The 57671-nt window shown below is 71.9% G+C and carries 47 protein-coding genes, 1 tRNA gene and 1 pseudogene (2 of these 49 running past the window's edge); 23 read left to right on the top strand and 26 right to left on the bottom strand.

Going from position 1 to position 57671, the window contains the following annotated elements; translation table 11 throughout:
• The 6 genes from ACIRRU_RS08960 to ACIRRU_RS08935 all read right to left on the bottom strand — a co-directional run.
• Positions 1-578 carry the 5' portion of an alpha/beta hydrolase gene (locus ACIRRU_RS08960; protein ID WP_403678097.1) on the bottom strand. Its footprint begins 487 nt before the window's first position, so the window shows 578 of its 1065 coding nt (coding positions 1-578); it begins with the start codon at positions 576-578; its stop codon lies off the left edge, out of view.
• Between the two features lie 228 nt (positions 579-806).
• Complete coding sequence (locus tag ACIRRU_RS08955) at positions 807-1496, bottom strand: response regulator (protein ID WP_403678095.1); 690 nt, start codon at positions 1494-1496, stop codon at positions 807-809.
• Entirely contained in the window at positions 1493-2944 is a 1452-nt protein-coding gene (locus tag ACIRRU_RS08950) for a sensor histidine kinase (RefSeq protein ID WP_403678094.1), read from the bottom strand. Before ACIRRU_RS08950 ends, ACIRRU_RS08955 begins: the two co-directional genes overlap by 4 nt.
• 240 nt (positions 2945-3184) lie before the next feature.
• Positions 3185-4057 carry a DUF4429 domain-containing protein gene (locus ACIRRU_RS08945; protein WP_403678092.1) on the bottom strand — a complete coding sequence of 291 codons (873 nt, stop codon included), beginning with the start codon at positions 4055-4057 and terminating at the stop codon, positions 3185-3187.
• A 77-nt stretch (positions 4058-4134) separates the two neighbouring features.
• Positions 4135-5352, bottom strand: coding sequence for an alpha/beta hydrolase (locus ACIRRU_RS08940; RefSeq protein ID WP_403678090.1), 1218 nt, complete (start codon positions 5350-5352; stop codon positions 4135-4137).
• Positions 5353-5589: 237 nt separating this feature from the next.
• Complete coding sequence (locus ACIRRU_RS08935) at positions 5590-6249, bottom strand: TetR family transcriptional regulator (protein WP_403678088.1); 660 nt, start codon at positions 6247-6249, stop codon at positions 5590-5592.
• 128 nt (positions 6250-6377) lie between these two features.
• Between ACIRRU_RS08935 and ACIRRU_RS08930 the strand changes: the two genes are divergently transcribed.
• Both ACIRRU_RS08930 and ACIRRU_RS08925 read left to right on the top strand, forming a co-directional pair.
• A complete protein-coding gene (locus tag ACIRRU_RS08930) occupies positions 6378-7997 on the top strand; it encodes an MFS transporter (RefSeq protein WP_403678086.1) in 1620 nt (539 codons plus the stop codon).
• Positions 7998-8198: 201 nt separating this feature from the next.
• Entirely contained in the window at positions 8199-8648 is a 450-nt protein-coding gene (locus ACIRRU_RS08925; protein ID WP_403678084.1) for a peptidase inhibitor family I36 protein, read from the top strand.
• Between the two features lie 152 nt (positions 8649-8800).
• Here ACIRRU_RS08925 and aceE read toward each other — a convergent pair whose 3' ends face one another.
• Positions 8801-11533, bottom strand: a complete 2733-nt coding sequence (gene aceE, locus ACIRRU_RS08920) for a pyruvate dehydrogenase (acetyl-transferring), homodimeric type (protein WP_403678082.1) — start codon at positions 11531-11533, stop codon at positions 8801-8803.
• A 563-nt stretch (positions 11534-12096) separates the two neighbouring features.
• Here aceE and ACIRRU_RS08915 point away from each other — a divergent pair.
• The 6 genes from ACIRRU_RS08915 to ACIRRU_RS08890 all read left to right on the top strand — a co-directional run bounded on the left by ACIRRU_RS08915 (position 12097) and on the right by ACIRRU_RS08890 (position 16832).
• Complete coding sequence (locus ACIRRU_RS08915) at positions 12097-12534, top strand: DUF3052 domain-containing protein (RefSeq protein WP_363202725.1); 438 nt, start codon at positions 12097-12099, stop codon at positions 12532-12534.
• A 198-nt stretch (positions 12535-12732) separates the two neighbouring features.
• On the top strand, positions 12733-13191 hold the full coding sequence (locus ACIRRU_RS08910) for a peroxiredoxin (RefSeq protein WP_403678080.1): 459 nt from the start codon (positions 12733-12735) through the stop codon (positions 13189-13191).
• A 138-nt stretch (positions 13192-13329) separates the two neighbouring features.
• A complete protein-coding gene (locus tag ACIRRU_RS08905) occupies positions 13330-13905 on the top strand; it encodes a TerD family protein (RefSeq protein WP_403678078.1) in 576 nt (191 codons plus the stop codon).
• Positions 13906-14114: 209 nt separating this feature from the next.
• The gene (locus tag ACIRRU_RS08900; protein ID WP_363202722.1) at positions 14115-14690 is read left to right on the top strand and encodes a TerD family protein; all 576 of its coding nucleotides are present in this window, start codon (positions 14115-14117) and stop codon (positions 14688-14690) included.
• 68 nt (positions 14691-14758) lie between these two features.
• Entirely contained in the window at positions 14759-15922 is a 1164-nt protein-coding gene (locus ACIRRU_RS08895; protein ID WP_403678076.1) for a DUF475 domain-containing protein, read from the top strand.
• A 175-nt stretch (positions 15923-16097) separates the two neighbouring features.
• On the top strand, positions 16098-16832 hold the full coding sequence (locus tag ACIRRU_RS08890; RefSeq protein ID WP_363202720.1) for a Tellurium resistance: 735 nt from the start codon (positions 16098-16100) through the stop codon (positions 16830-16832).
• A gap of 108 nt (positions 16833-16940) precedes the next feature.
• Here the strand turns inward: ACIRRU_RS08890 and ACIRRU_RS08885 are convergent, their stop codons facing one another.
• Positions 16941-17825, bottom strand: a complete 885-nt coding sequence (locus ACIRRU_RS08885) for a TerD family protein (protein ID WP_403678074.1) — start codon at positions 17823-17825, stop codon at positions 16941-16943.
• A 221-nt stretch (positions 17826-18046) separates the two neighbouring features.
• Between ACIRRU_RS08885 and ACIRRU_RS08880 the strand changes: the two genes are divergently transcribed.
• From ACIRRU_RS08880 to ACIRRU_RS08865, 4 genes and pseudogenes are all read left to right on the top strand, one after another.
• Positions 18047-19267, top strand: coding sequence for an HpcH/HpaI aldolase/citrate lyase family protein (locus tag ACIRRU_RS08880; RefSeq protein ID WP_403678072.1), 1221 nt, complete (start codon positions 18047-18049; stop codon positions 19265-19267).
• A 25-nt stretch (positions 19268-19292) separates the two neighbouring features.
• Positions 19293-22154, top strand: a pseudogene (locus tag ACIRRU_RS08875) (phosphoribosyltransferase domain-containing protein); the annotation flags it as partial.
• A 125-nt stretch (positions 22155-22279) separates the two neighbouring features.
• Positions 22280-23122, top strand: a complete 843-nt coding sequence (locus ACIRRU_RS08870) for an HAD family hydrolase (RefSeq protein ID WP_403678070.1) — start codon at positions 22280-22282, stop codon at positions 23120-23122.
• Between the two features lie 76 nt (positions 23123-23198).
• On the top strand, positions 23199-23858 hold the full coding sequence (locus ACIRRU_RS08865; RefSeq protein WP_403678068.1) for an O-methyltransferase: 660 nt from the start codon (positions 23199-23201) through the stop codon (positions 23856-23858).
• Between the two features lie 224 nt (positions 23859-24082).
• On the opposite strand, the gene ACIRRU_RS08860 is transcribed toward ACIRRU_RS08865, so the two are convergent.
• The 4 genes from ACIRRU_RS08860 to ACIRRU_RS08845 form a co-directional block, all read right to left on the bottom strand.
• Entirely contained in the window at positions 24083-24301 is a 219-nt protein-coding gene (locus ACIRRU_RS08860) for a zinc ribbon domain-containing protein (RefSeq protein WP_403678066.1), read from the bottom strand.
• 24 nt (positions 24302-24325) lie between these two features.
• On the bottom strand, positions 24326-24913 hold the full coding sequence (locus tag ACIRRU_RS08855) for a snapalysin family zinc-dependent metalloprotease (RefSeq protein WP_403678064.1): 588 nt from the start codon (positions 24911-24913) through the stop codon (positions 24326-24328).
• A gap of 226 nt (positions 24914-25139) precedes the next feature.
• Positions 25140-26462 (bottom strand): hypothetical protein, encoded by a 1323-nt coding sequence (locus tag ACIRRU_RS08850; RefSeq protein ID WP_403678062.1) that lies wholly within the window; start codon positions 26460-26462, stop codon positions 25140-25142.
• A 207-nt stretch (positions 26463-26669) separates the two neighbouring features.
• The gene (locus tag ACIRRU_RS08845; RefSeq protein WP_403678060.1) at positions 26670-27470 is read right to left on the bottom strand and encodes a DUF4097 family beta strand repeat-containing protein; all 801 of its coding nucleotides are present in this window, start codon (positions 27468-27470) and stop codon (positions 26670-26672) included.
• 267 nt (positions 27471-27737) lie between these two features.
• On the opposite strand from ACIRRU_RS08845, the gene ACIRRU_RS08840 reads away from it, so the two are divergent.
• Positions 27738-27812, top strand: a tRNA-Val gene (locus ACIRRU_RS08840).
• Positions 27813-28023: 211 nt separating this feature from the next.
• On the opposite strand, the gene ACIRRU_RS08835 is transcribed toward ACIRRU_RS08840, so the two are convergent.
• A complete protein-coding gene (locus ACIRRU_RS08835; RefSeq protein WP_403678059.1) occupies positions 28024-29874 on the bottom strand; it encodes a DNA/RNA helicase domain-containing protein in 1851 nt (616 codons plus the stop codon).
• Between the two features lie 69 nt (positions 29875-29943).
• Positions 29944-30936 (bottom strand): DUF3883 domain-containing protein, encoded by a 993-nt coding sequence (locus tag ACIRRU_RS08830; protein WP_403678057.1) that lies wholly within the window; start codon positions 30934-30936, stop codon positions 29944-29946.
• An 886-nt stretch (positions 30937-31822) separates the two neighbouring features.
• On the opposite strand from ACIRRU_RS08830, the gene ACIRRU_RS08825 reads away from it, so the two are divergent.
• The 4 genes from ACIRRU_RS08825 (at position 31823) to ACIRRU_RS08810 (ending at position 33355) form a co-directional block, all read left to right on the top strand.
• Positions 31823-32041, top strand: a complete 219-nt coding sequence (locus ACIRRU_RS08825; RefSeq protein ID WP_403678055.1) for a hypothetical protein — start codon at positions 31823-31825, stop codon at positions 32039-32041.
• Positions 32042-32045: 4 nt separating this feature from the next.
• Positions 32046-32405 (top strand): hypothetical protein, encoded by a 360-nt coding sequence (locus ACIRRU_RS08820; protein ID WP_403678053.1) that lies wholly within the window; start codon positions 32046-32048, stop codon positions 32403-32405.
• Positions 32406-32537: 132 nt separating this feature from the next.
• Entirely contained in the window at positions 32538-33047 is a 510-nt protein-coding gene (locus ACIRRU_RS08815) for a hypothetical protein (protein WP_403678051.1), read from the top strand.
• 83 nt (positions 33048-33130) lie between these two features.
• The gene (locus ACIRRU_RS08810) at positions 33131-33355 is read left to right on the top strand and encodes a DUF2277 domain-containing protein (protein ID WP_403678049.1); all 225 of its coding nucleotides are present in this window, start codon (positions 33131-33133) and stop codon (positions 33353-33355) included.
• A 35-nt stretch (positions 33356-33390) separates the two neighbouring features.
• Here the strand turns inward: ACIRRU_RS08810 and ACIRRU_RS08805 are convergent, their stop codons facing one another.
• On the bottom strand, positions 33391-34293 hold the full coding sequence (locus tag ACIRRU_RS08805) for a VTT domain-containing protein (protein ID WP_403678048.1): 903 nt from the start codon (positions 34291-34293) through the stop codon (positions 33391-33393).
• Positions 34294-34490: 197 nt separating this feature from the next.
• On the opposite strand from ACIRRU_RS08805, the gene ACIRRU_RS08800 reads away from it, so the two are divergent.
• Positions 34491-35342, top strand: a complete 852-nt coding sequence (locus ACIRRU_RS08800; RefSeq protein WP_403678046.1) for a superoxide dismutase family protein — start codon at positions 34491-34493, stop codon at positions 35340-35342.
• Between the two features lie 194 nt (positions 35343-35536).
• Here the strand turns inward: ACIRRU_RS08800 and ACIRRU_RS08795 are convergent, their stop codons facing one another.
• The 4 genes from ACIRRU_RS08795 to ACIRRU_RS08780 form a co-directional block, all read right to left on the bottom strand.
• The gene (locus tag ACIRRU_RS08795) at positions 35537-35986 is read right to left on the bottom strand and encodes a DoxX family protein (RefSeq protein WP_403678044.1); all 450 of its coding nucleotides are present in this window, start codon (positions 35984-35986) and stop codon (positions 35537-35539) included.
• Between the two features lie 120 nt (positions 35987-36106).
• Positions 36107-37966: an alkaline phosphatase D family protein gene (locus ACIRRU_RS08790; protein WP_403678042.1), complete on the bottom strand. Its 1860-nt coding sequence runs from the start codon at positions 37964-37966 to the stop codon at positions 36107-36109.
• 295 nt (positions 37967-38261) lie between these two features.
• Entirely contained in the window at positions 38262-38906 is a 645-nt protein-coding gene (locus tag ACIRRU_RS08785) for an HNH endonuclease family protein (protein ID WP_403678040.1), read from the bottom strand.
• Positions 38907-39385: 479 nt separating this feature from the next.
• Positions 39386-40048 carry an HAD-IA family hydrolase gene (locus tag ACIRRU_RS08780; protein WP_403678039.1) on the bottom strand — a complete coding sequence of 221 codons (663 nt, stop codon included), beginning with the start codon at positions 40046-40048 and terminating at the stop codon, positions 39386-39388.
• Positions 40049-40490: 442 nt separating this feature from the next.
• Here ACIRRU_RS08780 and ACIRRU_RS08775 point away from each other — a divergent pair, with 442 nt between their 5' ends.
• From ACIRRU_RS08775 to ACIRRU_RS08765, 3 genes are all read left to right on the top strand, one after another.
• A complete protein-coding gene (locus ACIRRU_RS08775) occupies positions 40491-42578 on the top strand; it encodes a DHA2 family efflux MFS transporter permease subunit (protein ID WP_403678037.1) in 2088 nt (695 codons plus the stop codon).
• A 362-nt stretch (positions 42579-42940) separates the two neighbouring features.
• Positions 42941-43888, top strand: a complete 948-nt coding sequence (locus tag ACIRRU_RS08770; protein ID WP_403678035.1) for an alpha/beta hydrolase — start codon at positions 42941-42943, stop codon at positions 43886-43888.
• Positions 43889-44149: 261 nt separating this feature from the next.
• Positions 44150-46393, top strand: coding sequence for a phosphatase PAP2 family protein (locus ACIRRU_RS08765; RefSeq protein WP_403678033.1), 2244 nt, complete (start codon positions 44150-44152; stop codon positions 46391-46393).
• 62 nt (positions 46394-46455) lie between these two features.
• Here ACIRRU_RS08765 and ACIRRU_RS08760 read toward each other — a convergent pair whose 3' ends face one another.
• Positions 46456-47709 carry a cytochrome P450 gene (locus ACIRRU_RS08760; protein WP_403678031.1) on the bottom strand — a complete coding sequence of 418 codons (1254 nt, stop codon included), beginning with the start codon at positions 47707-47709 and terminating at the stop codon, positions 46456-46458.
• Between the two features lie 353 nt (positions 47710-48062).
• Between ACIRRU_RS08760 and ACIRRU_RS08755 the strand changes: the two genes are divergently transcribed.
• Positions 48063-49241 carry a steroid 3-ketoacyl-CoA thiolase gene (locus tag ACIRRU_RS08755; protein ID WP_403678029.1) on the top strand — a complete coding sequence of 393 codons (1179 nt, stop codon included), beginning with the start codon at positions 48063-48065 and terminating at the stop codon, positions 49239-49241.
• Between the two features lie 33 nt (positions 49242-49274).
• Here the strand turns inward: ACIRRU_RS08755 and ACIRRU_RS08750 are convergent, their stop codons facing one another.
• From ACIRRU_RS08750 to ACIRRU_RS08725, 6 genes are all read right to left on the bottom strand, one after another.
• Entirely contained in the window at positions 49275-50273 is a 999-nt protein-coding gene (locus ACIRRU_RS08750) for an ECF transporter S component (protein ID WP_403678027.1), read from the bottom strand.
• Positions 50274-50346: 73 nt separating this feature from the next.
• Positions 50347-52083, bottom strand: coding sequence for an ABC transporter ATP-binding protein (locus ACIRRU_RS08745; protein ID WP_403678025.1), 1737 nt, complete (start codon positions 52081-52083; stop codon positions 50347-50349).
• Complete coding sequence (locus ACIRRU_RS08740; RefSeq protein ID WP_403678023.1) at positions 52080-53294, bottom strand: energy-coupling factor transporter transmembrane component T; 1215 nt, start codon at positions 53292-53294, stop codon at positions 52080-52082. Before ACIRRU_RS08740 ends, ACIRRU_RS08745 begins: the two co-directional genes overlap by 4 nt.
• Positions 53291-54004, bottom strand: coding sequence for an SCO2322 family protein (locus ACIRRU_RS08735; protein WP_403678021.1), 714 nt, complete (start codon positions 54002-54004; stop codon positions 53291-53293). Before ACIRRU_RS08735 ends, ACIRRU_RS08740 begins: the two co-directional genes overlap by 4 nt.
• Positions 54001-55347: a prenyltransferase/squalene oxidase repeat-containing protein gene (locus ACIRRU_RS08730; RefSeq protein ID WP_403678019.1), complete on the bottom strand. Its 1347-nt coding sequence runs from the start codon at positions 55345-55347 to the stop codon at positions 54001-54003. The genes ACIRRU_RS08735 and ACIRRU_RS08730 overlap by 4 nt, the downstream gene beginning before the upstream one ends.
• Positions 55348-55811: 464 nt before the next feature.
• Positions 55812-56867, bottom strand: a complete 1056-nt coding sequence (locus ACIRRU_RS08725; protein WP_403678018.1) for an MBL fold metallo-hydrolase — start codon at positions 56865-56867, stop codon at positions 55812-55814.
• A 233-nt stretch (positions 56868-57100) separates the two neighbouring features.
• Between ACIRRU_RS08725 and ACIRRU_RS08720 the strand changes: the two genes are divergently transcribed.
• A protein-coding gene (locus tag ACIRRU_RS08720) for an aldehyde dehydrogenase (protein ID WP_403678016.1) crosses the window boundary here: on the top strand, positions 57101-57671 show its beginning. The gene runs 899 nt beyond the window's last position; only the first 571 of its 1470 coding nucleotides appear in the window; its start codon is at positions 57101-57103; its stop codon lies beyond the right edge, outside the window.

The following is a 57671-nucleotide window of genomic DNA, read 5'->3' as shown; positions in this document are numbered from 1 at the left end:
CAGGCGATGACGGCGGTCCCCGGTCCGGCCTCCCGTTGCAGGGTCCTCGCCATCCCCGGCGGGGCCCCGTGGGCGGTGGTCCTGCGGTCGAACGTCCCGGCGTCGTTGTCGGAGCCCGGCACCACGACGGAGACCCGGCGCGCGGTGCGCAGATCCCCGAAGACCTCGGCGACCTGGCCGCGCCCGCGCGGGTCGAACGCCAGGATCTGCCGGCCGGGGGCGGCGAGCGAGCGGTAGCGGGGGTCCTCGGCGGCGCTGAGGGCGAGGGCGTTGGCGCGGTAACGGAGCTCCAGGGGTACGCCGTCCAGGTTGCCGACCACGGACGGGTGCCGCAGGAGCAGGAGTTGCCGCTGCCTGTTGTCCAACCCCTTGAAGAACGAAGCCACTTCGCTGGGCTTCGAGGTGTCCGGGTCGGGCAGCTCCGTACCCAGCGACGACCGGTCCGCTTCCCACCGCGCGCTCCCCGGGGGCGGTCCGGTCAGCGCCTGCTGCGCGTCCCCCGAGACCCAGCCCGCGGCCCCGGTGACCACGCTGGTGGTCAGTGCCAGCGCGACCAGGGTCCTCGCGTATCGGCGCATCGTGCCTGCCTTCCCTCTCCTCTCCGCACCGGTCGGTGCGGAGAGGAGGAAGGTAGGAAGACGACGGGTGACGTGACGTCACACCGGAGAGCCAACTGCGGGGTGGTACCGGAGTAGGGGGTGGGGGACCCACGTCGGGCTGAGCGAGGGCGAGGGGCAGCGGAACCCCGCATCCCTACACCGTCGGGCCAGGACCCTGCGCCCCCGGGAGGACCGTCGGCCGACCAGCTAGGCCCCCGCGTCCCCCGGCGTCACCAGCCCCGACTCGTACGCGAAGATCACCGCCTGCGCCCGGTCCCGCAGGTCCAGCTTGGCCAGCACCCGTCCGATGTGCGTCTTCACGGTCTGCTCGGCCAGCACCAGCCGACCCGCGATCTCCTGGTTCGACAGGCCCCGCGCGATCAGCTCCAGCACCTCGCTCTCGCGCGGGGTGAGCCCGTTCAGCCGGAGCGCCTGGCCGCCGCGGGTCGCCCCGGCGGGCCGCTGCGCCGCGAAGTCCGCGATGAGGCGCCGGGTCACCGAGGGCGCGAGCAGCGCGTCCCCGGCCGCCACCACCCGTACCGCCGCGATCAGATCGGCGGGCGGGGCATCCTTGAGGAGGAACCCGGAGGCCCCGGCGCGCAGCGCCTCGTAGACGTAGTCGTCCACGTCGAACGTGGTGAGCATGAGCACCTTCGGCCGGTGCACCACGCCCGTCGGCGGGTTCAACAGCTCGCGGGCGGCGGCGAGTCCGTCCATCTCCGGCATCCGGACGTCCATCAGCACGACGTCGGGACGCTGTCCGCGGCTCACGTCGACCCCTTGGCGACCGTCGGCCGCCTCGCCCACCACGTCGATGTCGCTCTGCGCCGAGAGCAGCGCCGCGAACCCGGCCCGGACCATGGCCTGGTCGTCGACGATGATCACACGGATGGTCACGGGTCCTCCGGAGTCGGGCGGGCGGACGAAGACGCACCGGACGAAGACGGACCGGGCGGTTGCGCACCGGGTGGCGAGGCGTCGGAGGACGGCGTACCGGGTGGCGGCGCGTCCGCCCCGGGCAGCGGCATCCGGGCGGCCACCCGGAACCCGCCCTCGGGCAGCGGCCCCACGTCCAGCGTGCCGCCGGTCAACCGTACGCGCTCCCGCATCCCGACCAGCCCGTGCCCGGTCCCCGCCGACTCCAGCGGCGAAGCGGGCCGCGCGGCGGGCCCGTTGACGACCAGCACGTGCAGATGGCCCCCGGCCGCCCGGACCGAGACCTGCGTGCGGGCACCGGGCGCGTGCCGCACCACATTGGCCAGCGCCTCCTGCACGATCCGGTACGCGGACAGGTCGACGGCCGACGGCACCTCGCCCACGTCCGCCGCCAGCGACAGCTCCGCGGGCAGCCCGGCCCGTACCGTCGCCTCCACCAACTGCTGGAGCCGGTCCAGGCCGGGCTGCGGCGCGCGGTCGGCCCCGCCGCCCTCGGTGCCGTCACTGCGCAGCACCGACAGCAGCCGCCGCATCTCGCCCAGCGACTCCCGCGCCGCCGCGGCGATCGCGGTGAACTCCTCCTCGGCGGCCCGTGGCAGCCCGGAGATCCGGTAGGGCGCGGAGTCCGCCTGCACGGTGATCACCGACATGTGGTGCGCGACCACGTCGTGCAGCTCCCGCGCGATCCGGGTCCGCTCCTCCAGCAGCGTGCGCCGCGCCCGTTCCGCCTCGCTGATCGTCTCCTGCTCGGCGAGCCGGCGCGTCGCCTCGCCCCGTTCCCGGACCACCCCGCCGATGGCCAGCACCGCAGCTCCGAGCACCGTCAGCAGCAGGGCGCTGCCGGTGCCGCGGTCCGCCGGGGCGATCAGATGGAGCGCCGCCGAGACCGCGGCCGTCACCAGCCACACGGCGAGAACGGTCCGCCAGGTCTCCCGCAGCCCGATCGCCAGCAGCACGAAGAGATACGCGACGAGCACCGGCGGGGGCCACGGCCACACACCGTGCGGGACAGGAGGCTGCGCGAGCAGCACCAACGCGCCCACGACGTCGGCCGGGAGGACGATCCACCACGCCTGGAGAGGTCGGTGGGCCAGTATCAGCAGCGGGGCCGCCTGGGCCACCCCGAGCGCCCCGGCCAGGCCGCCGGGCAGCCCGTACGGGGTCGCGAGGACGACGATGGTGACCGGGATGAAGGTCGCGGCCAGCACGAGGACCACCCCGTACGGCAGCAGCCGCTGCCAGCGCTTCGGGGCGTCGGCCAGCAGCGGGGTGGGCGGGTGCGAGGGGCGGGTCAGCCCCTGGGCCAGCTCACGCAGATTGCGGCGGGCGGCGCTGAGCAGGCCGTCGGCCGGCGGGGGCGCGGCGGGGGAGGGGGGAGCCGGAGCGGAGGAGGAAGGAGAAGTGGACATGGCCCGGTCAGCGTAGGCAGCTCAGGGGCGCGACGGCGTCATACCAGGGTTCCGACCCGCCCGTCGGTCACCTCATACTCCGGTACGGGGTCCCGCCACAGGGTCAGGAGCAACCGCCTCTGACGCACGCAAGCGTGGATGCGGGCGGGCGAGCCGTACGGACAGGGAGACGGCCGGGTGAACCGTACGGGCGGGGAGGGCGAGCGGGTGGCTGTGGGCGGGCGGTCTGCGGGAGCCCGGCTACAGCTCCGCGAGCAGTTCCGCCTTCTTCGCGCTGAACTCGGCGTCCGTCACCAGCCCCGCCTGATGCAGCTCGCCGAGGTGGTGGATGCGTTCGGCGATGTCCGCCGGGTCGCGCCGCACGGCGTTCGCCAGGACCGGGGCGGGCTCGGCGGGCTCGGGCTGGGTCCGGCGTATCGACTCCAGTACGGCGGCGGCGAAGGGCAGCGACTCGTGCACCGGACCGTAGCCGAGGCCGAAGACGACGGCCGCCGGATCCTGGTCCGCCTGGGCGATGGGGGCGGTGGCACGGGGCACCAGCCGCAGGTAGCCGTCCAGGGCCTCGGGGGAGCGCCACTCGATTCCGGCCAGTTCGCCCACGCGGTAGGTCTGGTCGCCCGCCTTCCACTTGGCGCTGGAGGCCCCGGTCCAGGACCACCGGAAGGAGATCCGCTCCCCGTCGAACCCGGCCCGCCCGTCGTACGCCTTGAAGTTCAGCGGCGCCTCGGGGGCCGTCACCAGGAAGCGGTGCGCGGGCTCGTCGGGCTCCTCGGGGGCGGCGTCGAGCAGGGTGCGCAGCTCGTCGGCGTAGTACTCCGCCAGCACCTCCCGCTCCGCCGGAAGCACCAGGCGATAGGGGTCGCACCCCTCCTTGAGCTGCCCCGCGGCAGCCTCCATCAGGGGGTCGGCGCCCGGTCGGGGCACGGCACGCAGGACCACCGTGCTCCGCTTGCCCGGGGTCAGCGTCACCGACGACAGCGCCGCATGCGGGATGCGGCGCTCGCGCAGGCTCTGGAAGAGCTTCGGCGTGCGGATCCCCCGTTCGAAGCGCATGAGCACGGAGTCGGTGTCGAACTCCCAGGTGGCATGAATTCCGGCCAGCAAGTCACCCATGTGCCTCATCGTATGCGGCACAGGCCCGCACGTCCCCCCTCGGAGTAATTCGCCGTTCATCCGCCCGTCACGCGCTTCTACGCGCGTCGGGTGGCCCCCTCGCCGTAAATACCGCTGTGGCATGCGCCGTCGGCACCCGCGCAGCGGACCGATCCATATGCGCCGACCCCGATCGCGGCGAAGCTGTCCAGGCTCGCGGTGCCCGGTTCGAAGTAGCCGCTGTGTCCCTTCGCCCCGGCCGCCGAGACGATCCGCGCGCCGAACCGGGGGTCGACCGGGTCGGCCCCGTGACCGATGCCCCCCAACTCCAGATGCGGTACGTCCCCGATCCAGTCGCCCCGGTCCCGGGTCGCCCAGATCCGGGCGCCGGTGTCCAGTTGCCGTGCGCTGGTGACCCGCATCCCGGGGGAGCCCGCCACCGCGATGTCGGCCACCCGGCGGGGCGCCTCGTCCGCCGCCACCCCGCAGACCACGGACCCGTAGCTGTGGCAGAACAGCGAGACCGTGGGGGTGCCGGGAAGCGCGCCGACCATCGCGTTGAGCCGGAGCGCGCCGTCCGCCGCCAGCCGGCCGAGCGCCGCGTCCACGCCGAGCCCGGCGGGCGCGGTGTAGTCGGCCCACGCGATGACCGCTGTACGGGTGCCCGGGGCGGCGGCGCGCTCCGCCCCGTAGAGGGACCTCGCCATGCCGACGGGTGCGGTGTTGGCGTGCCGGGTGCGCTCCAGGGTCAACAGATTGGTGTCGACGCCGGGGACGATCACCGAGACCCGGGCGGCCCGGTCGAGATTCCCGAACACCTCGGCCGCGCGGCCCTGCCCGGACGGGTCGAACGCCAGGATCTGCCGGTCGCCCGCGAGCAGCGACCGGAAGCGGGCCTGGCGGCGCTCCGCCTGGTCGCGGCCGTCCGCCGAGAGGGACGCGTCGTGCGCCCGCCGCCGCTCCTCGGCGGCCGCCTGCTTCAGGGCCAGCCGGTTGGCGTGGTAGCGCAGGGTGACCGGGGCGCCGTTCAGGTTGCCCACCACCGACGGGTACTTGCCCGCGAGCGCGACCCGCTGGGCGGAGGTGAGCGTGGCGAAGAAGCGGGCCAGCCGGTGGGCGGGCGCGTCGGCCTCCGGCAGGGCGTGGCCCGCTATCCGGTCCCGCGCCCAGGAGGCGAGAGCGAGGGTTCGTGCCTCGTCGGAGCGCTGATGGTGCACGGCGCTCCAGCCCGTGGCCGTCAGCATCACGAACACCACCACGACGGCGAGCAGCGCGCGCCAGGCGGTCAAGGTGGGGGAGGTGTCGAAGGAAGTCACTGCGCCACACCCTAGGAGAAGCGCGCTGACGACCGTGATTCAAGTGACCCGCATCACCCGTCCGCTGAGGATTGACCCGCGATACGTCACGCGGAGTCACGGGATGTCAGAGGTGGCTCCGCGAGGGGGCGGGAGGGAGCAGGAGGGGACGCGAGCGAGCAGGAGGGGACGGGAGGGGGCGCGAGGGGCCGGGAGGGAGGGCTTCGACGTCGCCGCCGTTCAGGTCGCGGCCGCCGTTCAGGAGGAGTCCGGCCGCCAGGCGTGGGCGAGCGCCGGGCCGAGGTGGTCGAGGTAGGTCTCGGTCAGCTCGCGCAGGGCCTCGACGCTCGTGTCCTGCCCCTGGCCCCAGAGCTGTCCGGTCACCCGGAGCACCCCGGAGAACGCGGCGACGGCGACCCGGGGGCGGGGGTCCCGGTCCACGTCGAGCCCCTCGCGCTCCGCGATCAGCCGGGCGATCTGCTCCTCCAGGGCCACGCCGCGCCGCATGTGGGCGGCGAGCAGGGTGGGGGTCGACTCGATCATCCGGTACGTCCGCATGTGGAGGTCGACCGGCACGACCTCCTCGATCGCCTCACCGATGCTGTTCCAGGCGTACAGCACGGCCCGGCGCATCGCGTCGAAGGGGATCTCACCGGCGGGACGGCGGCGCAGCTCCGTGACGAAGTGCGACTCGACCATCTCCTGCACCGCGAAGACGGTCTCCTCCTTGTTCGCGAAATAGCGGAAGAAGGTGCGCTGGGAGACCTCGACGGCGTCGACGATCTCGTCGACGGTGGTGCGTTCGTAGCCCTGGGTGGTGAACAGTTCGAGAGCGGCCCGCAGCAGGGCGTCGCGGGTGCGCTGCTTCTTGCGTTCGCGCAGTCCGGCCCGGGGCTCCACTGCCTGCCCGTCGATCACCTACCGGCCCCTCTTTTTTCCGTATTCGTCCAGCTCAGCCTACCTGTGAACGACGTGTGAGCTACGTGACAGTTACTGACTTGTGAATTGGTTTGTCAACTGTCAGAGGCTGTCATTAGTCTCCGCGTATGACTAGTCAGACCACCGTCGAGAAGGCACCGCGGGAGCCCGAAGACAACGCTGTCCCCGCCCCGGCCAAGGGGCTGCGCGGCCACCCCTGGCTGACCCTCTTCGCCGTCGCCATCGGCGTGATGATGGTCGCGCTCGACGGCACGATCGTCGCCATCGCGAACCCCGCCATCCAGAGGGACCTCGGCGCCACGCTCGCCGACGTCCAGTGGATCACCAACGGCTATCTGCTCGCCCTCGCCGTGGCCCTGATCACCGCGGGCAAGCTCGGTGACCGATTCGGTCACCGGCAGACCTTCCTCATCGGTATCGCCGGCTTCGCGGCCTCCTCCGCGGCGATCGGGTTCTCCAAGGAGATCGGCCTCGTCGTCCTCTTCCGCGTGCTCCAGGGCCTCTTCGGCGCCCTGCTGATGCCGGCCGCGCTCGGTCTGCTGCGCGCCACCTTCCCCGCCGAGAAGCTGAACATGGCGATCGGCATCTGGGGCATGGTCATCGGCGCGTCCACCGCGGGCGGCCCGATCGTCGGCGGTCTGCTCGTCGAGCACGTCAGCTGGCAGTCGGTGTTCTTCATCAACGTGCCGGTCGGTGTCGTCGCGCTCGCCTTCGGCCTGGTGATCCTCAAGGACCACCGCGCCGCCAACGCCCCGCGCTCCTTCGACATCCTGGGCATCGTGCTGCTCTCGGGCGCGATGTTCTCGCTCATCTGGGGCATCATCAAGGCCGGTGAGTCCTGGGGCTGGGGCGACGGCCGGACCTGGGCGTGGCTCGGCCTCGCGGTCCTGCTCTTCGTCGCCTTCGGCCTCTGGCAGAACCGGGTCCGGGAACCGCTGGTCCCGCTGGGGATGTTCCGCTCCATCCCGTTGACGGCCGGGGCCATCCTCATGGTCCTGATGGCCTTCGCCTTCATGGGCGGCCTGTTCTTCGTGACCTTCTTCCTCCAGGGCGTCCACGGCCTGAGCCCGGTCGACAGCGGTCTGCACCTGCTGCCGCTCACCGCGATGATGATCGTCTCCTCGCCGGTCGCCGGTCTGCTGATCACCAAGTTCGGTCCGCGCGTCCCGCTGGTCGGCGGCATGGTCTGCACGGCCACCGCGATGTTCGGCATGACCACGCTCAGCGAGTCCACCGGCACCTTCGCCATGTCCCTCTGGTTCGCGCTGCTCGGTTGCGGGCTCGCCCCGGTCATGGTCGGTGCCACCGAGGTCATCGTCGGCAACGCACCGCTGGAGCTGTCCGGGGTGGCCGGGGGCCTCCAGCAGGCCGCCATGCAGGTCGGCGGCGCGCTCGGCACCGCCGTCCTCGGCGCGGTCATGTCCTCCAAGGTCAACGCCGAATTCGCGGACAACTGGGCGGGCGCGGGTCTGCCCGGCGAGCCCGCTCCCGGACTGGAGGAGGCCGCCGAGTTCGGCATGGTCCCGGTGGACGCCCTCTCCAAGGCTCCGGGCATGACGCCGGACATCGTCGACCGCATCGGCGGGGTCATCCACGACACGTTCATGTCCGGCATGGGCCTGGCCTTCACCGTCGCGGGCATCGTCGCGGTGGTCGCGGCCCTGGTCGCCACGCTCACCAAGCGCGGCGAGAACGCCGAGGCCGGCGCGGGAGTCGGCCACATCTGACCACCTGCCCCCCCGGAGAGCTTCCCCGCGAGAGGAAGCCCCGCGTCAACACAGCGCACGCGACAGCCCCGCCGAATCCTTTCGGCGGGGCTGTCGCCTATCAGGGTGGCGGACCCGGTCCGCTCTTCCCCCGCCCTCGTCCGGTGACGCAGAGTGATCGGCGGAAGCACCGCACCGACCAACCACGGGGGTTGATCCACCATGCGTACGAACCTCACGCGAACGACCGTCCTCGCGGGCGCCCTGGCCGCCGCCGCGCTCGCACCCCACGCTCTGGCCCACGACCGGACCGCCGCTACGGCCGCTACGGCCACCACGGCTGCCACGTCTGCCAGGGCCGCGGCGGCCGAGCGGTCGCCGGGTGTCAGCCTCGGCAGCTGCGAGGCGGGCAGGCTCTGCCTCTGGAAGAAGCCCGACTTCACCGGCGCCCGCCACACCTTCGAGCTCTCCGGCATCGACATCGAGAGCTGCACCCCGCTGCCGAAGGGTGGCGACGCCCAGTCCCTCGCCAACCGCACCGGGCGGCCCGTCACGACCTACCAGTCCGCCGAGTGCGCGGAGACCGGGGAGTTCGAGACGTACCCGGGCGGCGGCACCTGGACGCCCCGGTCCCCGTACCAGGTACGCGCCGTCAAGATCTGGGAGAACTGAGGCCCGGACCAGGGACAGGGACCCGGGCACCCGGGAGAGGCACACCCGGGAGAGGCGCACACGGGAGAGGGGCGGCGACGCGCTCGCGTCACCGCCCCTCGGCCTCGTACGACTGCGCTACGACGCGCCCCTATGCCCTAGCCCTACGGCGACTAGGCGTCGCCGCCCGCCGGGCCCGGGTCGGCCGCCGCCACGTCGAGGAGTTCGTAGCGGTCGACCGCCGTCTTCAGGGCCGACCGGTCGATCTTCCCGTCCTTGGCGAGCTCGGTGAGCACCGCGAGGACGATCGACTGGGCGTCGATGTGGAAGAAGCGGCGGGCCGCGCCACGGGTGTCCGCGAAGCCGAAGCCGTCCGCGCCCAGCGACTGGTACGCCCCGGGCACCCAGCGCGCGATCTGGTCCGGCACCGAGCGCATCCAGTCCGAGACCGCCACGAACGGACCCTGGGCCCCTTCGAGCTTCCGGGTCACGTAGGGGACGCGCTGCTCCTCCTCCGGGTGGAGCAGGTTGTAGCGCTCGACGTCCACGGCCTCGCGGCGCAGTTCGTTCCAGGAGGTCGCCGACCAGACGTCCGCCTTGACGTTCCACTCCTCGGCGAGGATCCTCTGCGCCTCGACGGCCCACGGGACGGCGACGCCGGACGCCAGGATCTGCGCCGGGATCTCGCCCGCCTCGCCCTGCCGGAAGCGGTAGACACCCTTGAGGATGCCGTCCACGTCCACGTTCTCGGGCTCGGCCGGGTGCTGGATGGGCTCGTTGTAGACGGTGAGGTAGTAGAAGACGTCCTCGTTCGCCTCGCCGTACATCCGGCGCAGCCCGTCCTGCATGATGTGCGCGATCTCGTACCCGAAGGCCGGGTCGTAGGAGACACAGCCCGGGTTCGTCGAGGCGAGCAGCTGCGAGTGGCCGTCCGCGTGCTGAAGGCCCTCACCGGTCAGCGTCGTACGCCCGGCGGTCGCGCCCAGCACGAAGCCGCGCGAGAGCTGGTCGGCCATCTGCCAGAACTGGTCACCGGTGCGCTGGAACCCGAACATCGAGTAGAAGACGTAGACCGGGATCAGCGGCTCGCCGTGGGTGGCGTACGCCGAACCGGCCGCGATCAGCGAGGCCGTACAACCCGCCTCGGAGATCCCGTCGTGCAGCATCTGCCCGGTCGGGGACTCCTTGTACGCGAGCAGCAGCTCCCGGTCGACCGCCTCGTACTGCTGACCCAGCGGGTTGTAGATCTTCGCACTCGGGAAGAACGCGTCCATGCCGAAGGTGCGGTACTCGTCGGGGGCGATCAGCACGAAGCGCTTGCCGATCTCCTTGTCCCGCATGAGGTCCTTCAGGATGCGGACGAACGCCATGGTCGTGGCGATCGACTGCGAACCCGACCCCTTCTTCGCAGCCGCGTACGTCTTGTCGGCGGGCTGCGGCAGCGGCTTCGCACGGACCACCCGGGTCGGGACGTAACCGCCCAGACTCTGCCGGCGGTCGTGCATGTACTGGATCTCCTCCGAGTCGCGGCCCGGGTGGTAGTAGGGCGGGTAGCCCTCGTCCAGCTGCTTGTCGGTGACCGGGATGTGCAGACGGTCGCGGAACCGCTTGAGGTCCTCGACCGTGAGCTTCTTCATCTGGTGGGTCGCGTTGCGGCCCTCGAAGTTCGGCCCCAGCGTCCAGCCCTTGACCGTCTGCGCCAGGATCACCGTCGGCTGGCCCTTGTGCGCCTTGGCCGCCGCGTAGGCCGCGTAGACCTTGCGGTGGTCGTGGCCACCGCGGCCCAGGTGCAGGATCTGCTGGTCGGACATGTCCTTGACCATGTCCCGCAGCCGCGCGTCGTCACCGAAGAAGTGCTCGCGGATGTACGCGCCGGTCTCCGTGGCGTACGTCTGGAACTGGCCGTCCGGCGTGGTGTTCAGCTTGTTGACCAGGATGCCCGTGCGGTCCTGCGCCAGCAGCGGGTCCCACGAGCGGTCCCACACCAGCTTGATCACGTTCCACCCGGCGCCCCGGAACTGCGACTCCAGCTCCTGGATGATCTTGCCGTTGCCGCGCACCGGCCCGTCGAGCCGCTGGAGGTTGCAGTTGACCACGAAGGTCAGGTTGTCCAGACCCTCACGGGCGGCGATCGACAGCTGGCCCAGCGACTCCGGCTCGTCCATCTCGCCGTCGCCGAGGTAGGCCCACACGTGCGACGCGGAGGTGTCGGCGATGCCGCGCGCCTCCATGTAGCGGTTCATCCGCGCCTGGTAGATCGCGCCCAGCGGGCCGAGGCCCATCGAGACGGTCGGGAACTCCCAGAAGTCCGGCATCAGCCGCGGGTGCGGATAGCTGGACAGCCCGTCGGGGGCCTTCGACTTCTCCTGGCGGAACGCGTCGAGCTGGCGCTCGCTGAGCCGGTCCAGCAGGAACGCGCGGGCGTAGATCCCGGGGGAGGCGTGCCCCTGGAAGAAGATCTGGTCGCCGCCGTCGCCCTGGTCCTTGCCCCGGAAGAAGTGGTTGAAGCCCACGTCGTAGAGCGAGGCGGAGGAGGCGAAGGTGGCGATGTGTCCGCCCACGCCGATCCCGGGACGCTGCGCCCGCGAGACCATCACGGCGGCGTTCCAGCGGGTCGCGTTGAGGACCTTGCGCTCGATCTCCTCGTCGCCGGGGAAGAACGGCTCGTCCTTCGTGGCGATGGTGTTCACGTAGTCCGTGCTGCGCATCTCCGGCACCGCGACGCGCTTCTCCCGCGCGCGTTCGATGAGCCGGAGCATCAGATAGCGGGCCCGCTCCCGGCCGCGCTCGTCGACGGCGGCGTCGAGGGAGTCGAGCCATTCCCGGGTTTCTTCAGGATCGAAGTCCGGGACCTGGCTCGGAAGGCCGCCAATGATGATCGGGTTGCGATCGGATCCGGAAGCCACACTGTTCCTTCGCTGTTCGGTGGTGCTCTACGGGGCCTGTGCGGGGAATGTAACCCCCGGACAGCTCTGTCAACTCTGTGCGCGCCGCCTCCATCGTGCTACCGCGAGGGTCCAAACGTCATCTCTACCGTGGGGTAACCCCGAGATCCACCGCGGTGGAACCCCGGGGTCGCGGAAAGTCTCGACCGGGGCGCGCGTGTGGGCGGTACGCCGCTGGGTACGGGCAAACCGCAACCTTACGCCCAAGGCGTCCAAGCGTTCCCAATGGCTGTTCGAATCCGAATGGCGGACCGAAACGGCATAAGCTGAGGAAGGACGTAAACGGATGAGACGCACCCGGAGACCGCGGCCGAGCACCGGAAAGTGCGAAGAACGCCGAGGGCACCGGAAGCGCCCCGCGGAGACATGCCGTAACTTGCGATGACGTGGCAGGGAACGTCACCGTATAGGCGGTCTCGCGCGCTGGGTACTTGCGCGATTCGCCGGGCCCGTGTGGACTACGGCCTACGTCCTGCCCACGCGCGTGGGCAGCATTTTCCGAAGACATGACCAGGAGGCAACCCGTGAGCGCGACCGCGGACCACGCGGAGGAGCGGACCAACCCGGCAGCACGCCTGGGGTTCGAGCCCGGACAGGTGGTCCAGGAGATCGGCTACGACGACGACGTCGAGCTGGAGCTCCGTGAGGGCATTGAGGCCACTACCGGCCAGGAACTCGTCGACGAGGACTACGACGACGTCGCCGACGTCGTCCTGCTCTGGTTCCGCGACGAGGACGGCGACCTTACGGACGCGCTGGTGGATGCCATCGGTCTGATCGAGGACGGCGGCATGGTCTGGCTGATGACGCCGAAGACCGGTCGCGACGGTTACGTCGAGCCGAGCGACATCAACGAGGCCGCCCAGACCGCCGGTCTCGCCCAGACCAAGACCATCAGCGCGGGCAAGGACTGGACGGGCAGCCGTCTGGGCACCCCCAAGGGGGCCAAGGCCAAGCGCTGAACCACTCTCCGCATCACCTCCGGCCCCTGCGGGCGCACACCGTGCCCGTAGGGGCTTGTGTCTGTGCCCACGAGGCCGCCCGTCCGGCCGCGCGGCCCCTTCGGAACCGGCCGCCCGCCCCTGCGTAGGGTGGTGGCTGTCACCCGGACGGGCCCCCGCCCGGGACCCGGAGTAAGCGGCGATAAGGATGCGTGTTCCATGACGATCGAGGTCGGCACCGAAGCCCCGGATTTCGAGCTCAAGGACAACCACGGCCGGACCGTGCGGCTCTCGGAGTTCCGCGGTGAGAAGAACGTCGTGCTGGTCTTCTACCCGTTCGCCTTCACCGGCGTCTGCACCGGCGAGCTGTGCGCGCTCCGCGACGAACTGCCCCGCTTCGAGAACGAGGGCACCCAGTTGCTCGCCGTCTCCAACGACTCCATCCACACCCTGCGCGTCTTCGCCGAGCAGGAGGGCCTGGAGTACCCGCTGCTGTCCGACTTCTGGCCGCACGGGCAGGCCTCGCGGGCGTACGGCGTCTTCGACGAGGACAAGGGCTGCGCGGTGCGCGGCACCTTCGTCATCGACAAGGCGGGCGTCGTCCGCTGGAGCGTCGTCAACGGGCTCCCGGACGCCCGGGACCTGAACGACTACGTCAAGGCGCTCGAAGCGCTCTGAGGCGGTATCCCGGCGACGCCCGGTCAAAAGCCTGTTTTGGCCGGGAACCGGTCACTAGGATCCAATCGTTGATCCGATGCCAACGAACGACGGGGACGCTGGTGTCTGCCGGCCCCTGAGAAAACTACTGGAGGACTCGTGGGAGTCAGCCTCAGCAAGGGCGGCAACGTCTCGCTGACCAAGGCCGCGCCCAACCTGACCGCGGTCATCGTCGGTCTGGGCTGGGACGCCCGCACCACCACCGGCGGCGACTTCGACCTCGACGCCAGCGCGCTGCTGGCGAACGCCGAGGGCAAGGTCGCGGCCGACGGCAATTTCGTCTTCTTCAACAACCTGAAGAGCCCCGACGGATCGGTCGAGCACACCGGTGACAACACCACCGGTGAGGGCGAGGGCGACGACGAGGTCATCAAGGTGAACCTCGCGGGTGTCCCCGCCGACATCGACAAGATCGTCTTCCCGGTCTCGATCTACGAGGCCGAGACCCGCCAGCAGAGCTTCGGCCAGGTCCGCAACGCGTACATCCGCGTGGTCAACCAGGCCGACAACACCGAGCTGGCCCGCTACGACCTGAGCGAGGACGCCTCGACGGAGACCGCGATGGTCTTCGGCGAGCTCTACCGCAACGGCGCCGAGTGGAAGTTCCGCGCCATCGGCCAGGGCTACGCCTCGGGTCTGCGCGGCATCGCGCAGGACTTCGGCGTCAACGTCTGAGGCCCTGGGCAGCAGCACCAGCGGGACGAGCAGCACGAGCAGCACGAGCTGCCTGAGCCTGTACGAGCAGCACGGAGCGCGTCCAGCGCTCCCGCACCACCGCGTCCGGCGCCGCGCACACGTGCGGCGCCGGACGCGCCCGGGGGTGTCCGGCGCACCGTGACCGGGAAGCCCCCTGGCAGCGTTCACACGACTAGGGGAGGACACACATGGGCGTCACGCTCGCCAAGGGAGGCAATGTCTCCCTCTCCAAGGCCGCACCCAACCTCACCCAGGTGCTGGTCGGGCTCGGCTGGGACGCGCGCTCCACCACCGGGGCCCCCTTCGACCTCGACGCCAGCGCGCTGCTGTGCCAGTCGGGCCGGGTGCTCGGTGACGAGTGGTTCGTCTTCTACAACAACCTCACGAGCCCCGACGGATCGGTCGAGCACACCGGCGACAACCTCACCGGCGAGGGCGACGGCGACGACGAGTCCGTCATCGTCCGCCTCGACCAGGTGCCCGCCCACTGCGACAAGATCGTCTTCCCGGTCTCGATCCATGAGGCGGAGAACCGCGGCCAGGCGTTCGGCCAGGTCAGCAACGCCTTCATCCGGGTCGTCAACCAGGCCGACGGCCAGGAGCTGGCCCGCTACGACCTGAGCGAGGACGCCTCCACGGAGACCGCGATGATCTTCGGAGAGCTCTACCGGTACAACGGCGAGTGGAAATTCCGTGCAGTCGGCCAGGGGTACGCGTCGGGCCTGCGAGGCATCGCTCTAGACTTCGGCGTCAACGTTTCATAGCCGCGCACGGCGCGGGGGAGCCCCCCGATGGACACCGGGAGACTCGTCACACACACATGGGGTAGTCAGTGCTTCTGAAAACCTTCGGCTGGTCGTTCGCGGTGACCGCGCTCGGCCTGGTCGCGGCGTTCTACTACGGCGGATGGCAGGCCTTCGGTATCGTCGCGATCCTGACGATCCTGGAGATCTCCCTCTCCTTCGACAACGCGGTGATCAACGCCGGGATCCTGAAGAAGATGAACGCCTTCTGGCAGAAGATCTTCCTCACCGTCGGCATCCTCATCGCCGTCTTCGGTATGCGACTGGTCTTCCCCGTCGTGATCGTCGCGGTCAGCGCGCAGCTCGGCCCCATCGAGGCCATCGACCTGTCGTTCAACAACCCCGACAGGTACAAGGAACTGGTCACGGACGCCCATCCGTCGATCGCCGCCTTCGGTGGCATGTTCCTGCTGATGATCTTCCTTGAGTTCCTCTTCGACGAGGAGCGGGACATCCACTGGCTGCGCTGGATCGAGCGCCCGCTCGCCAAGCTCGGCCGGGTCGACATGCTGTCGGTCTGCGTCGCGCTGATCGTCCTGCTGATCAGCGCCCTGACCTTCGCGACCCACGCCCACCAGCACGGCGGCGGCCACGCGGACAAGGCGTCGACCGTCATGCTCTCCGGTATCGCCGGTCTGATCACCTACCTCGTCGTCGGCGGGCTCTCGGGATTCTTCGAGGGCAAGCTCGAAGAGGAGGAGGAGCGGGAGCACGAGGCGGAGGAGGCGGCCAAGAAGGCGGGCAAGCCCGTCACCGGCGTCGCCCTCGCGGGGAAGGCCGCGTTCTTCCTCTTCCTCTACCTGGAGGTCCTGGACGCCTCGTTCTCCTTCGACGGCGTCATCGGCGCCTTCGCCATCACCAACGAGATCGTGCTCATGGCCCTCGGCCTCGGCATCGGCGCCATGTACGTCCGGTCCCTCACCGTCTACCTGGTGCGCGAGGGCACGCTCGACGACTACGTCTACCTGGAGCACGGCGCGCACTACGCGATCGGCGCCCTGTCGCTCATCCTGCTGGTCACCATCCAGTACGAGATCAGCGAGATCATCACCGGCCTCGTCGGGGTCGTCCTGATCGCCCTGTCCTTCTGGTCCTCGGTCCGCCGCAACCGGGCCATCGCCGCGTCCGGCGGGGACGGCGGCAGCGGGGACGGCGGCTCCGACAGCAAGGCTCACGTCTCCTCACGGGTGTGACCCGGCGGGGATTGAGGAACGCTCTCTGCGGGGCGGCCCACACGGCGACGGCTCTCCGGGACCTCCCGGACCCGGCCCGGCGGCCGCCCCGCAGTGATGTCCGGGTGGCACCCGCGTGTGGGGGCGCCCCGCGTGCGGGGCGTCGGAGCGGGCGCGAGAACAGGTGGGGGTTGGAATGGGATTCTTCGACGGCTTGCGACCGCTGCGCGCGGCGCAGTTCGACTCGGGCCACGCCACGTCGAGCGCCATCGAGCTGACCAAGCGGAACGCGACGGTCTCGCTCACCGAACAGGGCGCCCTCTCGGGCAACCTGCGGGTCAACCTCTCCTGGCGGATGCGGACCTCGGACATCGAGGGCCGCTCCCGCCAGAGCGGTCTGCTGCGCCGCCCGCTCAAGCTGTTCCAGCCCGAGGTGGTCCAGGCGCACACCCAGGGCGTCGTCAACGTCGACCTGGACCTCGGCTGCATGTACGAGCTGACGGACGGCACCAAGGGGGTCGTCCAGCCGCTCGGCAGCCTCATCGGCGACCTCAACGCCCCGCCGTACATCCGGCTCAGCGGTGACGACCGGTTCGGCGCGCCCTCGGGGGAGACGGTCTACGTCAATCTGGACCAGCGCGACAAGATCAAGCGGCTGCTGTTCTTCGTCTACATCTACGACCAGACGCCCGCCTTCGACCGTACGCACGCGAAGATCACGCTGTACCCGGGGCACGGGCCGCGGATCGAGATCGAGCTGGACGAGCGTGCCCCCGAGGCCCGGTCCTGCGCGGTGTTCACCGTGGACAACTCCAAGGGCGAGCTGGTCGTGCGCCGCGAGGTGAAGTTCGTCTACGGCTTCCAGTCGGAGCTGGACCGGCTGTACGGCTACGGCATGCAGTGGGGCCGCGGCTACAAGTCCCGCACCTGAGACCCGCCCCACCCGGGGCAGATCACGACCGGAGCCTCCGGACCGGCCGGCGCGTCAGGAGCGGCCTGGGTGTCAGGGGCGGCCGACGCGCCAGTGGCCGTCGGCGCGTCAGGACCGGATGAACTGCGGACCTTGCGGAGGCAGTGCGAAATGCGGGTCGGGCGCGGGTGCGGCGGCCGCCGCGGGCTGGGGATAGCCGTAGGCGGGCGGCGCGGCGGGCGGCGGATAGCCGTACGTCGGCTGCTGGGCCCCGGGCTCCGCCCCCACGGGCACCGCGGGCGGCATGGGCGGCGCGACGGGCGGCGGGTAGCCGTAGGAGGGCTGCTGGTGCTGGACGGTGATCTGGGAGTCGGCTCCGACGGCCCCGGGAGATCCGACGGGCCGCGGGGGCACGGACGGCACCGGGGGCACGGCCGGGCTCCCGCCCTCGTCCGCGGACTCCGACTCGTCCACCGAGATCCCGAAAGCGGTGGCCAGCCCGATCAGGCCGGTGGGGTAGCCCTGCCCGACCGCGCGGAACTTCCATCCCTCGCCGCGCCGGTACAGCTCGCCGCAGATGATGGCGGTCTCCTCGCCGGTCTCCGGCCGTACATCGAACACGGCCAGCGGCTCGCCGTCGGCGGGGGCGGTGGACGCCGCGTCGAAGAGAAGTATCCGCAGGTCAGGTACGCTTTCAAAAGCGGCACCATCGGAGGAGGCGGCGATGACCACCTGCTCCACGGAGGCCTCCAGCGCGCCGAGGTCCGCCTCGATCGTGTCGGTGAGACCCCCGGGGACGCTGCGCTTCGGCAGCCGCCTGACCAGACCGGACGGGTGCCGGGGCTGGTTGTAGAAGACGAAGTCCTCGTCGGACCGCACCCGGCCGGACGCACCGAGCAGCAGGGCGGAGGCGTCCACGTCGGGAACCCCGGTGCCCGGGGTCCACCGCAGCACGGCCCGGACGGCCGTGGCTTCGACGGGGACGTTCGAGCCCTTCAGCATCGTGTGCGTCATGACCGTCATCCTGCCTGCTGGGGGCCCGTACGGACAACGCAGGGGCGGGCACGATCGAGCCCGTCGCCGGCGCGGGCCGGGCGGCAGGGTAGCGCGGGAGGAGACGACGTGACGGGCAGGTAACCGGAAATTCATGCCCATGGGGAACTGTTGACACCCGTCCGTACGTACTATTACCGGCCATACGATGTCCGGCCGGCCAGGCAGTTCGGGGGAAACTCATGCGTCACTTCGGGCACCTAGCGCCCGCCGCCCGGGAGAGCATGTTCTTCCGGGAACCCCGGGACTTCAGCGCCTCCTCCCCGGCACGGCTCCTCTCGGTCGCCCTCGGGGCCACCCTCTACTCCCCGGCCACCCGCCCCAACCTCGCCGAGGACGTGCTCAAGCAGGCGCGGCGCGGCGTCGTCTCGATGGTGCTGTGCCTGGAGGACTCGATCGACGACGCCGAAGTGGTCGGCGCCGAGGCCAACCTGATCAGGCAGTTCGCCGACCTCGCCGCCCGCGCCGGGTCCCCGGGCACCACGGACTCCGAGGACACCGCGGGCTCCGGGAACGCCGGGGGCCCCGACGTCCCGCTGCTCTTCGTCCGGGTCCGCGAACCGGCTCAGATCACCGACCTGGTGGAGCGCCTCGGCGACTCCGTCCGGATGTTGTCCGGTTTCGTCCTTCCCAAATTCACGGAGGAGCGTGGAGAGGCGTTCCTGGAGGCCCTCACCAAGGCCGAGGCTGCCTGCGGACAGCGCCTCTTCGCCATGCCGGTCCTCGAATCGCCCGAACTGCTCCACCTGGAGACGCGCGCCGAGGTCCTGCGGGGCATCGCCCGCAGCGTCGGCAAACACCGGGACCGGGTGCTCGCCCTGCGCCTGGGCGTCACCGACTTCTGCTCCGCCTACGGACTGCGCCGCGCGCCCGACATGACGGCGTACGACGTCCAGATCGTCGGCTCCGTGATCGCCGACGTCGTCAACGTGCTGGGCCGGGCCGACGGGACCGGCTTCACGATCACCGGCCCGGTCTGGGAGTACTTCCGCCGCCAGGAGCGCATGTTCAAGCCCCAGCTGCGCCGCAGCCCCTTCCTGGAGGGCCGGGCCGAGGAACTGCGCACGGCCCTCATCGAGCACGACATGGACGGCCTGCTGCGGGAGATCGAGCTGGACCGCGCCAACGGGCTGCTCGGCAAGACCTGCATCCACCCCTCGCACGTGGCCCCCGTCCACGCGCTGTCCGTGGTCAGCCACGAGGAGTTCACGGACGCCGAGGACATCCTGCGGCCGGAGCACGGGGGCGGCGGGGTGATGCGCTCGGCGTACACGAACAAGATGAACGAAGTGAAGCCCCACCGGGCCTGGGCCGAGCGCACACTCCAGCGCGCGGAGGTCTTCGGGGTGGCCAGGGAAGATGTCGGCTTCGTGGACCTGCTGGCCGCAGGTCTGACGAACTGAGCGCGTACCGGTGAGCGAGCGCGCGATGGATGAGGAGAGCGTGGACGTGGTGTGGTCGGGCAGCTGGGTGGCGGAGCGGCTGGATATCGCCCTCGAAGGCGACGGGGAGCTGCGGGACCTCCTGGGCCTCGCCCTGCGCCGTAACCCCAAGCGGGCCCATCTGCTGGTGTCGAACGTGCTGGGCAAGCACGTCCCCCAGCTGCCCTCCGTGGTGTACGGGGCGGGCTTCGCGCTGGGCGAGCGGGTACGGGAGCTGCTCGGCGCGGAGGCGGCCCGCGAGGCGGTAGTCCTCGGCTACGCGGAGACGGCCACCGGCCTCGGTCACGCCGTCGCGGACGGCCTGCGGGACGCCCCGTACCTCCACTCCACCCGGCGCCCGGTCGCGGATGTGGCCCAGGCGGGCGGCTTCGAGGAGGCCCACTCGCACGCCACCTCGCACCTGCTGCTGCCGGAGGACCCCGAGCTGCTGGCGGGGGGCGCCCGGGGCGCGACGCTGGTCCTGGTCGACGACGAGTTCTCCACCGGCAACACCGTCCTGAACACCATCCGCGCGCTGCACGAGTCGCACCCCCGCGAGCGGTACGTGATCGTCGCCCTCGTCGACATGCGCTCCCCGGCGGACCGCGACCGGCTGACCGCCTTCGCCGCCGACATCGGCGCCCGGGTGGATCTGGTGACCCGGAGCGCCGGCACGGTCACCCTCCCCGACGGCGTACTGGAGCGTGGCCAGGCCCTGGTCGCGTCCCAGGAGGCGGAGCAGGCGGGCCGGGCGGAGCGTGAGGTCCGGGAGGGGGCTGAGGTTCAGGGGGAGGCGGAGGTCCGGGGGGAGGCTGACGTTCAGGGGGAGACGGAGGGCCGGGGGGAGCAGACCGGGGCGGAGGCCGTCGCCGCACCTGGACCCGCGTCCGCAGTGGCCCCCGCCCCCGTCACCCGCGTCGGCCTCGGCTGGCCCGAGGGCGTCCCCGACGGAGGCCGTCACGGCTTCACCCCGGCCCACCGGGCGGCGCTCGAAGCGGCGCTCCCGGGGATGGCCGACCGGATCGCCACAGCGCTGGCGGAGGGCGCCCGCTCCCGGCCGGGCAGGAGCCCCCGGCAGGACGAGAGCCCCCGGCAGTATGAGAGCCCCCAGCCGGACGGGAGCTCCCGGCAGGACGGCGGTCCTCAGCAGAGCCACGGCCCCCTGGCCGCCAGTGACCCCCGCCCCGCCGACCGCCCTCGCCGCGTCCGCGTTCTCGTCCTCGGCTTCGAGGAGCTGATGTACGCGCCGCTGCGGATCGGCACCGCGCTGGAGGAGGCGCTGGGGGCCGACGCCGAGGTCCGCTACTCCACCACCACCCGCTCCCCGGTCCTCGCCGTGGACGACCCCGGCTACGCGATACGCACCCGCCTCGTCTTCCCGGCCCACGACGCCCCGGCGGACGGCCCCGGCGCCCGGTACGCGTACAACGTGGCGGGCGCCGGTTTCGACGCGGTGGTCGCCGTCGTCGACTCCACCGCCGACACCCCCGAACTGCACGCCCCCGACGGGCTGCTGGCCCGTCTGGCGGCCCACACCGGCCACGTGCTCCTCGCGGTGGTCCCCTCGTACGCCCCCACACCCGTTCAGGAGCCCGCCGTGCTGCCCGAGCCCCTCCGAGGCCCCGACTTCTCCAGCTACGCGCCCGAGGACGTCGGCTGGCTCCTCCAGGACCTCTCGGACACCGAACTGGAAGCGCCCACCGAGGAGCGCGAGGAGGCGATCCAGAGCGGCGGCGCGCACTACGCGGAGTCGCTGCCGGTGGAATACCAGCCGAGCGCCGCCTACCAGGCCCTGTTCACCGCGGCCCTGGACGCCTCGGCCGCGCGCGTCGCCCGCGCCGTGGGCACCGTCACCGAGACGGTCCTCGCCGAACGCGGCCCGCGCCCGGTGCTCGTCTCGCTCGCCCGCGCCGGTACACCGGTCGGCGTGCTGATGCGGCACTGGGCCCGCCACCGGCACGGCCTGGACCTCCCGCACTACGCGATCTCCATCGTCCGGGGCCGGGGCATCGACGCCAACGCCCTGCGCTGGCTCGCCGCCCACCACGACCCGGCCGACGTGGTGTTCGTCGACGGCTGGACCGGCAAGGGCGCGATCACCCGCGAACTGGCCGCCGCACTGGAGGAGTTCGCGGCGGGGGAGCGGGCCGCGGACACCACGGACCGGAGCGGTGCGGAGAGCCCGGGAAGCACCGCGGGCTCGGGGACCGTCGCGGGCCGCGCGAACACCTCGGCTTCCGGGGGCACTTCGGGCCCGGTCGGCGCCGGGCGCTTCAACCCGGAGATCGCGGTGCTCGCCGACCCGGGCGGCTGCGTCCGGACGTACGGCACCCGTGAGGACTACCTGATCCCCTCGGCCTGCCTCAACTCCACGGTGTCCGGCCTGGTTTCCCGTACGGTGCTGCGCGCCGACCTGGTCGGCCCGGACGACTTCCACGGCGCGAAGTTCTACCGTGAGCTGGCCGGGTCCGACGTCTCCGGCGACTTCCTCGCGGCGGTGGCCGCGCGCTTCGAGGAGGTGGCGGACGCGGTCGACGCGGCGGCGAAGGAACTGCTGGCCGCCGACCGCGCCCCGACCTGGGAGGGCTGGGCCGCCGTCGAGCGGATCAGCGAGGAGTACGGCATCCACGACGTCAACCTGGTCAAGCCGGGCGTCGGCGAGACCACCCGGGTGCTGCTGCGCCGGGTCCCCTGGAAGATCCTGGCGAAGCGCGGCGCGGGCGCGGACCTGGAGCACATCCGGCTGCTGGCGGAACAGCGGGGCGTCCCGGTCGAGGAGGTCGACGACCTCCCGTACAGCTGTGTGGGCCTGATCCACCCCCGCTACACCCGCGGCGCGACCGGCGCGGACGGCAAGGCGGTGACCGGCGGCGCCCCGGAGACGGTCGGCGGTGTCCCAGCGACGACCGACGCTGCCCCAGCGACGGCTGACGGTGCTCCGGCGACGACCGGCGGTGCTCCGGCGACGACCGGCGGCGAGGAGGTGAAGGACGGATGAGCGTGAGCGCGCCCTCCCCGGCCACCACCCTGGTGGCGAGCGACCTCGACCGTACGCTCATCTACTCCGCGGCCTCGCTCGACCTGTCGATGCCCGACGCGCAGGCCCCGCGGCTGCTGTGCGTCGAGGTGTACGGCCACAAGCCCCTCTCGTACCTGACCGAGACGGCCGCCGCGCTCCTCACCGACCTCGCGGCCGCCACGGTCTTCGTCCCGACGACCACCCGGACCCGGGAGCAGTACCTCCGTATCCACCTCCCCGGCCCCGCCCCCCGGTACGCGATCTGCGCCAACGGCGGACACATCCTGGTCGACGGCGTGTCCGACCGGGACTGGCAGCGGCAGGTCGCGGCCCGCATCGTGGCCGAGTGCGCGCCCCTCACCGAGATCCGCGCCCACCTCGCCACGACCGCGGACCCGGCCTGGCTCCTGAAGGAGCGGGTGGCCGAGGACCTGTTCGCCTATCTCGTCGTCGAACGCGCCCTCCTGCCCGAGGAGTGGGTGAAGGAGCTGGCGGCCTGGGCCCGGCCGCGCGGCTGGACCGTTTCCCTCCAGGGCCGCAAGATCTACGTGGTCCCCGTGCCGCTCACCAAGAGCGCCGCGATGCACGAGGTCGCCCGCCGCTCCGGCGCCACCCGCACCCTCGCCGCCGGGGACTCCCTCCTCGACGCGGATCTGCTGCTCGCCGCCGATCTGGGCTGGCGCCCCGGCCACGGAGAACTGGCCGACGAGGGCTGGCAGGCCTCGCACGTCACGGCGCTGGAGGAGCGCGGCGGTGCGGCGGGAGAGGAGATCCTGCGCCGCTTCCTGGCGGCCGCGGCCGCGACGGCGACCGGCTGAGTCCGACTCCGGGCGGCGAGCCGCGGACGACGGACGGCGAGCGGCGGGCGGGTGCGCGATGCGCGAGGCTGGGGTCATGACCAAGGGCAACGAGACCACGATCACCGACGAGCTGTACGCGTACATGCTGGCCCACAACCCGCCGCTGGACCCGGTCCAGCGGGAGCTGGTGGAGACCACGTACGCCCGGTTCCCCGACCACGCGGGCATGGTGTCGGCCGAGGAACAGGCCCCGCTGCTGGCCTTCCTCGTCCGGCTGGTGGGCGCCCGGCACGTGGTGGAGGTCGGCACGTTCACCGGGTTCAGCGCGCTGGCCATGGCCCAGGCGCTCCCTGCCGACGGGACGTTGATCGCCTGCGACATCTCGCGGGAGTGGACGGCGTACGGCCGGGAGGCGTGGGAGAGGGCGGGCGTCGCGGACCGGATCGACCTGCGGATCGCCCCCGCCCTGGACACGCTGCGCGCGATGCCCGCCGAGCCGCACATCGACTTCGCCTACCTGGACGCGGACAAGGGCGGCTACATCGCGTACTGGGAGGAGCTGGTGCCCCGGATGCGGCAGGGCGGGCTCATCGCCACGGACAACGTGCTCTTCCACGGGGGCGTCACGGACCCGGAGGCGACGGGGCCGACGGCGGCGATCCAGGAGTTCAACAAGCACGTGCGCGCGGACGACCGGATGGACAGCGTGCTGCTGACGGTCGCGGACGGCCTGACGCTGTCCCGTAAGAAGTAGGAGTCCGTGCGAGGGACGGGCTCCGGTGGCCTACGGTGACGAGCCCTCCGGGCCGGACTTCGGGGCCGGATGACGTAAGCGGCCCCCGGGACGCCCCACCGCCTGTCCCCGCGAAGGGCCGTCCCGGGGACAGGCGGTGGGGCGGGACAAGCGGTAGGGCGGCGAGGCCAGACGGTGAGGCGGGGCGAGGCCGTGGGGTGGCGGGGCCAGGCGGTGGGGCGGGCTCAGCCGCAGCACCCGCCACCGCAGCAGCCCCCGCCCCCGCCGCCACCGGACGACGGGGGAGCGGACGCCGCGGTCCCGCCGACGGCCACGGTCGACAGCAGCTTGACGGTGTCCTCGTGGCCGACCGGACAGGAGGCCGGGTCCGAGGACTGGGCCATGGGCCTGCTGACTTCGAAGGTGTCACCGCAGGCGCGGCAGCGGAATTCATAGCGGGGCATGGCCCCAGCGTAGAGCCTCGGGGGTCAGCCCGCGTCGACCAGGATCCGACCGTCGAAGGGTACGAGCGAGGCGGCGGCGCGACCCGCGTACGCGGATTCGACGCGGGACCGCTCGGTCGCGTCGGGGACGGGGTTCTTGCAGCTGGTCCCGGCGGAGGAGCCCGACATGAGCTGGGAGCACGGACCTGGCTTGGTGTCCGGCAGGCCCAGGTTGTGGCCGATCTCGTGAGCGGCGATACGGGTCTTGTCGTGGCCGTCGGAGACCGCCTGGCTGCCCAGCTCAACCCTGGCCTGTCCGCCGGGACGGACCGGGCCCAGCGTGGCCTGGGGCCAGCCGCTGGTGGCGACGATCTGGATCTCGGCGCGGGTGCCGGGCTGCGCCTTCGCCAGTTTCACGTTCTTGACGTTCGCGTTCCAGGAGGCGACCCCGGCGGTGATGGCCGCTTCCCAGCTGCCGGCCCGGGTGGAGTCGTAGTAGAGGGTGGTCACCGCCGCGGAGACGTCCGTGGCCGCACCGGGCGAGGGGGCTCCGGCGGCGTGCCCCGCGGGGGCCATCATCAGGGTGACGGCTGCGGCTGTACCGGCCGCCGCTAACCATGTGAAGTGAGGCATGACTGTCCTTTCGACACCTGTGTGTTCGCGCTTCCCGTTCCTGCTACTGCTACTGCCACTGCTCTGTGATTGTCCGTGCCCTGTCAAAGCTTCGCGCAGGGGAGTATGCCCGCCTTCCGGCGGCCCGCACCTATGTCACCTGGCTATAACACGCCGGAATGGGGACGGGAGCGACGGGAGCAACCGCGGTCCTCCCCGGGGACCTCGGGAGACCACGGGACAGCCCTCAGGTCCCGGGACCGCCGCCGCGCTCCTCGCGGATGTCGGAGACGACGCGGGCAGCGGTCTGCCGGACGGCTTCGGTCTCGGTCAGGAAGTGCCAGTAGTCGGGGTGGCGGCCTTCGAGCCCGGCGATGGCCCGTTCCAGCCGGGCGACGGAGTCGTCGAGCGGCCGCGCGTGCCGGGGATCGGGAGTGTGCCGCCCGGCCATGGCGAGGCGCTGGGCGTCCCGGACCGCGAAGCGGGTGCGCTCGATCTCCTGCTGCGGGTCCTTCGCCACGGCGTCCAGCCGCCGCAACCGGTCTCCGGCGGCGGAGACCGCCTCGTCCACCTGGTTGAGCAGCGCCCGGACCGTGGAGAGGCGGGAGGTGGCGTCGGCCCAGCGCTGCTCCTCGCGAGCCTTCGCCGCCTCGGCGAGCTTGTCCTCGGCCTGCCGTACGGTGACGGCGGCCTGCTCGGGAACGGGCTGGAGGTCCTGCCAGCAGGCGGCCGAGAAGCGCCGCCGCAGCTCGCTGAGCACCGGCTCGACCGAACCGGCTCGGGTGGTGAGGGCCTGGGCGCGGGTACGGAGCGACACCAGGCGCCGGTCGATCTCGGCGGCCCGCTCGGGCAGCCGCTCGGCTTCGGCGCGCACGGCCTCGGCGTCACGCAGCACGACGTCCGCCCGCTGGAGGGTCTCGGCGACCCCGTGCTTTCCGGCGCCCTGGTTGAGCTTGGTCAGCTCCGGGCCGAGCGCGGCGAGCCGGGCGGCCAGCTCATCGGCCCGCAGCCCCGCGGCCCGGGTGCAGTCGAGGGCGTTGCTGGCGGCCAGGAGCGCCTGGCGGGCCCGCTCCACGGCGGGGGCGAGCCGGGCGAGCTGGGTCTCCGCGCTGCCCAGCAGCGGGCCCAGTCCTTGAGCGAACCGGTCCAGCTCGCCCTTGACCCGCACGAGGTCGTCCTTGGCCCGGATCAGCTCGGTGCGGGCCGTGGCGGCGACGGACGGCTCCAGGTCGTCCCGGTCCAGGTCGTGGGAGTCGACGGCGGTGATGTAGGCGTGGCTGACGGCGTCGATCCGCTGTCCCAGCGCGGCGAAGTCCTCCGACGCTTTGCGGCCGCGCGGTGAACTGTCCACGGCGTTGATGGTCTCGATGGAGATCTTGAGATCGCGCTGGGCGCTGTCCAGTTCGTAGAAGGCCTCGGCGGCGGCGTCCTTCGCGGCCTGCGCCTCGGCCCGCTGGCTCTCACCGCGCCCTCCGAACCACCGGCGCGTACCGCCCCCGGCGAACGCGGCCGGCAGAGCGGCGAACAGAAGAGGCACGGGCACGAGCACAAGCCCCGCCACATCCCGCACACCACGACCAAGGCTCCCGCGGCGGACCGGCCGACTGTCGTCCCCGGGGGACCGATCGCCCTGGCTGCCCCGATCGCTCTTGACGGCGGAACCCTCACCCGCTCGTGCCACTGGCCGCGTGTGCGTCGCCGTCACATCCCTCTCCCGTGCTGTTCCGCCCCTGCCCGGTACATTCTCCCACCAGGTAAGGACGAACACACGGGTCGGTTAGTTCGCGCTTCGGACGGTGACGTGGCCGTTGTCGCTGCGCGCCTTCACGACATGGGCGCTGTCATCGCCGCGGGGCACCCCGATGGAGACGTCCCCGTTGTCGGCGGAAGCGTCGACGGCGTATTCCCGCCCGCCCCCGGGCAGGTCGATGGTTATGCCGCCGTTGTCGCTCACGGTGTCCACGAGGTCGGGCACGGTGGCGAAGCCCAGCCGCACCTCACCGTTGTCGGAACGGGCGACGACGGACGGGGAGGAGAGCCGGTCCGCCCGCACCTTCCCGTTGTCGCTCCGCAGCTTGAGCGTCCCGCTCACGTCCGTCACGCGCACCTCGCCGTTGCTGGACGACAGCTCCAGCGGACGGTCGAACCCGCTGGCGCTGACCCTCCCGTTGGCCGAGGCGGCCGTCACGCTCACATCACGGGGCACCTTCACCCGGTGCCGGGCTTCACAGTTGTTGATCAGGGCCTCGCACTTCACCCGCAACGTCAGGGTGCCGCCCTCCATGGCCCACGTCGGATCGGGCCCGCTCCCCGGCACCACCCAGCCGTCGACCTGCCGCTCCACCTCGACCCGCTCGACATCGGCGGGCTCCAACTCGACGGAGGCGTCCTCGGCGTCGATGGTCAGCGTCTTCCCCTCCAACGCGAACGTCTTGCGCTCGACAGGCGCGTCATCCGCGTCGCTGCTCCCGCACCCGGTGAGCGCGAGCGCCAGCAGAACGACCCCGCCCCCCAGCGCGATAACCCGTCCGGGCACCCCACGACGGGTGCGGTGCGGTGTGCGCGTAACGATGTCCACAGTGATCGGTCCCCCAGAAAACGCGGCCGGACGGTCCTCCGGGACGTCGCGCCCGGTCCCGTCAAACCTATGCACCGCACGCCCCGACCGGGATCCGGCCGGCCACCGTCTCGGGGGTGGGGTTATCCCCCGGAACCCACGGACTCGCCGATCCCCCGGGGGCCTCCGGGGTCTCCCCGCACCGCAGCAGCAGCAGCCGCCGCCGCGGCGCCGCCGTATCCGTTTATGAGCAGCAGCCCGGCCCATGTAGGCTGTTGCCTCATCCACGGGTGCGTAGCTCAGGGGTAGAGCGCTGCTCTTACAAAGCAGATGTCGGCGGTTCGAAACCGTCCGCGCCCACCAGTGCAAGGACCCCCGACCGAGTGCGGCCCGGGGGACTTCAGAGTTTCTGGCCCCGGGCCGCCTGCTGCCTGTTCGGCTCGGACATGGCTCTTGGAGTGATGGCCGCGGGAATCGATGCGCCGGTCGCTCGGCAGCGGCGTTTCGGTGGATGCTTGTCCTCCCTCCATCGGGCCGCGCGGTGACCCGGCCATGCGAGCGGTGGTCGCTCCTCTCATGGCGTCCTGCCGGAAACGAGCGTGCTCAGCATGGTCTGAGTCTCCGCGTCAGCCGAGTAGAGGACTGTCCCCGTCAGTCCTCTCGTGAGGAGCACCTTGTAGATGTTACGAGTCAGGCGGTTGAAGTCGTCGGGGCTTGCCTGGCGCAGGCTGTCGTCCTTGCACTCAGCGGGAACGATTCGCCAGCCGCCTTCCCGCCATACGAATTCGCGTCCGAAGATCGTGCCGTTCCAGGCGTACTCGAAGCCCTGCGCCGTGTAGATGCACCCGATCTGGTTGATGCCCGTCGACTCGGTTGCCCAGAGTGAGGATGACGGGGCGCCTGCAACGGCCCGCTCACCCTTGACATTCCAGGGGCGTCGCCAGTCGCCGATGACCACGTCGTCGACGAGCGAACCGTCCGACCGCGGGTAACTCCACGGCCAACAGAATCCTGCGGTCATCCGGGCGGTGTAGCCGGCCGCTTGTCGCGACTGAAGGAACAGTTCCATCTCTCGGGGGGTATCGGCTACCAGCAGCTCAAAATTCGGCTCTGGATCCCATGGCACAGGCCCTCCGGGTTCGAGCCCCAGGAGGCGGCGGACCCAGCGTTCGTAAGCGCGGCTTCCCCCGCATCGGAACTGCTCGTTCAGGTTCACATGGCGAACGACACATCCGCGAGATGCCGCAGCGTCTTCGATGGCCTTGACGCTTCCCATCTCGCCAGGGCGCACGATCTGGTGCTCGTCGAGCAGGAAGACGGGGACCCTGGCCGCGTCGATGAGTTCCTCGACCTGGCTCCGCCCGCCGCGGGGCCCGCGAGCGTGATGGTGGCTTCCTGAACGGCGGCGAATGCGGTGTGCTTCATCGCAGATGAGCGCGTCGAGTTCGTTCCTTTCTACGCGGCCGAAATCGAGGAAATAGCGGAAGAGCTTGGCCACACGCTTGTTCTTCTCAGCGACCACGTGCTGCAAGGTTGTGGTAAAAGACTTGGACCCGGTGGCATGGGCGACTGTGCGCTGATTTCTCCCGAGGTGACTCATGACATGCAGAGCGACAAGGCTCTTTCCGGAACCAGGGCCACCGGAGACCACTATCACCTCTTTACGGTCCGATTGTCGAGAGCGCGCAACAGCTCGCCGCACCAGGGAAACGGCCACCTGCTGCTCGTCCATGAGAAGGAACTTCCCGCCGTCGACGATCTCGTCTGCGGCTGCCCGCATGAGTTGCCGGGCCGGTGATATGGCGCTGTTCAAAAGGGCATCCGCTTCCAGTGCCCCGTTGAGCGGCGACAGCCGGGTCCGCAGATATCGAACGAGTTCGCCGCGACTCGTATTCGTGAAGAGATGGGCCTCCCTAGCCGCCGCGCCGAGAAGCTCACTCACATCTTGATCGAGGGCGTTATGCAAATAGGCCACTCCCGCGAGGTGGCTTGCCGAGCCCTCCAGCACTGCTGTGAAATCTTCAAGGTATTCAGCGTAACGGCGCACTTGGGAGACTGGATGCAGATGGGCTCGGTTGCCCAGACCCCCTACCAGGCACAGATCCGCCGCGTCGGGCACCAGGCTTGCCTCGCTCCACTGCTTGAGCTCGACGATGACGTATGACGGTTGGCCGGTCTCGGGATGCGAACCGGCCAGCACTGCGTCCGCCCGGAGACTGCTGAGAGGCAGCCTGTACTCGAGAAGGACCTCGACCTCCTCCAGACCCGCGTCACACAACACCTCGGCAAGCGCTTGAAGGCTGTACTGCCAAGCACTTCGTTCGCCGCGCGACGGTTCGCAGAACATGTGCCGACGGAACTCTTCTGTCAGTGCTTCGGCCAGAGACGCATGGTTCGCACGCTCTCTCATACTGCTGGCGGACATGCGGAGAAGTACCAAGGGTGAACTCCATGGGAGTGGCTGCCGCGCGGGACTGCAGCCGACGTGGACGAGTCAGGGGAGGGGGGAGTCGCCGAGGGGCAGGCGGTATTCGAAGCTCTTGGGCTTCAGGTCTTCTTCAGCTGGAGACCAATCTTTGAAATGCAAAACGCGGCCCTCGCTCGCCGTGTGTCCCTTTCCCTCGATCCTGATATCGCCCACCACATACAGGTCGACCGTGTGTTGAGTGTTGCGGGCGTGGTCGACCTCGTTGGATGTCAGAAGCACTTTTGCGGCCGATCCGGTGGTTCCCTTCACCTCGACCCGCCTCTCTTCGCCGTCGCGTGTGCAGTGAAGGTCGTAGGGTTTGCCGAGACGTTTGACGGTCCAGCCCAAATTTTCGTAATGTGCGGCGGCCATATTCTCCGCGTACATCTCGATGGCCTTGCGTTTCGCTGGGTCGGAGATAGTCCCGACCCAGCCGGGTGAGGCAGCGTTCTCTGATCTGCGTGCCGCGGTGAAACCCTTGGGTACGTCTACGTCCTCCGGGCCGAAACCCGGGGCGACTCCCAATGAAATGGGCTGCCCCTTCACCTGGTTCACATCCATATGCGCCATCTTCAAGAGCGGCTCCGGATCGAATTCGCAGAGCAAGCCGCTTCCTTGTCTGGTCCCGGAAAGCCTGAGGGCGTCACTCGCGACTGTCGGAAGCGGTCCTTTGTCATCGAGGGGCGTGTCCCGAATCACGGCCAAGGGCTGAATCCCGAAGCGCACCGGGTATTTGACTGTGCCCTCGTCCTCTTCGTCGGGCCAGTGCAGACTCTTTCCTTCGTAGAAGTTCTCGCAGATCTCGAAGAGATACAGCGTGATCCTCTGGGTGAGCCACTTGGCCTGGCTCGTACGCGGACCCACGCCTGTGGCCAGTACGGCGAAGCGTGGACGCCGTGACCGGTACTCCGGCTTCCACTTGCGGAGCCCCCAAGTGCAGGTTTCGACCCCATGTCGAAGGTTGCGCCGTGGAGCGTGGCTCTGTCCCACATGGGCCATCACGAAGGATGTCGAGTTCATGCATCTCATCATATTAATGCTGGTGGCGGTGCTTGCTAGAGGGGGCTGGTCTTGATGGAAAGTGCACGTATAAATAGTTCGACCCGTATTAGAAAATTAATACCTTTTGGGGCTGAATATTCTCTGTCGGTATGGCACTGCCGCCGGATGCTTGTGCGGCGCGCGATGGGTCAGGCCGAGAGAGCGCTACCGGTGGGTGTTGCTGGGGTATTTATGGGGCCGTGCTCCCCGGGATAGGCAATCGAGAGCCTTTGAGGAGCTCGAGGGTTTCGCGCTGGGCCTGAGGTGCAGTGCGTGTCCGATACGAACTGCCTCGCTCCCGCACCAATAAGGCTTTGGGGCCTCGCTGGGCGGCGGTTGATCTTGGCCGGGGGTGCCTCCGCGCCTGGGCCGCCGGTGTTACTCATTCGCGGCCCGGGCGCGGAGGCGGGCTTGGATTTGTCACCGCTGTGTGTTTTCCCGCAACTGCCCTACTGGCTGACCTTGTTGCTGCTCCAAAGCGCATGGCCGTCGCTTTGTGTCTCGGCTCAGATGTGCGCTCGGGCGGCAAACCGGTCCAGCGGAGGTCTTTTTGGAGGTGACCTGTGTCGTTGAGGACGAGGAGGGCTGCGTCGGCGTGGTGGATGCCGACTCCGCGCGCCTTCGGGGCGTCGAGCGCGCCCCGAACGATCCAGCTGGCGAGGAGGTTGTGGGTGACGAGGCGTTCGTGACGCGGCTCATCACTGTCACGGGGTGCTGAACCGGTCCAGGGCCTCCTCGGCCGGGCTCGGTCCTTTTCCCGTTCGTCTGCTGGCAGAGGGCAAGGACGTTGCGGTACGCCGAGCGGTCCCCGTGGTGTCTTCCGTTCCGACGTGCGCGTGTGGAGTGCTCGGGGCACCGTGGAGGCATGGTTGAGCATCCCCCTGTCATCGTTCATCCGCCGTCCGCGAACGGGGCGCGGCGGGTCACCGTGCGTGGGCAGATCGTGGGGCTGGCGCATGGGCGTGGGGAGGTCGCCGCGTTGTTGCGGGCCGCGGGGATGGTGCCCGGGGGTGACGAGATCGTGGAGCTGGACCGGCCGGAGCTGATCGAATGGCGCGGCGGCGACCTCGACACCTGGGGGTGATCCCGTGAAGCGTCGTCGTACGGCGTCCGAGGGCGCGTCGATCGAGCCGCCGCCGGGCTACTACACCGCTGACCACCACGCCGCCACGGCAGGAGCCCCCGATGCCGCGCAGCGGGCGCTGATCCTGGACTGGGTGGTGAGCCGCCGCATCGCGAGCGGGTGGCGCGTGGAGTCGCGGTCCGCGAGCCAGGTGATCCTGGTGCGCGGGCAGCCGGTGAACCACGTGCTGCACGCCATCCTCACGGTGTTCTCGTGCCTGGTGTGGGGACTCGTGTGGGCCGGGGTCACCTTGGTCAACCGCGTCGAGCGCGTGGCCCTCACGGTCGACGCCCAGGGGCGTGTCGTCCAGGTCAGCGCGCCGTGAGCTGTCACCCGTACGGGTGCGTCCAGGTGGCTGGTCCCGGGGGCCGGGAGGAACGTCGAAGCTGATCTGCACGCGCTATCAGGGCAGGTCAGGGCAGCAGACGCACACGTCTGTTCCGGCTAAGGAGTCCTCATGTCGCAGACCAGTGAGCCCATCCCCGGCACGTCAGGCACCAGCACGTCAGGCACCGGTACGTCACGCCCCGGGGCCTCGCGACCCGCCAGCCCCTTGCCGGACCGGGGTTCCGGCAGCGGCTGGGCCGCCGGAGGGACGGTGTTCGCCGGTGTCCTCCTCTTCGTGGACGGTGTCCTCGGAGTGCTGAAGGGCATCGCGGGGATCGCCTCCAACGACGTGTACACCCGGATCAACGACTACGTCTTCAAGTTCAGCGTGAGCTCGTGGGGCTGGATCCACCTCGTCCTCGGCGTGGTCCTCGTCCTGGTCGGCTGGGGCATCCTCTCGGGCGCTGCCTGGGCCCGCGGAGTGGGTATCGTGCTCGCCGCGCTGAACCTGATCGCCAACTTCATGTGGCTCCCCTACACACCGGTCTGGGCCATCGTCACCATCGCCCTCGACGTCTTCGTCATCTGGGCCCTGTGCACGGACCGGTCCCGCCCGGGCGATCGGGCGCGGAGCGTCTGAATCCGTCCGGGCCGGGTGCGCGACGGGCGCTCGTCGACGGGCGGCGGGTGTCCGTTGTCAGTGGGGCGGTCCACACTGGAGACATGTGCCGCAGCATCAAGACACTCCGTCCACCCGCCCTCCCCGAAGAGGCCACCGAGGAGGACATGCGGGCCGCCGCCCTTCAGTACGTGCGCAAGGTCTCCGGGTTCCGTGCGCCCGCCGCGCACAACCAGGAGGTCTTCGACCGCGCCGTCGACGAGATCACTACGGCCACGATGAAACTGCTCGACGGCCTGGAGATACGGGGCGCCGCCGCGCGCCACTGAGGCGGGGACGGAGAACCGCTCCGGCTCGTTCTCGGTCAGGGCGTGACAGGCGCCGGTGCCGATACCGGCGCCTGGGCCGGTGTCGTGCTGTCCGCGGGGTCGGAGCCGGGCTTCGGTCCGGGGGCGGAGGTGGTTCCGGTGGCCGGGGCGGCCTTCGACGCCGGTACGGAGGGCTGTGCCGGGACCCCGGGGAGCGTGGTCGCCGTTGTCTCCGGCACCAGCCGCGGTGCCGATGTGTGTGGGGGTGTTGGTGTCGGCGTGGAGGGCTGTCCTGTCGTGGTCTCTGCCCTGCGCGGTGGGCGTGGTGAGGCCGGTGGGTCCGTCGCCTCCGCGGCTTCCGCCGCCGCTCGCACCGCCGCCGGGCGCTTCACTACGTACGCGGCCAGCGCGCCCGCCATGAACAGCGCCAGGACCGACACGGCCGTGCCGAACCACGTCGAGCCCAGCCAGCGGCCCCCGAAGTAGCCGAGCCCCACGCTGTAGCAGGCCCAGGCCAGGCCCGCCAGCGCGGACCACGGCAGGAAGTCCCGCACCCTGCGATGCGCGGCGCCCGCCCCTAGGGAGACCACGGACCGGCCCGCCGGGGCGAACCGGGCGATGACGACGAGAGCCCCACCGCCCCGGCTCAGCGCCACGCCGAGACGTTCCTGCGCGGTGGTGAGACGCCGGGAGCGGGCGATGGCGCGATCCAGCCGGTCACCGCCGCGCCAGGCGAGCCGGTACGCGACGAGATCCCCGAGGACGGAAGCGCTGGTCGCGCACAGGATCAGCACGATGGCGCCGGTGACGCTCGTGGAGCTCGCGGCCGCCGCGGTGGCAGCCGTGATCACGAGGACACCGCTGGGAAGCAGGGGGAGGAAGACGTCCAGGAGCACGGAGAGGGCGACCACCGCGTAGATCCATGGGCTGCTGGTCAGCGCGGCCACACTCTCTAGCACCGTCTACTACTCCCCGGTCGTGTCAACGCCGCGACGTCGCAGGGGAGCGGCAGGGGCGGCAGGTTCGGCTGTACAGCGTACGCGTGAGGGTATTCCGGCCATCGACCAGGTCGAGTGATGTTGCGCGGCGCACGTTCACCTGACGGGCACTGTGCCGTTAGGCGGGGGGAGTGAACGGAACGAGCGAGGAGCAGCACATGACGGTACGGATGGTACGGACGGGGAGCGGTGCGGCGCACCAGGATTCGGTTGCGCAAGGTTCCCGCGGTGCTCGGGGAGTCCGGCGTGTCCCGGGGGTGCTGGCGGGGGCGGTGGCCCTGCTGGCCCTGGTCGGCGGAGGCGGCGTCGCCCACGGTACGGGCACCCATGGCGTGGACGCCCCCAGCGCGGGTACCCATGGCGCGGACGCCCATGGCGCGGACGGTCACGGAGCCCCGTCCAGTGCGCACGGGGCCGCGTCGGATACGCATGGGGCCGCGTCCGGTGTGCATGAGGCCCAGACGACGGACGGCCTGGCGGAGGTCCCCGCCGGCGGCGGCAACCCGGGGCGCGCCGACCAGATCGTCACCCCGGGCGGGGGGCTCTGGATGCGGGCCGCGGGAGTGTTCTCACCGCCCGGCTCCTACGTTCCCTCCGGCGCCCTGACGTACGACACCGCGCTGGTGCCGGCGGGCGCCCGGATCGAGGTCTCGCAGTACGCGGACCGGACCGGTACCCGGGTCACCGCCCGGCTGCGGGGGCTCGTACCGAGCCGTGCGTACGGGATGCACGTGCACACCTCCCCGTGCGGCGCCGACCCCGCCGCGGCCGGTCCGCACTACCAGAACCGTCCGTCGGCGACGGCGGACCCGGTCAACGAGGTGTGGCTGGACTTCCGCACCGACGCGGACGGGGACGGGCGGGCCGAGGCCCGGCAGGACTGGGGGTTCCGGGAGGGTGGAGCGTGGTCGGTGATCATCCACGACCGGCAGGGCGGCGCGGGGGAGCGGGCGGCCTGTTTCACGGTGCCGTTCGGTTCGACGGGTGAGTCCGGCCGCGGGGCGGTCTGACGGGTCTGCAGGACCGGCATCCGGGGGCCCCGGGCGCAGTGCGGCCTGCTCCCCGTGAGGTCGGCTCCGCGCGGTGACCTCGCGGTGGTACGGCCACGGGGTGCGGCGGTGGTACGGCCGTGGATACGGCGGTGGCCCGCTCCCTCCTGTCCGGAGGGAGCGGGCCACCGTGCGCGTGCGTCGGGCCGCCGGGGTCAGACCGTGAGGGCGGAGGCGTCCTCGCGGCGGGCGGGGTCCCCGGCAGGGGTGTCGGTCCGCCGCGATCCGAAGAACCGGTCCAGTGCCACGGCGCCCGGTCCGGTGAAGACCAGCAGCAGGAACGCCCAGCAGAACAGCGCCGACAGGCCGCCGCCGTTCTCGATCGGCATCAGTCCGTCGGGCTGGTGCACCTTGAAGTACGCGTAGGCCATCGAGCCCGAGGCGAGGAAGGCGGCGGCGCGGGTGCCGAGGCCGAGGGCGACGAGAACGCCGCACACCAGCTGGATCAGCGCGGCGTACCAGCCGGGCCAGGTACCGGTCTCCACCTGGGCGCCACCGAACACCCCGAAGAGCGTGGAGGCGCCGTGACAGGCGAAGAGCAGGCCGATGACGAAGCGGAAGAGGCTCAGTGCGTAGGGCTGGGCCTGGTTCAAGCGAATGAGCATGGGGGGTGAGCTCCTTCGGTCGGGGCGGGGACGGGAACCGACTGAGCGCCTCAGGTTAGGGAAACCTGACCATTGCTTGCAAGTTCAACATTCTGGCGACTGGCTGAAAGTCGACTTCGCCTAGGGGGTGAGTGAACGCTCCAGAACCGTCTCCAGCTGGGCCCCGCTCTCGCCCTCAGTGGCCTGCACCAATGTCAGCGCAGAGTTCCGGCCACGCAACGTCAGCGTCATGAGCTGGTTACCGAACCAGGGGCCACCGTCCCTGCTCCATGTCACGGGTGACTCTCCCGTCCGGCCGTGGCGGGCCAGTGCCCGCCCGATGCGCCGTCCCATCCGGCTCCAGCCGAAGCGAAAGGCCGCACGCATCGGCCGGGGGACCGAATTGTGCACGGGGGAACAGGTCAGCTGGAGGACGCGGGCCCGCAGCGCGTCCGTGTCACGCGCCTCGCCCGTGGCGCCCGCCGCACCCGTGTCGCCTGCCTCGCCCGTCCCGCCGGTGGCAGGCCAGCGGGGCTCGGAGATGTAGGCGTGGTGCACGTCGCCCGAGAGCACACAGATCGTCGCCGGGGCGTCCGGTCCGCTTCCCGCCGTCCGCAGCAGCTCGGCCAACCGGTCGAAGGACGCCGGGAAGGCGGCCCAGTGCTCCAGGTCGGCCGCCCGCCGCAGCTTCTCGCCGAACCGGGCCCAGCGGTCCCCGCGTACGCCCGCGCACAGGGCGGCGTTCCAGCGTTCCGCGTCATGGACGAGCGGAGGCAGCAGCCAGGGCAGCGAGCTGCCGATCAGGAGGTGATCGTATGAAGCCGGGTCGCCCAGCACCTCCTCCTCCAGCCAGCGGACCTCCTCCGGGTCGAGCATCGCGCGGTCCTGCTCGGCCAGGACGCGGGCAGCGCGGGTGTCCACCATCACCAGCCGTACTCGGCCGAAAACACGTCGGTAGCTCCAGCGGGTGCGCAGGGGGTCGGCGTCGGTCTCGGCCGCGAACCGCCGCAGCACCTCGGTGCCCTCGGGAGCGGCCCGCACCGCCGCGTACACGGGGTCGGAGTCCAGCTCGGCGGGGGAGAGGTTGCCCAGATGCTGGTAGATCCAGTACGACATGAACCCGCTGACGATCCGCTCGTGCCACCAGGCGGTGGCGCGCATGTCCTCCTGCCAGGCGGCGCTGGTGTTCCAGTCGTCGATGACGTCGTGATCGTCGAAGATCATGCAGCTGGGGACCGTGGAGAGCAGCCAGCGCACCTTCGGGTCGCCCCATGACTCGTCGTAGAGGTAGGTGTACTCCTCGAAGTCGGCGATCTCCGTCCCCGGCGGCTCGCCCAGATCGCGGCGGGCGGCCAGCCTGCGCCGGGTCTCCTGGGACGTCTCGTCCGCGTACACCTGGTCGCCCAGGAGAAGCAGCACGTCGGGGCGTTCGGCCGCCGGTTCCGTGGCGAGCCGGTGGGCCAGGGTGACCAGGGCGTCCGGTCCCACGGGGTCGTTGCCGCCGCCGGGTGCGGCGGCCCAGCGGCACGAGCCGAACGCGACCCGGACGCCGGCCTCCTCCGCCCCGGCCGACGACCCCGGCGCCCCGCTCTCCGGTGCGCCCGCAGGCGTGGCCGGGGACTCGCCCGCAGGCGTGGACGGGGACGCGCCCGGAGATGCGGACGGGGACGCGCCCGGAGATGCGGGCGGAGGGGTGCCCGGGGGCGAGGCCGCGGGGGTGGTGATGGTGCTCGGGGGAAGGGCCGACTCCTCGGGCGGCCAGACGCGCCGGTCCCCGATCAGCACCTCGTACGCCGTCGTGGAACCGGGCGTCAGCCCCGTCACCACCACCAGGGCGTAGTGGTGCCCCGCCACCGAGAAGGTGTCCGAGGACCCCGACGCGCCGTCCGCGCACCGTACGTCCACGGTGCAGGGACGGGCGGCCTCGACCCAGACGGTCGCGGTGGTCCCCGAATCCCAGTCGACATACCGCAGCAGCGGTCCCAGGCGTAGTCCGGTCATGGGGTGCCTCCTCGCGACGCCCTCGGGCGTCTGTTCAACGACCGGGGAGGCGACGCGGGTTCCGGCAGCGGCGCCCCAGGGGTCGTAAGCGGCCGTCAGTAGCCGTCACAGTAACCCTGTGCACGAGCCTCGGGCTGCCGCGCCCCCCCCGGGGTCTGACGCGACTCCGGGCCTGCCGCGACTCCGGGCCTGCCGCGACCCCGAGGCTGACGCGACCCCGAGGCTGACGCGGGGACCGTCGGGTGGTCGTGACCGTCGGACTACCGCGACCCCGGGGCGGCCGCCGCTCCGGTCCTCAGCAGCCGTTCAGGGCCGTCTGGAGGGCGCTCTTCTCGGCCTGGTCCACGCTCAGGCCGTAGTGGTGCTTCACGTGGACCCAGGCGCGGGCGTACGTGCACGTGTATGCCGAGCGCGACGGCATCCACTTCGCCGGGTCCTTGTCGCCCTTGGACTGGTTGACGTTGTCGGTGACCGCAATCAGCTGAGGGCGGGTCAGGTCGTTGGCGAACGACTGGCGTTGGGCGGTGCTCCAGCTGCTCGCGCCGGAGCGCCAGGCCTCGGCGAGCGGGACCATGTGGTCGATGTCCACGTCGGACGCGGCGCTCCAGGTGGCGCCGTCGTACGGCGAGTACCAACTACCGCTCACCGCCGCGCAGGAGGCGTCCTGCTGGACGTTGGACCCGTCGCGCTTCAGGACGACCTCGCGCGTGTTGCAGGCCCCTGACTGGGTGATCCAGTGCGGGAACTTGTCCCTGCTGTAGCCGCTGGAGGAGCCCTCCGCGCCGACGGCCAGCTGGCCGAGGTACGCCCGCGCGGTCGCCCCGCTGACCGGGGTGGGCATGGCGGCCTGGGCGGACGGTGCGGTGAACAGGGCGGACGTGGCGGCGAGCGCCGCGGTTGCGGCGACGACGGAGAAGCGACGCGCGTAGACACCGGACATGCGAACTCCCTTGATGTGGGGGGTGCTTGGGCAGGCGGTGAGGCGAGCCCGGCCATCGTGGCGACGCCAGGTTTCTGTGGGGTGGGCGTCAGGTAACAGAGTGGCGACATGTGCACGTCACATCAAGGGGTGTGCGGGGGGGTGGTGCGGAGCGCGGTGGATCGCGCGGGGCGTGCGGAACGGTCGCGCGGGTTCGGCCTCCGGCCTCGCTCACGCCTGGAGGTGGCTCGCCGTTCCGTCGCGGGGCGCTCGGCCAACTCGCCGCGTGGGGCGGGGAGATGGAGACGGCGCCTCACCCGTGGAGGGAGGCGCCGTGCGTGTCGTCGTGCTGGTGGCTCTGGTGGCTCTGGTGGCTCTGGTGGCTCTGGTGGTCCCGTGGCCTGGGTGGCCTGGGTGGCTCAGGCGGTGGTCCGGATCACCGATCGGGCCTTGGTGCGCTCCGGCCCCGCTGACGTGCGGGCAGGGCCCTAAGGGTGGGCTCAGGCCGCGCTGATGTGCAGGCGGATCGAGCCGTCGCCCGTCGCCTCCACCCGTACCCGCGTCAGGTCCTCGACATGGGCATCCGGTGCCAGAGTCGCGGCGCGCGGGCCGACACCCAAGACCCGCATTCCGGCCGCCCGGCCCGCGGCGATGCCCGCCTCGGAGTCCTCGAACACCACGCAGTCCGCCGGGTCGAAGCCCAGCTCCGCCGCGCCCTTGAGGAAGCCCTCGGGGTCCGGCTTGCTCGCGCCGACCTGCTCGGCGGTGACGCGGACGGCGGGCATCGGCAGGGCGGCCGCACCCATCCGTGCCGTCGCGAGGGCGGAGTCGGCCGAGGTCACCAGGGCGTGCGGGAGGTCGGCGATCGCGGCCATGAACGCGGGAGCCCCGCCGATCGGCACGACGCCGTCGACGTCGGCGGTCTCCTCGGCGAGCATCACCCGGTTGTCCGCGTAGTTCTCCTCCACAGGGCGGTCCGGAAGCAGGACGGCCATCGTGGCGTACCCCTGGCGGCCGTGGACCACCTTGAGTGCGGCTTCGGGGTCCAGCCCGTGCCGGAGGGCCCACCGGCGCCAGCAGCGCTCGACGACCGCGTCGGAGTTCACGAGGGTGCCGTCCATGTCCAGGAGAAGGGCACGTGCGGTGAGGACGGTGGCCGACATCGGCTGGCTCCAGAGCGCGGGGGGACGGTGGTGCGGTGCTGCGCGACAACGGTACGGCGGTACAAGAGCAGCCCCGCCCGCCGGTCAGGGAGTACGGGCGGGAGCTACTTTGTTCCCCGAACATACAAAAACCTGGACCAGAAAGCCAATCGGCCTGCCCCGGCCCCGTCCCCGGCCCCGGCTCCGGCGAGCCCCCGGCCCGGCTTCGGCTGGCCCCGTCCCCGGCTCGGCCTGCCGTACGCCCCGGGGGCCCAGCGGCCTGCCGTACGCCCCGAGGGGCCCAACGGCCCGCCGCGCGCGGGCGGCTCCCGTAGGCCTTCGGCAGGCCATAACGGCACAGAACGGCCAGGATGGGGGTGTAGTGGATCAGGTGCCGTCAGCGCGGCGCAGCGCGTCGGCGGACCGAGGAGGCGCCCATGGCCCGGCAACCCAGGAGGTCTTCATGGCCCAGCAGCTGAGCCAGCCGCCCCTGGCCCCCGGTGACGGGCAGTCCCGGCGGACCGTGCTGGTGGCGATCGGCGCGCTGCTCCTCGGGATGCTGCTCGCGGCACTCGATCAGACCATCGTCTCGACGGCGCTGCCGACGATCGTCAGCGAGCTGGGCGGCCTGGACCACCTGTCGTGGGTCGTCACCGCCTACATGCTGGCGGCGACCGCCGCGACCCCGCTCTGGGGCAAGCTCGGGGACCAGTACGGGCGCAAGCGGCTCTTCCAGGCCGCGATCGTCATCTTCCTGATCGGCTCCGCCCTCTGCGGTGTCGCCCAGAACATGCCCCAGCTCATCGGCTTCCGCGCCCTCCAGGGGCTCGGCGGCGGCGGGCTGATGGTGCTGTCGATGGCGATCGTCGGTGACCTCGTCACGCCCCGCGAACGCGGCAAGTACCAGGGGCTGTTCGGTGCCGTCTTCGGCGTGACCAGCGTGCTGGGACCGCTGTTGGGCGGGTTCTTCACCGAACACCTCAGCTGGCGTTGGGTGTTCTACATCAACCTGCCGGTCGGCGTCGTCGCGCTGATCGTCATCGCGGCCGTGCTGCACATCCCGGTCCGCCGGGAGAAGCACACCATCGACTACCTGGGCACCTTCCTCATCGCCTCCGTCGCCACGTGCCTGGTCCTCATCGCCTCCCTCGGCGGCACGACCTGGGCCTGGGGCTCGGTGTGGATCATCGGGCTCGCGGTGCTCGCCGCCGTGCTGCTCGCCGCGTTCGTCGCCGTCGAACGGCGGGCGGCGGAGCCGGTGCTGCCGCTGAAGCTGTTCCGTATCCGGACCTTCAGCCTGGTCGCCGTGATCAGCTTCGTCATCGGATTCGCGATGTTCGGCGCGATGACCTACCTGCCGACCTTCCTCCAGGTGGTCCACGGCATCACGCCGACGATGTCCGGCGTACACATGCTGCCGATGGTCCTCGGCCTGCTCCTCACCTCCACCGGCTCCGGCCAGATCGTCAGCCGTACCGGCCGCTGGAAGGTCTTCCCGCTCGCGGGCACCGCCCTCACCGCCGTCGGCCTGCTCCTCCTCCACCGCCTCGACCCGGCCAGCTCCACTTGGGAGATGAGCCTGTACTTCTTCGTCTTCGGCGCCGGGCTCGGCCTCGTCATGCAGGTCCTCGTCCTCGTGGTGCAGAACGCGGTCGCCTACCAGGACCTGGGCGTCGCCACCTCCGGCGCCACGTTCTTCCGCTCCATCGGCGCCTCGTTCGGTGTCGCCATCTTCGGCACGATCTTCACCAACCGGCTCACCGGCAAGCTCGACGGCGCACTGGCGGGACGGCCCCTGCCGGCGGACGTCGACGCCGACCGGCTCGCGTCCGATCCCCGGACCATCGGCGAACTCCCCGCCGGTCTGCGCCCCTCCGTCCTCGACGCGTTCTCCACCTCCATCACGGACGTCTTCCTCTACGCGGCCCCCGTCGTGCTCCTCGCGTTCGTCCTCGCCTGGTTCCTGCGGGAGGACAAGCTCCGGGGCTCGGTGACGGCCCCCGACGCCAGTGAGACCCTGGCGGCGAACCCGGTGGAGCGTTCCTCGTACGACGAGTGCGCACGCGCCCTGTCGGTGCTCGCCACCCGGGAGGGGCGCCGCGAGATCTACCAGGAGATCACCGCGCGGGCCGGGTACGACCTGCTGCCCGCCTCCGCCTGGCTGCTGCTGCGTATCAAGCGACACGGCACCGTCGAACCCGCCCGCCTCGCCGAGACCGCCCCCGTCCCGCTACGGACCATCACCGAGGCCGCCCGGCAGGTGGAGGAGCGGGGACTGGCCCGTCGCGAGGGGCATCAGATGATCCTCACGGACGCCGGTGGCGAGGCGGTCGTCCGGCTCTCGCAGGCCCGCGAGGACTCGCTCGCCGGGCTGCTGGGCGACTGGTGGGGGCCCGACCGCCCCACCGACCTGGTCCAACTGGTGGCCGAGCTGACGGCGGAGGCGAGCGGTTCGCGCGAGGAGCGCCCGCTCAGGGCCGCCCCGCCCCGTGACCACCCGGCCGACCGGCCCCACGACCCGCACCACGGGGACGGCCCGCCTCCGGCGTAGGCCGCCGTTTGCCGAAGTGGCAACTCCGATCGCGTCTGACGGTCGGCGGGTCGCATGATCGACCGGTGTCCGCTCACGCGCGTACCGAGGAGAAGCCCATGCCGCCCGAGTCACCCCAGTCACCCCGGTCCCCCCAGTCACCCGAGCCGGACCAGTCACCCCGGCCTCCCCAGTCACCCCGGTCTCCTCACTCACCTACGCCGGGCCAGGCACCCACGCCGGGCCAGGCACCCACGCCGGGCCAGGCACCTAAGCCGGGCCAGGCACCTAAGCCGGGCCAGGCACCTAAGCCGGGCCAGGCACCTAAGCCGGACCAGGCACCCACGTCGCCCGAGCCGTCCGTCGTACTCCGTCACCGCACCGTGGAGGGTCCCGCCGGACGCCTGCACCTGGTCGAACAGGGCACCGGTCCACTGGTCCTGCTCGTGCACGGCTTCCCCGAGTCCTGGTACTCGTGGCGGCACCAGCTCCCGGCCCTCGCGGCGGCGGGCTACCGAGCGGTGGCGCTCGACGTACGCGGCTACGGGCGCTCGTCCAGGCCCGAGGCGGCCGACGCCTACCGGATGCTGGACCTGGTCGCGGACAACGTGGCGCTCGTGCGGGCCCTCGGTGAGCAGAGCGCGGTGGTGGTCGGCCACGACTGGGGGTCGAACATCGCCGCGACCTCGGCCCTGCTCCACCCCGAGGTCTTCCGGGCCGTCGCCCTGCTGAGCGTCCCCTACGCCCCGCCCGGCGGCCCCCGGCCCTCCGACGTCTTCGACCAGGTCGGCGGTCCCGCTCAGGAGTTCTACGTCTCCTACTTCCAGGAGCCCGGCCGGGCCGAGGCGGAGATCGAGCCCGACGTCCGGGGCTGGCTGGCCGGCTTCTACGCCGCCCTGTCCGCCGACACCATGCCCGGCCCGGGGGACCCGGAGCCGCACTTCGTCGCCCCCGGCGGCCGGCTGCGGGACCGTTTCCCCGTCGGCCGCCGCCCGGCCTGGCTGACCGAGGAGAACCTGGACTTCTACGCCGCGGAGTTCGAGCGCACCGGTCTGACCGGCGCCCTCAACCGCTACCGCTCCATGGACCGCGACTGGGAGGACCTCGCCGACCACCGGGGCGCCCCGCTCGTGCAGCCGTCACTGTTCGTCGGCGGTGCCCTGGACGCCTCGACCACCTGGATGTCCGACGCCATCGACGCCTTCCCCACCACGCTGCCCGGCCTGTCCGCCGCCCACCTGCTGGAGGGCTGCGGCCACTGGATCCAGCAGGAGCGCCCCGAGGAGGTCAACCGGCTGCTGACCGACTGGCTCGCCACCGTCGTCATCTGACCGCCACGGCCCCGACCCTCCGGACCGCCCCGACCCTCCGGACCGCCTCCGGAACTCCTGCCCGCCCGCCTCCGGAACCCATGCCGGGCCACCTCCGAGGCCCACCCCGACCCGACCCTCAGGACCGCCTCCTGGAGGGGCCCCGGACTGTCTTCCGAAGAAAGCATGATGACAGTCAGGCAAAGAGGGGGTTGATTGTGTCTACCTCGTAGGGCAATGCGAGGCTTCATCCGGCACTACCCCCACTCGAAGGGGCGATGCATGGGACGGCGGGAGGGTCGGCGCAGCGTGACGAATGCGGATCACAGTGTGCGCGGGAGCGCGGTGGCGGCCGCGGGAGCGAGGGACGGGCTGATCCGGGCCGTCCTCTGGTTGGTCGTGGCCGCGCTGGCGGTACGGCAGGCGGCGGTGGTGCTCCGGCAGCCGCCGGGAGAACGGCTCACCGATCTGGACACCTGGATCGGGGAGAACGGCGTCCTGCACGCGACCGGCTCGCTCTACGACACCGGCCGCTTCACCGGGACGCCCTTCGCCGTACTGGTGCTGAAGCCCCTCACCGCCACCGCCCAGCAGGCCCTGGGGGTCGTATGGACGTTCGGCTCCCTGCTGCTGGTCGTGGCCCTCGGGGTCGTCGTGGCCCGCGCCCTGCCCCGGCCCGCGAGCCGCCGTACGGTCCTGCTCGCCGCGCCCGTCGCGATCAGCCTGCTCATGCTGTCGCTGCCCGTCCGCAACGCCCTGCACCTGGGCCAGACCAGCATCCTGCCGGTCCTGCTGGTGCTGCTGGCCGCCTTCGCCGTCCGGGAGCACCGGGCGGCGGGCGTCCTCGTCGGCCTCGCCGCCGCCCTCCAGCCGGTGCTGCTGCTGTTCGCGGCCCTGCTCTGGCTGACCGGCAGACGGCAGGCGTCGCTGAGCGCGGCCGCGACGTTCGCCCTCGCCACGGCCGCGGCCTGGGCGGTGGCGCCGAAGGACTCGTGGACGTACTGGGTGCACCACCTCGCGGGCGCCGGTCTGGGGGAGCGGCCGGACAGCCTGGCCAACCAGTCCCTGCACGGGGTGCTGCTCCGGTTCGGGCTCGAAGGCCCCCTGGAGATCGTCCTGTTCCTGGTGCTCGCCGCGGCCGTCGCGTTCTTCGGGCTGCGGCGCGCGGCGCGGTACGCCCAGGACGGGCAGCTGCTCCTCTCCGTGGCCGTGACCGGCTGTGTCGCGGTCGCCGTCGCGCCGACCGCCTGGCAGCACCAGCTGCTGTGGGTGCTCCTCGCGGTCGTCGGCCGGGTCGGCAAGCGCGCCTCGGACCGGCTGGTCTGGCCCGCGGTCGTGGTCCTGGTCGTCACCCTGCCGGGGACGATGCTGCTGCCGAACATCGAGACGCTCCACCCCGTACGCGACAACGTGCTGCTCCTCGCGGCGCTCGGCGCGGCCTGCCTCGTCCCGTTCCTGCCCCGCACCTCGCCGTACTGGCAGCACCCCGTCCCCACCGACCACGCGAAGCCGGTCGCGGCGCGCTGGAGACGCGTGCCGCTCCTGCCGTTCTGGCGCCGGGTCTTTACCCGCCCCAACCTGCTGCTGGAACTCGTGCTCATCCGGGTCGTCTACGACGCCTACGCCCAGGTCCGCCTCGCCGCGCGGGCGGGCCGCCCGATAGCCGAGGAGCACGGCCGGCAGATCCACGCGATCGAGCAGTGGCTGCACATCGACATCGAGCACTGGGTCAACCACACGGTCGTGCAGATCACCTGGCTGCGGGAGTTCTTCGACTACTACTACTCCACGTTCCACTTCATCGTCCCGCTGACGATCCTCGGTGTGCTGTACGTGCGCCGCCCCGCCGACTACCGCTGGGTCCGCTCCTCCATCGGCTTCGCCACACTCCTGGCGCTCGTCGGTTTCTGGCTCTACCCGCTGGCCCCGCCCCGCCTGATGCCCGGCCTCGGCTTCATCGACACCGTCCACGGGGTGCAGGACTTCGCGAAGCCCGACTACGGGACGCTGACCACCGTCACCAACCAGTACGCGGCGATGCCGTCGCTGCACTTCGGCTGGTCGCTGTGGTGCGGGGTGGTGGTCGTGATGCTCGCCCCGAAGCTGTGGATGAAGGCACTCGGCCTGCTGCACCCGCTCTTCACGATCGCCGCGATCGTGGCCACCGCCAACCACTGGGTGCTCGACGCGGCGGGCGGAGCGCTGGTCGTCGCGCTGGGCTTTGGGCTGACGTACGTGCTGTCCGGGCCGCGGAAACTCGCGGCCGGGGTGGCCGGGATGACGGGGGACACCAGAGTCGGCGGGGCCACCGGGGCCACCGGGGCCACCGGGGGCGCCGAAGCGACCGGGGAGCGGGAACCGGCGGCGGAGCCCGTACGGTCGCGGCCCGGGAAACCCTCGACCGAGGAGCGCGAGCCGCGTTCCGGGCCGGACGCCGGGCCCGGCCCCGAGCCCGGCTCCCCGGCCGGTTCCGGGCCGAACTCCGAGCCGCAGCCCGTACCGGCCGGAAAGGGCGGCGACACCTAGGGCTTGTCGTCAAGCTGCCGTCGCTGCCGTCGCTGCCGTCGTCACCCGCTCGGCGGCCGGTGTCAGGACTCCGGGGCGGCGCTCACCTGGAGCTGCTTGATGCCGTTGATCCAGGCCGATCGCAGCCGACGCGGGTCCTCCAGCAGCCGCAGGCCGGGCAGGACGTCGGCGATCGCGTTGAAGATCAGGTCGATCTCCAGCACGGCCAGCGACTTGCCCAGGCAGAAGTGGGGCCCGCCACCGCCGAACCCGAGGTGCGGATTGGGGTCGCGGGAGATGTCGAAGGCCTCCGGGGAGTCGAACACCTCCGGGTCGTTGTTGGCGGAGGAGTAGAACAGCCCCACCCGCTCGCCCTTCCGGATCCGCTGACCGCCCAGCTCCGTGTCCTCGGTGGCCGTCCGCTGGAAGGACACCACCGGGGTCGCCCAGCGCACGATCTCCTCGGCCGTGGTCCTGGGGCGCTCCCGCTTGTACAGCTCCCACTGCTCGGGGTGGGTGAGGAAGGCGTGCATGCCGTGGCTGATCGCGTTGCGGGTCGTCTCGTTGCCCGCGACCGCCAGCAGGATCACGAAGAACCCGAACTCGTCGGAGGACAGGTTGCCTTCGCCCTCGGCCGCGACGAGCTGGGTGACGATGTCTTTCGCCGGGCACTCCTTGCGGGCCGCCGCCAGGTTCATCGAGTAGGCCACGATCTCCATCGCGGCCTCGGCGCCGACCTCCTCGGTGATCGCGTACTCCGGATCGTCGTACGCGGCCATCTTGTTGGACCAGTCGAAGATCCTGGACCGGTCCTGTTGCGGTACGCCGATGAGTTCGGCGATGGCCTGGAGCGGCAGCTCCACCGCGATGTCGGTGACGAAGTCGAAGGAGCCGTCGGCGCCGGCGGACGCGAGGGCCGTCTCCACGATGGAGCGGGCCCGGGTGCGCAGTGCGCTCTCCAGGGAGCGGATCGCGCGCGGGGTGAAACCGCGCTGGACGATCTGCCGGACCCGGGTGTGTTCGGGCGGGTCCATGTTCAGCATGATCAGCTTCTGGACGTCGATCTGGTCGCGGCTGATCGTCTCGTTGAAGCGGATGACGGCGGTGTTGGTCTGCGAGGAGAACAACTCCGGGTGTGTGGAGACGTACTTGACGTCGGCGTGCCGCGTCACGGCCCAGTAGCCCTCGTCGCCGAACCCGGAGATGTTGGCGGGCTGGGCGCACCACCAGACCGGTGCCGTCTCGCGCATCAGGGCGAATTCCGGGTGCGGAACGCGGTCGTGGAGGAGGTCGGGGTCGGTGAAGTCGAACCCGTCGGGCAGATGGGGGCAGCGCATGGGCACCTCTTCCACTCCGGCATCTGGCTTCCGCTCCGGCGTCCGGCGGTGAAGCGCCGCCGCCCGATGGGCTGTTCGGCATTCTGACGACCCATCAGGATGTGCCCGCAAGGTAGTAACGAGTTCTACAAGTGGCAAGGGCCGTGGCCCGATCCGTTGCTTCGGGCGGGAGTGCGGGCGCACTTCCCGGCGAGGGGCGTGCGTTTCGGGGTGGAGTCGCGCCTGTGCGGGTGTGTACGCCCCCTTGCGCGGTGGGGGCACCGTCACGAGACTGCTGGCAGAACTAGAACGCGTACTAGTTCCTTCCGCGGGCGCCGGGACGCCCCAGCGGAGGGTGAGGAGAGGACGAGCTCATGGCCGCGGAACCCGTCATCGTCGAAGCCGTACGCACCCCCATCGGCAAGCGCTCAGGCGCACTCGCCAATCTGCACCCCGCCTACCTGCTCGGCGAGACCTACCGCGAACTCCTCGGCCGCACGGGCATCCAGGCCGACTGTGTCGAGCAGATCGTCGGCGGCACCGTCACCCACGCCGGGGAGCAGTCCATGAACCCGGCCCGCACCGCCTGGCTGACCGTGGGCCTGCCCTACGAGACCGCCGCCACGACGGTGGACTGCCAGTGCGGCTCCTCGCAGCAGGCCTCGCACATGGTCGCCAACATGGTCGCCGCCGGGGTCATCGACGTGGGCATCAGCTGCGGCGTCGAGGCGATGTCCCGGGTGCCGCTGGGCAGCGGCTCCAAGCACGGGCCGGGCAAGCCCTGGCCCGACGAGTGGAACGTGGACCTGCCCAACCAGTTCGAGGCCGCCGAGCGCATCGCCCGCAAACGCGGCCTGACCCGGGAGCGCGTCGACGCGCTCGGCCTCCTCTCCCAGCAGCGGGCGGCCGCCGCCTGGGCCGAGGAGCGCTTCAAGCGCGAGACGTACGCCGTGCAGGTGCCGACCACCGAGGAGGAGCAGGCGGCCCGGCAGGGCATGTGGCGGCTGGTCGACCGGGACGAGGGGCTGCGGGACACCTCGATGGAGGCGCTCGCCGGGCTGAAGGCCGTCATGCCGAACGCGATCCACACCGCGGGCAACTCCTCGCAGATATCGGACGGGGCCGCGGCCATCCTCTGGTCGTCGAAGCGGATGGCGCGCGCTCTGGGGCTCCGGCCCCGGGCCCGGATCGTCGCCCAGGCGCTGGTCGGCTCCGACCCGCACTTCCATCTCGACGGCCCGATCGACGCGACCCGGGCGGTGCTCGGCAAGGCGGGCATGTCGCTGCGGGACATCGACCTCGTGGAGATCAACGAGGCCTTCGCCTCGGTGGTGCTCAGCTGGGCGCGGGAGTTCGAGGCGGATCTCGACGGCCTGGAGAAGGTCAACGTCAACGGCGGCGCGATCGCGCTGGGCCACCCGGTCGGCGCCACGGGGGCCCGCCTGATCACCACGGCCCTGCACGAACTGGAACGCCGCGACAAGGAGTTCGCCCTGATCGCGATGTGCGCGGGCGGCGCGCTGGCGACGGGGACGATCATCCAGCGGCTGTGAGCGCCCCCTCTCCGACCGGGGAGCCCTCGGGCCTCACGCCGAGCGTTCCCCGGGCGCCTCGCGCCCTCCGCCTGCTCCAGGCTCCCGGTCCGTCCCGGGCTTCCCGCCGGTTCCGGGCTCCCCGCCCGCCGTCCCCGGGCCTCCCGCCGTCCCCGAGTCGGATCCCGCCCCCGCGTCGGATGCCGTCCCCGCGTCGAAGGCGGCGCTCGCGTCGAACGCCGCCCGCCGGGTCGCCCGGCGCAGCGCCTTCAGCAGCGTCGGGCCGAGCGTGAGGGTCAGGACCACCGTCAGCACCGCCCGGCCCAGGTCCCAGCCCAGCGATGTCGCCGCGCAGTAGGCCACGAAGCGGCCCAGGTTCGCGGGCAGCGGGTCGCCCGCGACGAACGAGATGCCCGACCCCAGCCCCGTGATGAGCGTCCAGCCCTGGAGGTTCATCACCGTGCCGTACGCGAACGCCGCCCCGCAGCCGTAGACCGCCAGCAGCGCCGACTCGGCCCGCCCGCGCAGCCGGTCGCGCCCCGGCAGCAGGCCCGCGCCCATCGTGAACCAGCCCATCGACAGCATCTGGAACGGCATCCACGGCCCCACCCCACCGGTCAGCAGCGCCGAGGCGAACATGGTCACCGAGCCGAGGACGAAGCCGAAACCGGGACCCAGCACCCGGCCGCTCAGCACCATCAGGAAGAACATCGGCTCCAGCCCCGCCGTCCCCGCGCCCAGCGGGCGCAGCGCCGCCCCCACCGCGGCCAGCACGCCGAGCATCGCGACGGCCTTCGCGTCCATCCCGGACTCCGAGATCGTCGCCACGACCACCGCGACCAGCAGCGGCAGCAGCGCCGCGAACAGCCACGGCGCGTCCCGAGCGTGCGCGAGCCCGGACCCGGCGTCCGCCAGCAGCGGCCACCCGAAGGCGACGACGCCGACGGCCCCGGTCAGCAGCAGCACGGCCACCGACTTCGGCCCCAGCCGCACGGGCCGGGGCGCCCGCTCCCGTACGGTCCGCCCGCGCTCAGCTCGCTCCCGTACGCTCATCGCGCGCCCCGCATCCGTACGTCCCGCTCCGCCACGGGCCGGGGGGCCCGCTCCCGTACGCTCCCCGTGCCTCTCACGCGCCCGCCTCCAGCGCCCCGCGCACCTGGGGCACCGTCAGCCACTCCTGCGGGGCCAGGATCTTCGCCGTCTGCGGGGCGAACGCGGGGGAGGAGACCACCACCCGCCCGGTCGGACCGTCCGCGACGACCTCCCCGTCGGCGAGGATCACCACCCGGTGCGCCAGCTCTGCCGCCAACTCCACGTCGTGCGTCGCCAGGACGATCGCGTGGCCCTCGGCCGCCAGCCCGCGCAGGACGCCGACGAGCCGCCCCTTCGCCGCGTAGTCCAGGCCCCGGGTCGGCTCGTCCAGCAGCAACAGCGGCGGGCGACCGGTCAGCACCAGCGCCAGGGCGAGCGCGAGGCGCTGCCCCTCGGAGAGGTCCCGGGGGTGGGTGTCGTCCCCGACCCCCGGCAGCAACCGGGACACCAGCGCCCGGCAGGTGCCCTCCGCCGCCCCCGCGTCCCGGTCCGCCGCCGCGCACTCGGCGGCCACGGTGTCCGCGTACAGCAGATCGCGCGGTTCCTGCGGTACGAGGCCGACCCGGCGCACCATCGCCCGCGGGTCCGTCCGGGCCGGGGCCAGGCCGCCCACCCGCACGGTCCCCGCGGTGGGCTCGACCATGCCGACGAGCGCGCCCAGCAGCGTGGACTTCCCGGCTCCGTTGCGGCCCATCAGGGCCACCGTCTCGCCCGGGGCCACGGTGAGCGACACCCGCCGCAGCGCCTCCACCCGGCCGCGCCGCACCCCGAGCCCGTCGGCCCGGGTGACCGGATCGCCGGACCCCGGGCTCCCGGACGTCCGCGGGGACTCCGCGCGACCCCGGCCGAGCAGCCGGGCGAGGCGGCCGGGGCGGGGGCGCTCCGCGGCGACCGGCTCCGGACCCGGACCCGGGGGCGGAGGAGCCGCCGTACGGTCCGGGGACGGGGGCGCCAGGTGCGCCAGCCGCTCCCGCAGCCCGTCCGCCGCGCGCCGGGCGTCCCGGACCGACAGGGGCAGCGGGTCCCAGCCCGCCAGCAGGCCCAGCTCGGCCACCGGGGGCCGGACCGGCGACACCTTCATGATCTCGGCGGGCGGCCCCGTCACCGGGGGCGCTCCCGGGGCGGGCAGCAGGATCACCTGGTCCGCGTACTGCACCACCCGCTCCAGCCGGTGCTCGGCCATCAGCACGGTCGTGCCCAGGTCGTGGACGAGGCGCTGGAGCACCGCCAGGACCTCCTCAGCGGCCGCCGGGTCCAGCGCCGAGGTCGGCTCGTCCAGCACCAGCACCCTCGGGTGCGGGGTGAGCACCGAACCGATCGCGACGCGCTGCCGCTGGCCGCCCGACAGGGTCGCGATCGGCCGGTCGCGCAGCTCCGCCAGGCCCAGCAGGTCCAGGGTCTCCTCGACCCGGCGGCGCATCACGTCCGGGGCCAGGCCCAGCGACTCCATGCCGTACGCCAGCTCGTCCTCGACGGTGTCCGTGACGAAGTGGGCCAACGGGTCCTGGCCCACCGTCCCGACCAGATCAGCCAGTTCCCGGGGCTTGTGCGTGCGGGTGTCCCGCCCGCCCACCGTGACCCGGCCCGACAGCAGCCCGCCCGTGAAGTGCGGGACGAGCCCGGAGACCGTACCCAGCAAAGTCGACTTGCCGACACCGGAGGGGCCGACCAGCAGCACGAGTTCGCCCTCGGGGACCGTCAGGTCGACACCGGACAGCGTGGGCCGCTCCGCGTCCTCGTACCGCACGGAGACCCGCTCGAACCTGATCACACCTGCTCCTCGCCGCATCGCTCCTGCTGTGCCGCCCCACGCCGTTGCGTCCCGCGCCGTTCCGCCTCGCGGCGTGCCGTACCGCGGGACGGCGGCGGTACGGGGGCGACCAGCGCGGGCGCCAGACCGGCCAGCACCGCCGCCGCGGGCCACAGCGGCAGCACCGGCGCGGTCAGCGGCACGACACCGGGGCGCAGCGCCTGCGGATCTGCCGCGCCCGCCACGATCATCGCCGCCGCGACCGCCGCACCCGAGCCCGCGACCAGCCAGGCCCGCACCCCCCACCGGTCCGGCCGGTAGCGGGTGCGCACCGAGCGGCGCCCCCCGAGCCACAGCCCCGCCATCGCCGTGACCAGACCGGCCAGCAGCAACGGCAGCCCGTACACCGCCCCCTGCGCGGCCAGCAGCCCGTACGTGCCCGCGCACACCCCGAGCAGCCCACCCAGGGTGAGGACGTTCGTGGTGTGCCGGACGGCCGCCGGGACCCGGGCGGTACGCCCGTAGCCGCGCGCGTCCATCGACGCGGCCAGCGCCACGGACCGCTCCAGCGCCCCCTCCAGCACCGGCAGCCCGATCTGCGCCACCGCCCGCACCCCGCCGGCCGGGCGGCCCCGCAGCCGCCGGGCGGTACGCAGCCGGACCACGTCGGCCACCATGTTCGGCGCGAACGTCATCGCCACCACCACGGCGACCCCCGCCTCGTACAGCGCCCCCGGCAAAGACTTCAGCAGCCGGGCCGGGTTGGCCAGCGCGTTCGCCGCGCCGACGCAGATCAGCAGCGTGGCCAGCTTCATCCCGTCGTAGAACGCGAACACCAACTGCTCCGCCGTGACCCGGCCGCCGATCCGCACCCCCCGCGCCCAGTCGGGCAACGGCACCTCGGGCAGCGTGAACACCGTGTGCGAACCGGGGATCGCCGACCCGAGGAAGACCGAGAACACCAGGCGCAGCGCCACGACGAACAGCCCCAGCTTCACGAAGGCGCCGTAGGACCGGGCCCACGGCGCGTCCGTGCGCCGGGCCGCCACCACATACCCGGTCACCCCCACCAGCAGCCCGAGCAGCAGCGGGTTCGTCGTCCGGGAGGCCGCGGTGGCGAGCCCGAGCGCCCACAGCCACCAGGCCCCGGCGGGCAGCGCGTTGCCCCGGTCCGCCGTCGGCGGGCGCAGAGCGCGGCCGAGCGTTCGGGCGGAGGCCGGGGCGGCGGTCACCGGCGGCGACGGGCCTGGAACACGGCGGCGACGCCCAGCAGCAGGACAGCCCCGATGCCGACGAGCAGGCCGACGGAAGGACCGCCGCCCCCACCGCTCCCGTCGCCCTCGTCGGCGGTGCCAGGCGTCGCGGACGAGGCGGCCGGGGCGGAGGGCTTCGTGCTGCCGCCGTCCTCGGCCACCTGCTCGCCGCAGCCCGACTCCGGGTAGCCGGAGATCGCGCAGAGCATGGCGCTGCTGTCGTAGCGCAGCGGCTTCGCCACCGCGGCGAGCGCCTCGGCGCTGCTGGCGTCCGGTGCGACCCGCGCGCACGCCGTGCGCGGGGCGGGCGGCTTCCGCCCGTCCGGCGCGTCCGCCTCCGTACCCGGGTCGATGACCAGCGCCACGCGCTTGGAGCCGTCCTGGGCGGGGGTGCCCGCACAGATCGCCCCGAAGTCGGGGGCCCGGCGCGGCTGGTCCGCGTCCCCGGAGTCCTCGCTCACGGCGAACCGGAAACCCTGGACCGTACCGTCGTCCGGGCGCAGCACCGACGGGCCCTGGGTGGCGTACTCCCAGTTCTTGCCGTTGCCCTGCCAGAAGGACCAGTAGCGGTAACCGGCCGCCTCGGCGCCGCCCGCGCCCAGCAGCACCGCCGAGGCGGCGAGCAGCGTGGTCAGCAGCGCGACGAGGGCGGCGCGCGGGGCGCCCGGGACCGGCCCGCCCCGCGTCACGGCTGCTGCTTCTTCCGGCGCATGCTGATCAGGAGGCCGATGCCCGTGCCGACCAGCACACCGATGCCGATCAGCCACCCCAGGCTCAGCCCGCCGTCGTCGCTGCTGGTGCCGCTGGTGGGCTGCGCACCGGTCGGCGTGGGCGAGGGGGAGGCGGTGGCGGCCGGGGCGGGACCGGTCGCGTTGAGCTGCTTGACGAGGTCGACGCCGCCGAAGTTCCGGGCGTCGGTGCCGGTGGCGTGCGCCGCGAGGACCAGCTGGGCGCTCGCTGCGGGCCCGCCCTGCTTCGCCCAGGTCCTGGAGTTCTTCTCCAGCCACCGCACCGAGGCGGCGGCCTTGTCCTTGTGCCCGGCGGCGGCGAGCGCGACGACCGCGTCGGCGGTGTTGCCGAAGTCGGGCTGCGGGGCGCTGTCCTCGGCGCCCGGCATCGGGGCCTGTTCCAGGTACGGCGTCTTCTCCAGCGTGGCCGCGAGGAACCAGGCGCCGTTCTGCGCGCTCTGCTCCGGGCTGAGGTCCTCGCCCTTGGTGCAGACGGGGTCCTTGACCGCGTTGGCGTCCCCTATGGCCATGCCCTTGCCGAGCAGCCCGAGCACGGCGGCCGCCGAGGAGTCCAGATTGGCGACCAGTCCGGCCTTGTCGTCGCCCTTGTCATCCTTGTCGCTCTTGCTGTCCTTCTTGCTGTCCTTGCTGTCTTCGTCGGCCTTCTCGTCCTTGTTGCCGTCGTCGCTCTTCTTGCCCGGCTGGTAGGCGAACGCTCCGCCGTCCTTCTCCCCGCAGGGGATGCCGAGCGCCTGGAGCGCGGTGTACGGCGTGCTGCCGTCGGCGGTGGTCAGCTCGTTGACCGGCACGCCGGTCCGGGCCAGAGCGCCGATCACCACGCCGGTGGAGTTGGCGTCGCTCGGGCTGCCCGGGTTGTAGCCCCAGCCGCCGTCCTCGTTCTGGACGGACTTCAGCCAGTCCGCGCCGTTGTCGGCGGCCTCACGGTGCTGTTCGATCTCCACGAGGGCCTGGACGGCGGCGGCGGTGGCGTTGGTGTCCATGACCGTCGAGGCGTCGCAGGGCTTGGCGGCGTCCCGGTACGACGTGAACGCGCCGCTGCCGCACTGCTGCCCCACCAGCCAGTCCACCGCCTGCGTCGAGGGCGTGACGTACTCGATCTTCTGCGCCAGGAACGCCAGCGACTGCCGCCAGACCCCGTCGTAGGTCGGGTCGGTGGTGCCGTAGAGCCCCGGCGGCACCTCGGCCGACGGGGACGGGCTCGGTGCGGCGACCGCCACGGGTGCGGCCGCGCCCAGGAGCACGGCGGTGGTCGCGAGCGCGGCTGCGCTGCGGCGTACGGTCATGGCGGGCTGGGCCTCTCCTGCGAGGGCCGGACGCCCCGGGCGCACGAGAGCACCGGGGTCCGGCCCCGTATGCCTCGACGGTGCCGGCCACCGGGGTTCCGGTGGCCCAGGGCCCCTCCTCGACGTACCGAAGGACCCGAGCCGTCACGCTCCGCGGCCAGGGCTTTCCGGCGGCCGTCGGACGGACGGTTCACGGCTGGGGCCGGCACCGAAGGGCACCGGCTTCCCCTGTACGGGCATGCTGACGACCCGGCCACTCTACCGGTCCGTAGCACCAGGTCCGGGGCGGCGGACCGGGGCGGACGGGCACCCGGCCGGGACCCGCGGACCTGCGCGAGGTCCCCGGCACCGGCGCCCGCCGGACCCGGGCGGGTCCGTCGTCCGGGAGGCCGCGGCGGACCGCCCCGGCGCCCGCCGCGCGGCGAACGGCACACCGCACCCGCCCGGCCGCGCGCCGGGCCGTCTCACGCGGCGATGTACGTGACCGGGGGCCCGCCCGGTACGGCTTCCGCGCGGCCCAGCTTCACCAGCCGCCGCAGATGGGACTCGGCCTCCGACACGGCGATCGACCGCGAACCGTGCGGGATCCGCTCCCAGGGCCGGTTCCACTCCATCCGCTCGGCCAGCTGCCACGGGGTGAGCGGCGTGGCCAGGAGTGCCAGGAGCCCGGTCAGCCGCTCCTCGTGGTGGACCAGCAGCTCCCGCACCCGCCCGGCCGCGTCGGTGAACGCGTGCTGGTGGGCGGGGAGCACCTCGGCCACCCCGAGCCGCCCGATCCGCTCCAGCGAGGCGAGGTAGTCCCCGAGCGGATCGGTGACGGTGGTGTCGTCGGGGTCCTCGTACAAGCCGATGTGCGGGCTGATCCCGGGCAGCAGGTGATCACCGGAGAACAGCCGCCCGTGCCCGGCCAGACCCGCCGGATGCCGCTCCTCCAGATGCAGGCAGACGTGGCCGGGGGTGTGCCCGGGGGTCCATACGGCCCGCAGCCGCCGCCCGGCGAGGTCCAGCAACTCGCCGGGCACGATCTCACGGTCGGGCAGGGCGGCGCGCAGTCCGGGCAGGGTCCGCGGCCGCCCGTCGGCGCGGGCGGCCCGCAGCGGGGCGAGGTGCTCATCGGGGGCGCCGACGGCGGCGAGCTTGCGGGTGAGGTAGTCGAGCCAGGTGCCGGGCTCGGAGTCGCGGGTGCGCCGGACGATGGCGGTGTCGGCCTCGTGCATCGCGATCCAGGCCCCGGAGGCCTCGCGTACCTGCCCGGAGAGGCCGTGGTGGTCGGGGTGGTGGTGGGTGATGACGACGCCGTGGACGTCGGCGGCCGAGGTGCCGAGCGCGGTGAGCCCGGCGGCCAGGGTGTCCCAGGAGGCGGGGTCGTCCCAGCCGGTGTCGACGAGGACGGGCCCGCGGTCGGTGTCGACGAGGTGGACCAGGGTGTGGCCGAGGGGGTTGTCCGGGATGGGGACCTTGATGCTGTGGACGCCTCCGCCGTGGTCGGTCACCTGCGTCTCGTGCGTCACCTGTGCCATGGGCTCCCCCTCTCCGCCGGGACTCCCACTGTAACGAGAACCCGTTCCAGTGGTAGCCCGGGTCTACCACGTGCTCGCGGTACGGGACCCGTTCGCTCCGTACTCCCCGTGGACTCCTGAAACGAGAACTGGTATCAGTTCTGACGAAGGGTCAGTCACGTGTGGGTGGGTGCGGGCCTGCGTGGGCGCGTGCGTGATCGTACGGACGGACGGGTTCGCGGGAGGAGACGGCCATGACGGAACGTTCGGAGCTGGTGGAACACGGACAGCTTTTCATCGGCGGGGAGTTCACCGACCCGCTCGGCGACGACGTCATCGAGGTGATCTCCCCGCACACCGAAGAGGTCATCGGCCGTGTGCCGCACGCCTCCGAGGGGGATGTCGACCGGGCGGTCGCCGCCGCCCGCCGCGCCTTCGACGAGGGCCCCTGGCCGAGGATGCCCCTGGCCGAGCGGATCGCGGTGATCACCCGGATCAAGGACGCCTTCGCCGTACGCCACGAGGAGTTCGCCCGTGTGATCAGCGCGCAGAACGGGACCCCGTACAGCGCGAGCGTGATGGTGCAGGCGCTGGCGGCGATGATGGTCTGGGACGCGGCGATCACGGTGGCACGGACGTTCCCCTGCGAGGAGCGGCGCGACGGCGTGCTGGGCCCCCTCCTGGTCCGCCGTGAGCCGGTGGGCGTGGTCGCGGCGGTCGTCCCGTGGAACGTTCCCCAGTTCACGGCCGCGGCCAAACTGGCCCCCGCGCTGCTCGCGGGCTGCACGGCGGTCCTGAAGGTCTCGCCGGAAACGCCCCTGGACG

This window comes from Streptomyces sp. NPDC101181, assembly GCF_044767975.1.
Lineage (GTDB): Bacteria > Actinomycetota > Actinomycetes > Streptomycetales > Streptomycetaceae > Streptomyces.
This window is presented reverse-complemented; position numbering and strand designations above follow the sequence as displayed.

Excerpts from the sequence above, each read along its gene's own strand:
- ACIRRU_RS08790 (WP_403678042.1), bottom strand. The coding sequence starts at position 37,966 with ATGACCGGACTACGCCTGGGACCGCTGCTGCGGTATGTCGACTGGGAT.
- ACIRRU_RS08825 (WP_403678055.1), top strand. The coding sequence starts at position 31,823 with ATGGTTGAGCATCCCCCTGTCATCGTTCATCCGCCGTCCGCGAACGGG.
- ACIRRU_RS08930 (WP_403678086.1), top strand. The coding sequence starts at position 6,378 with ATGACTAGTCAGACCACCGTCGAGAAGGCACCGCGGGAGCCCGAAGAC.
- ACIRRU_RS08880 (WP_403678072.1), top strand. The coding sequence starts at position 18,047 with ATGCGTCACTTCGGGCACCTAGCGCCCGCCGCCCGGGAGAGCATGTTC.
- ACIRRU_RS08855 (WP_403678064.1), bottom strand. The coding sequence starts at position 24,913 with ATGCCTCACTTCACATGGTTAGCGGCGGCCGGTACAGCCGCAGCCGTC.
- ACIRRU_RS08795 (WP_403678044.1), bottom strand. The coding sequence starts at position 35,986 with ATGCTCATTCGCTTGAACCAGGCCCAGCCCTACGCACTGAGCCTCTTC.
- ACIRRU_RS08860 (WP_403678066.1), bottom strand. The coding sequence starts at position 24,301 with ATGCCCCGCTATGAATTCCGCTGCCGCGCCTGCGGTGACACCTTCGAA.
- ACIRRU_RS08830 (WP_403678057.1), bottom strand. The coding sequence starts at position 30,936 with ATGAACTCGACATCCTTCGTGATGGCCCATGTGGGACAGAGCCACGCT.
- ACIRRU_RS08870 (WP_403678070.1), top strand. The coding sequence starts at position 22,280 with ATGAGCGTGAGCGCGCCCTCCCCGGCCACCACCCTGGTGGCGAGCGAC.
- ACIRRU_RS08910 (WP_403678080.1), top strand. The coding sequence starts at position 12,733 with ATGACGATCGAGGTCGGCACCGAAGCCCCGGATTTCGAGCTCAAGGAC.
- ACIRRU_RS08730 (WP_403678019.1), bottom strand. The coding sequence starts at position 55,347 with ATGACCGTACGCCGCAGCGCAGCCGCGCTCGCGACCACCGCCGTGCTC.
- ACIRRU_RS08885 (WP_403678074.1), bottom strand. The coding sequence starts at position 17,825 with ATGACGCACACGATGCTGAAGGGCTCGAACGTCCCCGTCGAAGCCACG.
- ACIRRU_RS08810 (WP_403678049.1), top strand. The coding sequence starts at position 33,131 with ATGTGCCGCAGCATCAAGACACTCCGTCCACCCGCCCTCCCCGAAGAG.
- ACIRRU_RS08800 (WP_403678046.1), top strand. The coding sequence starts at position 34,491 with ATGACGGTACGGATGGTACGGACGGGGAGCGGTGCGGCGCACCAGGAT.
- ACIRRU_RS08815 (WP_403678051.1), top strand. The coding sequence starts at position 32,538 with ATGTCGCAGACCAGTGAGCCCATCCCCGGCACGTCAGGCACCAGCACG.
- ACIRRU_RS08785 (WP_403678040.1), bottom strand. The coding sequence starts at position 38,906 with ATGTCCGGTGTCTACGCGCGTCGCTTCTCCGTCGTCGCCGCAACCGCG.
- ACIRRU_RS08780 (WP_403678039.1), bottom strand. The coding sequence starts at position 40,048 with ATGTCGGCCACCGTCCTCACCGCACGTGCCCTTCTCCTGGACATGGAC.
- ACIRRU_RS08835 (WP_403678059.1), bottom strand. The coding sequence starts at position 29,874 with ATGTCCGCCAGCAGTATGAGAGAGCGTGCGAACCATGCGTCTCTGGCC.
- ACIRRU_RS08755 (WP_403678029.1), top strand. The coding sequence starts at position 48,063 with ATGGCCGCGGAACCCGTCATCGTCGAAGCCGTACGCACCCCCATCGGC.
- ACIRRU_RS08900 (WP_363202722.1), top strand. The coding sequence starts at position 14,115 with ATGGGCGTCACGCTCGCCAAGGGAGGCAATGTCTCCCTCTCCAAGGCC.
- ACIRRU_RS08750 (WP_403678027.1), bottom strand. The coding sequence starts at position 50,273 with ATGAGCGTACGGGAGCGAGCTGAGCGCGGGCGGACCGTACGGGAGCGG.
- ACIRRU_RS08925 (WP_403678084.1), top strand. The coding sequence starts at position 8,199 with ATGCGTACGAACCTCACGCGAACGACCGTCCTCGCGGGCGCCCTGGCC.
- ACIRRU_RS08890 (WP_363202720.1), top strand. The coding sequence starts at position 16,098 with ATGGGATTCTTCGACGGCTTGCGACCGCTGCGCGCGGCGCAGTTCGAC.
- ACIRRU_RS08725 (WP_403678018.1), bottom strand. The coding sequence starts at position 56,867 with ATGGCACAGGTGACGCACGAGACGCAGGTGACCGACCACGGCGGAGGC.
- ACIRRU_RS08775 (WP_403678037.1), top strand. The coding sequence starts at position 40,491 with ATGGCCCAGCAGCTGAGCCAGCCGCCCCTGGCCCCCGGTGACGGGCAG.
- ACIRRU_RS08950 (WP_403678094.1), bottom strand. The coding sequence starts at position 2,944 with ATGTCCACTTCTCCTTCCTCCTCCGCTCCGGCTCCCCCCTCCCCCGCC.
- ACIRRU_RS08760 (WP_403678031.1), bottom strand. The coding sequence starts at position 47,709 with ATGCGCTGCCCCCATCTGCCCGACGGGTTCGACTTCACCGACCCCGAC.
- ACIRRU_RS08945 (WP_403678092.1), bottom strand. The coding sequence starts at position 4,057 with ATGGGTGACTTGCTGGCCGGAATTCATGCCACCTGGGAGTTCGACACC.
- ACIRRU_RS08765 (WP_403678033.1), top strand. The coding sequence starts at position 44,150 with ATGGGACGGCGGGAGGGTCGGCGCAGCGTGACGAATGCGGATCACAGT.
- ACIRRU_RS08865 (WP_403678068.1), top strand. The coding sequence starts at position 23,199 with ATGACCAAGGGCAACGAGACCACGATCACCGACGAGCTGTACGCGTAC.